Annotated in this window: 46 protein-coding genes and 1 riboswitch (1 of these 47 running past the window's edge); of the genes, 38 read left to right on the top strand and 8 right to left on the bottom strand. The window is 42.6% G+C overall.

Going from position 1 to position 51,894, the window contains the following annotated elements; all coding sequences use genetic code 11:
• The 6 genes from M8E35_RS12910 to M8E35_RS12935 form a co-directional block, all read left to right on the top strand.
• A protein-coding gene (locus tag M8E35_RS12910) for an ABC transporter ATP-binding protein (protein ID WP_252469537.1) crosses the window boundary here: on the top strand, positions 1–142 show its final stretch. Its footprint begins 878 nt before the window's first position; the window shows 142 of its 1,020 coding nt (coding positions 879–1,020); the start codon falls outside the window, past its left edge; it ends in the stop codon at positions 140–142.
• Positions 135–1,100 carry an ABC transporter ATP-binding protein gene (locus tag M8E35_RS12915; protein WP_252469538.1) on the top strand — a complete coding sequence of 322 codons (966 nt, stop codon included), beginning with the start codon at positions 135–137 and terminating at the stop codon, positions 1,098–1,100. The genes M8E35_RS12910 and M8E35_RS12915 overlap by 8 nt, the downstream gene beginning before the upstream one ends.
• A gap of 100 nt (positions 1,101–1,200) precedes the next feature.
• Positions 1,201–2,808, top strand: coding sequence for an ABC transporter substrate-binding protein (locus M8E35_RS12920; protein ID WP_252469539.1), 1,608 nt, complete (start codon positions 1,201–1,203; stop codon positions 2,806–2,808).
• Between the two features lie 70 nt (positions 2,809–2,878).
• Positions 2,879–3,904 carry an ABC transporter permease gene (locus M8E35_RS12925; RefSeq protein ID WP_252469541.1) on the top strand — a complete coding sequence of 342 codons (1,026 nt, stop codon included), beginning with the start codon at positions 2,879–2,881 and terminating at the stop codon, positions 3,902–3,904.
• 1 nt (position 3,905) lies between these two features.
• Positions 3,906–4,742: an ABC transporter permease gene (locus M8E35_RS12930; protein ID WP_252469542.1), complete on the top strand. Its 837-nt coding sequence runs from the start codon at positions 3,906–3,908 to the stop codon at positions 4,740–4,742.
• Positions 4,743–4,940: 198 nt separating this feature from the next.
• Positions 4,941–5,024, top strand: a riboswitch (cyclic di-GMP riboswitch).
• Between the two features lie 62 nt (positions 5,025–5,086).
• Positions 5,087–6,166, top strand: a complete 1,080-nt coding sequence (locus M8E35_RS12935) for an HD-GYP domain-containing protein (RefSeq protein ID WP_252469544.1) — start codon at positions 5,087–5,089, stop codon at positions 6,164–6,166.
• Positions 6,167–6,311: 145 nt separating this feature from the next.
• Here the strand turns inward: M8E35_RS12935 and M8E35_RS12940 are convergent, their stop codons facing one another.
• Positions 6,312–7,451: an acyl-CoA dehydrogenase family protein gene (locus M8E35_RS12940; protein ID WP_252469545.1), complete on the bottom strand. Its 1,140-nt coding sequence runs from the start codon at positions 7,449–7,451 to the stop codon at positions 6,312–6,314.
• A 416-nt stretch (positions 7,452–7,867) separates the two neighbouring features.
• Between M8E35_RS12940 and M8E35_RS12945 the strand changes: the two genes are divergently transcribed.
• The 6 genes from M8E35_RS12945 to M8E35_RS12970 all read left to right on the top strand — a co-directional run bounded on the left by M8E35_RS12945 (position 7,868) and on the right by M8E35_RS12970 (position 13,798).
• Positions 7,868–9,019, top strand: a complete 1,152-nt coding sequence (locus M8E35_RS12945; RefSeq protein ID WP_252469546.1) for a thiolase family protein — start codon at positions 7,868–7,870, stop codon at positions 9,017–9,019.
• 36 nt (positions 9,020–9,055) lie between these two features.
• A complete protein-coding gene (locus M8E35_RS12950; RefSeq protein ID WP_252469547.1) occupies positions 9,056–9,823 on the top strand; it encodes a 3-hydroxyacyl-CoA dehydrogenase in 768 nt (255 codons plus the stop codon).
• 136 nt (positions 9,824–9,959) lie between these two features.
• Positions 9,960–10,238: a CoA transferase gene (locus tag M8E35_RS12955; RefSeq protein WP_252469548.1), complete on the top strand. Its 279-nt coding sequence runs from the start codon at positions 9,960–9,962 to the stop codon at positions 10,236–10,238.
• Complete coding sequence (locus M8E35_RS12960) at positions 10,177–10,611, top strand: CoA transferase (protein WP_252469549.1); 435 nt, start codon at positions 10,177–10,179, stop codon at positions 10,609–10,611. The genes M8E35_RS12955 and M8E35_RS12960 overlap by 62 nt, the downstream gene beginning before the upstream one ends.
• Before the next feature lie 317 nt (positions 10,612–10,928).
• Positions 10,929–13,007, top strand: coding sequence for a sigma-54-dependent Fis family transcriptional regulator (locus M8E35_RS12965; protein ID WP_252469550.1), 2,079 nt, complete (start codon positions 10,929–10,931; stop codon positions 13,005–13,007).
• Between the two features lie 164 nt (positions 13,008–13,171).
• Positions 13,172–13,798 (top strand): DUF2680 domain-containing protein, encoded by a 627-nt coding sequence (locus M8E35_RS12970; RefSeq protein WP_252469551.1) that lies wholly within the window; start codon positions 13,172–13,174, stop codon positions 13,796–13,798.
• A gap of 381 nt (positions 13,799–14,179) precedes the next feature.
• Here the strand turns inward: M8E35_RS12970 and M8E35_RS12975 are convergent, their stop codons facing one another.
• From M8E35_RS12975 to M8E35_RS12985, 3 genes are all read right to left on the bottom strand, one after another.
• Positions 14,180–14,491 (bottom strand): zinc-ribbon domain containing protein, encoded by a 312-nt coding sequence (locus tag M8E35_RS12975; protein WP_073031223.1) that lies wholly within the window; start codon positions 14,489–14,491, stop codon positions 14,180–14,182.
• 186 nt (positions 14,492–14,677) lie between these two features.
• Positions 14,678–16,291: an ABC-F family ATP-binding cassette domain-containing protein gene (locus M8E35_RS12980; protein ID WP_252469552.1), complete on the bottom strand. Its 1,614-nt coding sequence runs from the start codon at positions 16,289–16,291 to the stop codon at positions 14,678–14,680.
• 235 nt (positions 16,292–16,526) lie between these two features.
• Positions 16,527–16,883, bottom strand: a complete 357-nt coding sequence (locus M8E35_RS12985) for a carboxymuconolactone decarboxylase family protein (RefSeq protein ID WP_229249369.1) — start codon at positions 16,881–16,883, stop codon at positions 16,527–16,529.
• Between the two features lie 179 nt (positions 16,884–17,062).
• Between M8E35_RS12985 and M8E35_RS12990 the strand changes: the two genes are divergently transcribed.
• The 3 genes from M8E35_RS12990 to M8E35_RS13000 all read left to right on the top strand — a co-directional run bounded on the left by M8E35_RS12990 (position 17,063) and on the right by M8E35_RS13000 (position 18,409).
• Positions 17,063–17,293 carry a DUF2164 domain-containing protein gene (locus tag M8E35_RS12990; protein WP_309446471.1) on the top strand — a complete coding sequence of 77 codons (231 nt, stop codon included), beginning with the start codon at positions 17,063–17,065 and terminating at the stop codon, positions 17,291–17,293.
• Between the two features lie 69 nt (positions 17,294–17,362).
• Positions 17,363–17,860, top strand: a complete 498-nt coding sequence (locus tag M8E35_RS12995; RefSeq protein ID WP_252469554.1) for a GNAT family N-acetyltransferase — start codon at positions 17,363–17,365, stop codon at positions 17,858–17,860.
• Between the two features lie 45 nt (positions 17,861–17,905).
• Positions 17,906–18,409, top strand: a complete 504-nt coding sequence (locus M8E35_RS13000; RefSeq protein WP_252469556.1) for a DNA-deoxyinosine glycosylase — start codon at positions 17,906–17,908, stop codon at positions 18,407–18,409.
• Positions 18,410–18,458: 49 nt separating this feature from the next.
• Here M8E35_RS13000 and M8E35_RS13005 read toward each other — a convergent pair whose 3' ends face one another.
• Positions 18,459–19,811 carry an ATP-binding protein gene (locus M8E35_RS13005; RefSeq protein ID WP_252469558.1) on the bottom strand — a complete coding sequence of 451 codons (1,353 nt, stop codon included), beginning with the start codon at positions 19,809–19,811 and terminating at the stop codon, positions 18,459–18,461.
• A gap of 491 nt (positions 19,812–20,302) precedes the next feature.
• Here M8E35_RS13005 and M8E35_RS13010 point away from each other — a divergent pair, with 491 nt between their 5' ends.
• The 3 genes from M8E35_RS13010 (at position 20,303) to M8E35_RS13020 (ending at position 23,680) form a co-directional block, all read left to right on the top strand.
• Positions 20,303–20,983: an acetate uptake transporter gene (locus M8E35_RS13010; RefSeq protein WP_252469560.1), complete on the top strand. Its 681-nt coding sequence runs from the start codon at positions 20,303–20,305 to the stop codon at positions 20,981–20,983.
• 390 nt (positions 20,984–21,373) lie between these two features.
• On the top strand, positions 21,374–23,167 hold the full coding sequence (locus tag M8E35_RS13015) for a MutS family DNA mismatch repair protein (RefSeq protein ID WP_252469588.1): 1,794 nt from the start codon (positions 21,374–21,376) through the stop codon (positions 23,165–23,167).
• 36 nt (positions 23,168–23,203) lie between these two features.
• The gene (locus M8E35_RS13020) at positions 23,204–23,680 is read left to right on the top strand and encodes a 2-thiouracil desulfurase family protein (protein WP_252469562.1); all 477 of its coding nucleotides are present in this window, start codon (positions 23,204–23,206) and stop codon (positions 23,678–23,680) included.
• Between the two features lie 45 nt (positions 23,681–23,725).
• Here M8E35_RS13020 and M8E35_RS13025 read toward each other — a convergent pair whose 3' ends face one another.
• A complete protein-coding gene (locus tag M8E35_RS13025) occupies positions 23,726–23,959 on the bottom strand; it encodes a DUF2249 domain-containing protein (RefSeq protein ID WP_252469564.1) in 234 nt (77 codons plus the stop codon).
• Positions 23,960–24,468: 509 nt separating this feature from the next.
• Here M8E35_RS13025 and M8E35_RS13030 point away from each other — a divergent pair.
• From M8E35_RS13030 to ligA, 14 genes are all read left to right on the top strand, one after another.
• A complete protein-coding gene (locus tag M8E35_RS13030) occupies positions 24,469–26,487 on the top strand; it encodes a methyl-accepting chemotaxis protein (protein ID WP_252469566.1) in 2,019 nt (672 codons plus the stop codon).
• Between the two features lie 78 nt (positions 26,488–26,565).
• Positions 26,566–27,957, top strand: coding sequence for an asparagine--tRNA ligase (asnS, locus tag M8E35_RS13035; protein WP_252469568.1), 1,392 nt, complete (start codon positions 26,566–26,568; stop codon positions 27,955–27,957).
• A gap of 213 nt (positions 27,958–28,170) precedes the next feature.
• The gene (locus tag M8E35_RS13040; protein ID WP_200797954.1) at positions 28,171–28,911 is read left to right on the top strand and encodes a GntR family transcriptional regulator; all 741 of its coding nucleotides are present in this window, start codon (positions 28,171–28,173) and stop codon (positions 28,909–28,911) included.
• Positions 28,912–28,931: 20 nt separating this feature from the next.
• Positions 28,932–29,573 (top strand): cobalamin B12-binding domain-containing protein, encoded by a 642-nt coding sequence (locus tag M8E35_RS13045; RefSeq protein WP_252469569.1) that lies wholly within the window; start codon positions 28,932–28,934, stop codon positions 29,571–29,573.
• Between the two features lie 265 nt (positions 29,574–29,838).
• Positions 29,839–30,636, top strand: a complete 798-nt coding sequence (locus M8E35_RS13050) for a dihydropteroate synthase (protein ID WP_252469570.1) — start codon at positions 29,839–29,841, stop codon at positions 30,634–30,636.
• A gap of 69 nt (positions 30,637–30,705) precedes the next feature.
• Positions 30,706–31,878 (top strand): uroporphyrinogen decarboxylase family protein, encoded by a 1,173-nt coding sequence (locus tag M8E35_RS13055; protein ID WP_252469571.1) that lies wholly within the window; start codon positions 30,706–30,708, stop codon positions 31,876–31,878.
• Between the two features lie 19 nt (positions 31,879–31,897).
• Positions 31,898–32,068, top strand: a complete 171-nt coding sequence (locus M8E35_RS13060) for a hypothetical protein (protein ID WP_200797950.1) — start codon at positions 31,898–31,900, stop codon at positions 32,066–32,068.
• 95 nt (positions 32,069–32,163) lie between these two features.
• A complete protein-coding gene (locus tag M8E35_RS13065) occupies positions 32,164–32,787 on the top strand; it encodes a cobalamin B12-binding domain-containing protein (RefSeq protein ID WP_252469572.1) in 624 nt (207 codons plus the stop codon).
• A gap of 127 nt (positions 32,788–32,914) precedes the next feature.
• A complete protein-coding gene (locus M8E35_RS13070; RefSeq protein WP_252469573.1) occupies positions 32,915–34,138 on the top strand; it encodes an MFS transporter in 1,224 nt (407 codons plus the stop codon).
• Positions 34,139–34,274: 136 nt separating this feature from the next.
• Complete coding sequence (locus M8E35_RS13075; protein WP_252469574.1) at positions 34,275–35,504, top strand: multidrug effflux MFS transporter; 1,230 nt, start codon at positions 34,275–34,277, stop codon at positions 35,502–35,504.
• 109 nt (positions 35,505–35,613) lie between these two features.
• Positions 35,614–37,455, top strand: a complete 1,842-nt coding sequence (locus M8E35_RS13080; RefSeq protein WP_252469575.1) for an ASKHA domain-containing protein — start codon at positions 35,614–35,616, stop codon at positions 37,453–37,455.
• A gap of 505 nt (positions 37,456–37,960) precedes the next feature.
• A complete protein-coding gene (pcrA, locus tag M8E35_RS13085) occupies positions 37,961–40,228 on the top strand; it encodes a DNA helicase PcrA (RefSeq protein WP_252469576.1) in 2,268 nt (755 codons plus the stop codon).
• Between the two features lie 60 nt (positions 40,229–40,288).
• Complete coding sequence (locus tag M8E35_RS13090) at positions 40,289–41,221, top strand: putative manganese-dependent inorganic diphosphatase (protein WP_252469577.1); 933 nt, start codon at positions 40,289–40,291, stop codon at positions 41,219–41,221.
• A 315-nt stretch (positions 41,222–41,536) separates the two neighbouring features.
• Complete coding sequence (gene ligA / locus M8E35_RS13095; protein WP_252469578.1) at positions 41,537–43,519, top strand: NAD-dependent DNA ligase LigA; 1,983 nt, start codon at positions 41,537–41,539, stop codon at positions 43,517–43,519.
• 42 nt (positions 43,520–43,561) lie between these two features.
• Here ligA and M8E35_RS13100 read toward each other — a convergent pair whose 3' ends face one another.
• Entirely contained in the window at positions 43,562–43,759 is a 198-nt protein-coding gene (locus tag M8E35_RS13100) for a hypothetical protein (RefSeq protein ID WP_252469579.1), read from the bottom strand.
• A 183-nt stretch (positions 43,760–43,942) separates the two neighbouring features.
• Here M8E35_RS13100 and gatC point away from each other — a divergent pair, with 183 nt between their 5' ends.
• Genes gatC through gatB form a run of 3 tightly spaced genes read left to right on the top strand, consistent with a single transcriptional unit; the run spans position 43,943 to position 47,185 of the window.
• Complete coding sequence (gatC, locus tag M8E35_RS13105; RefSeq protein WP_252469580.1) at positions 43,943–44,233, top strand: Asp-tRNA(Asn)/Glu-tRNA(Gln) amidotransferase subunit GatC; 291 nt, start codon at positions 43,943–43,945, stop codon at positions 44,231–44,233.
• A 26-nt stretch (positions 44,234–44,259) separates the two neighbouring features.
• Complete coding sequence (gene gatA, locus M8E35_RS13110; RefSeq protein WP_252469581.1) at positions 44,260–45,750, top strand: Asp-tRNA(Asn)/Glu-tRNA(Gln) amidotransferase subunit GatA; 1,491 nt, start codon at positions 44,260–44,262, stop codon at positions 45,748–45,750.
• Entirely contained in the window at positions 45,737–47,185 is a 1,449-nt protein-coding gene (gene gatB / locus M8E35_RS13115; protein ID WP_302049786.1) for an Asp-tRNA(Asn)/Glu-tRNA(Gln) amidotransferase subunit GatB, read from the top strand. The genes gatA and gatB overlap by 14 nt, the downstream gene beginning before the upstream one ends.
• A 91-nt stretch (positions 47,186–47,276) precedes the next feature.
• Here gatB and M8E35_RS13120 read toward each other — a convergent pair whose 3' ends face one another.
• Positions 47,277–47,831: a flavin reductase family protein gene (locus M8E35_RS13120; RefSeq protein WP_252469582.1), complete on the bottom strand. Its 555-nt coding sequence runs from the start codon at positions 47,829–47,831 to the stop codon at positions 47,277–47,279.
• Positions 47,832–48,230: 399 nt separating this feature from the next.
• On the opposite strand from M8E35_RS13120, the gene nifV reads away from it, so the two are divergent.
• The 3 genes from nifV to M8E35_RS13135 form a co-directional block, all read left to right on the top strand.
• Positions 48,231–49,361 (top strand): homocitrate synthase, encoded by a 1,131-nt coding sequence (gene nifV / locus M8E35_RS13125; protein WP_252469583.1) that lies wholly within the window; start codon positions 48,231–48,233, stop codon positions 49,359–49,361.
• Positions 49,362–49,807: 446 nt separating this feature from the next.
• On the top strand, positions 49,808–51,205 hold the full coding sequence (locus M8E35_RS13130; RefSeq protein ID WP_252469584.1) for a sigma-54 interaction domain-containing protein: 1,398 nt from the start codon (positions 49,808–49,810) through the stop codon (positions 51,203–51,205).
• A 267-nt stretch (positions 51,206–51,472) separates the two neighbouring features.
• On the top strand, positions 51,473–51,894 hold a 422-nt coding region (locus M8E35_RS13135; RefSeq protein WP_252469585.1), incomplete at its 3' end, for a thiolase family protein.

Consider the following 51,894-nt stretch of genomic DNA (forward strand, 5'->3'; position numbering starts at 1 on the left):
CCAACCTCGGTGTAAATACTCAAACGCTATTTGTTCCGAGCAGACTCCAGATTTGATCCATGTCTCAGAAGAACGTGCTGTCAGATGCTGGCGCCATGCGGAAAATATAGGCATAGGCAATAGGAGTGTGTTACATGGATGACAGTGTGCTTGTTCAGGTACAAAACCTTAAAATGTATTTTCAGACGGAAGGGAGCTTCTCGTTTTCGAAAAAGTACATTAAAGCTGTGGATGATGTCTCCTTTAATCTTTTTAAAGGAGAAACCTTTGGTTTGGTAGGTGAGTCAGGGTGTGGCAAAAGCACACTGGGGCGCACTGTTCTCGGACTCTATAAGCCCAATGCCGGGAAGGTGATTTTTGAGGGGGAGAATATATTTTCCCTCAAAAATAAGAGAATGAAGGAAATGCGCAAAAAAATGCAGCTTATTTTTCAGGATCCCAGCGCCTCTTTAAACCCTCGAAAGACGATTGCGGATATTCTAAATGAACCTTTTCACATCCACCAAGTTGGAACGAAGACCGAGCGTAAAGCGAAAATTAAGGATTTAATGGATCGGGTGGGCCTTTCTGAGTACCATTTGAGTCGTTATCCCCATGAAATGTCGGGAGGGCAAAAGCAACGGGTTGGTATAGCCCGTGCCCTGGCCTTGAATCCTAAGCTGATCATCTGCGATGAGCCAGTTTCTGCTTTAGATGTTTCGATTCAGGCGCAGGTCATTAATTTATTGGAAGACCTGCAAAAAGAGTATGATTTGACCTACTTATTTATCTCCCATAACTTAAGCGTGGTACATCATATCTGTAACCGTGTCGGTGTAATGTACCTGGGAAAACTTGTGGAAACCGGCAATCATGAGGATATCTATCGCAATACTCTTCATCCTTATGCCAAGGCCTTGATTTCAGCTATTCCTCATACTGATCCGGATAACCCAAAAGACCGGATCCTGCTTAAGGGGGATGTGCCGAGTCCTGCTAATCCTCCGTCCGGGTGCCGCTTTCATACTAGGTGCCCTGAGAGGACAGACCTATGCAGTCAAGCGGAGCCTCAACTAAAGGAGGTGTTTCCGGGGCATTTTGCAGCTTGTCATCTGTGTTAAACAGCTGTGGAGAAGGAGGGATCTTTGAAACTAATACTTAGAGTTATGATGCTTGGGCTGAGAGTAAAACCAAAATATATTTTGAAGGGAGAAAGAAATTGTGAGAAAGAACTATGGAATTCTGCTGGCATTACTGACAGTTGTGTTGCTCTTCGCGGCAGGGTGTGGCGGCAGTAAGGATGCCGGTACTAAGCCGGAAGCCGCGGACGGTACAAAACAGTTGATTATGGCGCTTGATCCGGATTATGAGACATTTGACCCGGGTCTTGCTTATGAGGTTTATGCTTTGCTGGTCTTGCATCCGGTTTATGATACCTTGATGCAGTTCGAAGATAATCTGGATGCGCCAATCTACGGTATAGCCGAGAGTCATGAGCTCAGTAAGGATGGACTTAGTTATACCTTTAAGCTTCGCAAGGGAATAAAATTTGCTGGTGGTAATGCGCTTACCTCGCAGGATGTTAAATGGAGTGCCGAGCGGTCCATGAACTTAAAAGGGAATGGAGCTTTTTTGGCAGATGGTATCAAATCAATTGAAACACCTGACTCGGATACCGTTGTTTTTAACCTGAAAGGGCAAGATGCTTCTTTCTTGACCAAGCTTACCTATAATGCCTTTGGTGTTATTGACAGTAAAGTGGCAATGGAGAATGAGGCAACCAATGCCGTTGATGCAAATACTGCGGATAAGGCCAAATTGTGGTTTGATACACACTCTGCAGGATCCGGTCCTTACGTGATTGAATCATATACCCCTAAAGTGGAAGTAGTTTTAGCCCGCAATAAAAATTATTGGGGTAAAGCTCCCTACTACGACAAAGTGGTTTTAAAAGCAATCTCTGATCCTGGAACCCAATTAATGATGCTCGAAAAAGGGGATATTGACATAGCGTTCAACTTAGGACCTGAACATGTTAAACAAATCCAAGATAAGCCGGGCATTGAAATCAAGAAGGCCCAATCAATGACGCTGACATTTTTGTTGATGAACCGTGACCCTAAAATTGGCGGACCTATTGCTAATCCGGATGTTCAGAAAGCGATTCGTTTAGTATTAGACTATCAAGGGATGCAGACAATTGCTGGGGAAGGGTCCATCACACCTGTTGCACCTTTTCAAGTGGGATTCTTAGGGACTTTGCCTCCACGTGATCCCAAAACTGCCCAAAATATCGAAAAGGCTAAAGAGTTAATGAAAAAAGCCGGTTATGAGAAAGGTTTTAAGACCACCCTTGAAGTAGCCACCTTGGCTGTTGAAGGTATGGATTTGCCCACACTTGCCCAAAAGATTCAAAACGATCTGCTCCAAATCGGCATTGAAACTGAGATTAAAACTTCGGATATCATGGTTGCTCTGGATCCTTATCGAAAAGGCACTCAAGCTCTGTCCCTTTGGTATTGGGGTCCAGACTATCCCGATCCGAATACCCAATTAGCATTTTTGCCTGGCAATCCTGTGGGTCTTCGTGCCAATTGGACGGCTGATATGAATCCTGAATTAGCAGAGTTAGGTAAAAAAGCTGCTGTTGAAGTTGACAAAGCTACCCGGGTCAAAAACCTCGAAGAAATTCAAAAGATGATGGATGAAGACAGTGCGTTTGATGTCTTATTACAGCATGCTCGTCATTACGCTACACGTGATAACATTCAAGGCACAGACTATATCGATCTTTATAAAATCGATCTCAAAGATGTTTCTGCAAAATAGTAAGCAAAATGGGCAGATGCATCTGCATCTGCCCACCATTGAAGGCTCTGTAATGGCCTAAAGGAGGTGGATGACGTTGGGACTTCTAAAATATACAGCCAGAAGATTGGTATTCTTAGCGTTCCTTGTTATTGGAGTTTCGTTAGTTGTCTTTGTTATTTCCCACTCTGTGCCCAGTGACCCTGTTTTGGCCAATCTAAGCCAGAGGAATATCGATAACCAGGAGATGGTAGATTCTTTTAAAGCTAAGTGGGGCTTGGATAAACCTATGTACACGCAATACTTTATTTATGTCGGTAATTTAGTGAAAGGAGATATGGGCACATCTATCAGAACCCAGCGACCTGTGATGGATGACCTAAAAAAATATTTTCCAGCGACGATAGAGTTAGCAATCTTTTCGATAATAATTGCGGTTTTTTTTGGAATGCTCTTCGGTATAATTTCTGCCATCAAACGTAACAGCGCCATTGATCAGATAATAAGGGGAATCTCTGTTGTGGGGGTATCTGTGCCTAGTTTCTGGTTGGGACTGATGTTTTTGTTGCTTTTCTATGTAAATTTGGGGATAGCGCCTGGACCAGGGAGAATAAGCCCTTATTTAGCACCACCGGTAGCTGTAACCAATTTATACGTTATTGATGCACTATTAGCAGGTGATTGGAGCCTTGCAGTGGATGCACTGCAACATTTGCTTTTACCGGGTCTAGTGTTAGGTTCTTTTACCATGGGTTTGATTACCCGTACTACTCGTTCAAGTTTATTAGAAGTAATGTCGTTGGATTTCATCCGTACTGCAAGGGCGAAAGGTCTGACCGAAAAAATGATTATTATGCGTCATGCCTTGGGAAATGCCTTGATACCCGTCGTGACTGTTATTGGCATAGGATTTGGTAATCTTTTGGGTGGAATGGTTTTAGTCGAAACAATATTTGCTTGGCCTGGGATCGGGCAATATGCCTATAAGGCAGCCGGAAATTTAGATTTTCCTGCTATCATCGGGGTTTCCATCTTGATTTCCATTAACTATGTTGTTATTAATCTAATAGTAGACCTTCTATATGGAATTCTTGACCCCAGAGTGAGGTATAATTAATATGCTGCTGCGAATCATGAAAAACAACTTGTTATTCTCGATAGGAATAATTGTTTGTGCCCTGTGGATTCTAATTGCTATAGTTACAGTACTTGTTCCTTCAATTACCCCTTATAGTTATTTAGCACAAGACTTAGCAAACCGCTTTCAAGCGCCGAGCAGTGCACATTGGTTTGGTACTGACAGCATTGGGCGAGATGTTTTCAGCAGGGTGCTTGTAGGCAGCCGGATCTCGCTTATCGCCGGACTAATTACCATTGCTTTAGCGTCTTTAATGGGAATGATTTATGGCGGTATTGCTGGCTATATTGGTGGTCTAACCGATGAAATCATGATGCGAATCTCAGAAATGGTAATGGCTTTCCCTGGGATTATCTTAGCTATGACCATTGCCGCGGCCTTAGGCCCAAGTCTTCACAATACCTTACTGGCTATGGTAATTATTTGGTGGCCCAACTATGCTCGAGTTATGCGCAGTATGGTAATTGCCAACAAAGAGAATGAATATGTGGAAGCAGCCAAATCGCTGGGTGCCTCCCATTTTAGAATATTCTTCAATGAAATTATGCCTAATAGCCTTGGGCCAGTGTTGGTCTTGGCTACTCTGGATTTTGGCAATGCGATTCTTCTTTTCTCAGGCTTGAGCTTTTTGGGTCTAGGCTCTCCTCCGCCGACACCGGAATGGGGAGCAATGGTGGCAGATGGTGTTTTGAATTTTAACTATTGGTGGATTGGTACCTTTCCTGGTTTGGCTATTCTCACCATGTCAGTAGGCACTAACTTTATTGGTGACAGTTTGAGGGACTTTCTTGATCCTAGGCTGAGAAAGGAGATCTAAATCTCTCCCCTCTAATTGGCATAAAAGTATAACATTAACGATTAAACTTGTCAATGTTACACTTTTTTTTCATAAATAGAAATAGCACTTAAAAGGGGAAATTTGAGAGAAATTTCTAGAATCGTATATTATTTGGGCATAGTGTATGATATATTAGGTACAATGGCCTGTTGGGCATAATAATTTAAAATAGTAATTCTGCGATAATGGCAAACTCAGTAAGAACTGAGGACGCAAAGCTGCGGGTCTTACATGTTATGTGAAGATAGCCGGGTTGTCGAATAGATAGGATGTTTTCGCTGAATAATTATTCGGCGTCTTTTGTTTTAGGAGGGAATTTTAGTTTGATAATTCATTTAGAACCCTTATCAACTGTCGTATTTAAAATTGGCGAATTCTCGACACTTGACTTGTTTGATAAACAGGGAATCCTTTTGTTGTCCAAAGGTAAGCCGATCACACCAAACATTCAAGAGCTTCTTCAAGGACGTCAGATTTATACCTTAAAATATGAGTTAGATAAATCCCAAGCCCCTAAAACGCACAAATTCTCCGAATCAGAATACCAAGATATTGTAGGCTATGTCCGAGAAGTTTTTGAGGATACGTGTTTTATTAGCATCGAGCGTTTAGAAAAGACTTTTTCTGTGGTGGATAAGATTATCCACGAGCTAGAAGGAACTTACCAAGTTTATCTGGATTTAAACAAATTTCGAAAATTTGACAACTATACTTACATTCACTCAGTCAACGTTGCTATTTTAGCTACATTGATTGGTTTACAAATTGGGTTTTCCGGACAGACACTAAGAGACTTAACAATAGGGGCTTTGTTGCATGATATTGGCAAACGTGCTATACCCAGTAACATCCTTAATAAGCCTTCAAACTTAACGGACGACGAATTGGAAATCATAAAAAAGCATCCGGTGCTCGGTGAGGAAATGCTTAAAAATACTAATATATCCGGTAAGGTGCTCGCAATTATCCGCCATCATCATGAGCGCTGGAACGGCAAAGGCTATCCGGATGCTCTTCGACAAAGCTCAATTGAGTTAAATGCTCAAATAGTTGCTATTTCAGATGTCTTTGATGCTCTTGTGAGTGATCGGCCTTATCGAAGAGGTTTACCGCCATATCACGCTCTAGAATTAGTTATTGCTGGATCAAGTGAAGAATTCAATGAGGGAATTGTTCAAAATTTCCTTCAATGTTTAGTACTCTATCCGCAAGGGTCAATCGTTACTTTAAATACAGGGGAAGTTGGTAAAGTAATTGGAGTTCAGAAGGATTACCCGAGCCGACCATTAATCAGAATTTTATTCGACAAATATGGGAATTATCTACAGGATGATCAGATATGTGATTTATCCCTTGATTTGACGAAGTTTGTCAAGTCCATTGATTTTAGGTCTGTACCATAGAATGTCAGGAGTATAAGGCGTTGCCTGGTTTTTATAGGGATTATTATGCAAAATTATAAGTGAGGCTAATGTGTAAATTTCACAATAGCCTCACTTGTAATTTTTTTGGACTTCTCTAACTGTTGCTACTAGATGGTTTAGCTTACTAAAATAGACGCTTAGCGATGGTTATCTTCTCAATTTCTTTAGCCCCTTCATAAATCTCCAAAATCTTGGCATCGCGATAAAAGCGTTGGATGTCATACTCATCGATATAGCCATATCCGCCGTGCATTTGCAAAGCTTTGTCGGTCACCCAGACCGCTGTTTCTCCGGCGTAAAATTTTGCCATGGCATTAAGAGAGGGATCTAACTGGCCGTTGTCGGCCTTCCAAGCTGCCTTGTAGATTATGTTGCGAGCTAATTCTATACGGGTCGCCATCTCGGCCAATTGGAACTGAATGGCTTGGTTGGCGGCTAAGGGAACGCCAAAGGTTTTGCGTTCTTGAACGTATTTGAGAGCCAAATCTAATGCTCCTTGGGCTAGACCAAGTCCTTGTGAGGCTACCATAATCCGAGTTTGATCAAAGAAATGCATGAGTTGGTAGAAGCCATTGCCTTCTTTGCCAACAAGATTTTTTTGAGGCACTCTTACATCTTCGAAGGTGATTTCTGCCGTATCCGAGGCCCGAATACCCATCTTGCCGTGGATCTTCATCCTGGTGATTCCGGGACTGTTTGCATCAACGATGATTAAGCTGTGCCGTTGTGTTTTTTTAGGGGACTCCGGGTTGGTGACGCATAGTGCGACCATATAGTCACAGATTGTGCCGTTCGTGATAAATGTCTTACTTCCATTGATAACATAGTCTGAACCATCTTTGGTAGCTCGAGTCGTTGTTCCGGCTACATCGCTTCCAGCGTTTGGCTCAGTATAAGCCCCGGCAAAGATTGCTTTACCTGCAGGCAGTAAGGGAAGATAGGTTTTCTTTTGTTCTTCACTGCCATAGTTAATGATATTTTCAGCACCAAAGGTTGCAGCGACGGCAGCTAAGCCGAGACCCAAGTCTATTCGGGACAGTTGCTCGGTAATTAAGGCAGTTTCCATCCAACCAGCGCCAGGGCCTCCGTATTCCTCAGGAATGGCTATTCCAACCAGTCCTGCTTCGCAGGCCTTTTGCCAGATTTCACGCGGGTATCTTTCCTGCCGATCACATTCTTGGGCGAAAGGGGGGAATTCTTTGAGTGCAAATTTGTAGGCTAGGCTCTGAAAGGCTTTTTGTTCTTCTGATAACTCGAAATCCAAAACAGTTCCTCCTTCTTTTTAAAAAACGGGTTATTATTAAATTCCGCTCTTGTATCGTTCTAGTTTGGGGATAGGTTGCCGGGTTTAACAATTATATTTGCAATTTCAATGCCAGTCCGAAGAAGCGTTTTTTCAAGGTCCTTAGGTATAAAAGCAGAGTATGTGTGTGCATTGTGTTGTCAACTGTCCGTCATCAAGGACAATAATGACTAAGAAGGGGAGGGGAGTTTTTCGGTTTCTTTGTAGGAGACGCAGCGGGGAAGCGGCCTAAACCAAGTGGCATAGGATTTGCATTCTAAAGTAAAAAGCAGATATGTATCAATTATTATCCGAATATTATGAATAATATAGGGGAGATTCTCTGCGCCTAAGGGCAGTGATCAAAAACATTAAGACGAGAAAGAGTGGTTAAAACAATGAGAGAAGCTGTGATAGTACAAGCGGTAAGAACTCCGGTTGGAAAGAAAAACGGATCACTGAGCGGTCTTCGTTCTGAGGATTTAGCGGGACTAGTTTTGAGAGAATTGGTCAAACGGGCGGGCGTTGACCCAGCCGTGATCGAGGATGTTCTGATGGGTTGCGTTTCCCAAGTGGGAGAGCAGGCGTTCTGTATCGGAAGGCAGGCAGCCTTGATTGCGGATTATCCGCAGCATGTCCCTGGGTTGACGATTGATCGTCAGTGCGGATCCAGCCAGCAGGCCGTCCATTTTGCTGCTCAGGCAATTTTAGCGGGGGACATGGATGTCATCGTGGCGGCGGGCATAGAAAACATGTCCCGGATTCCAATGGGTTCAACTTTTAAGGGGACTGAGCTTTCGAAGGAACTGACCTCCCGTTATGAGATCATTAATCAGGGACTCTCGGCTGAGCGAATCGCCAAAAAATGGAGCCTCAGCCGTCAACAGATGGATGAATTCTCCCTGGAAAGCCATAAGAAGGCACATAGGGCCCAGGAGGAAGGACGTTTCGAACGGGAGATTATGCCTGTCAGCGTGGTCCTTCCGGAAGGCAGCCAGGTAATTATGAAAATAGACGAGGGTCCCAGACGAGACACAAGTTTAGAGAAACTCTCAGGTTTAAAAACTCCCTTTATGGAGAATGGCCAAGTTACTGCTGGTAATTCAAGCCAGATTTCGGATGGAGCAGCTGCAATGCTCATCATGTCTCGGGAGAAAGCAGAAGAGCTGGGGCTTAAGCCCCGCTTCCGTATTGTGGCTAGGACTGTTATAGGTTCAGATCCAACTCTAATGCTTACGGGTCCCATTCCTGCTACAGCTAAGGTGTTAGGTAAAGCAGGTCTGAGCCTCGCGGATATTGATATCTTTGAGGTGAATGAAGCATTTGCTGCAGTAACGTTAGCTTGGCTGATAGAGACGGGTGCCGATCCCAAAAAGCTTAATCCTAACGGCGGAGCTATTGCCCTTGGTCATCCTCTTGGAGCCAGTGGGGCTCGCTTGATGACCACCATGATGTATGAATTAGAACGAACTGGCGGTCGTTATGGATTGCAAACTATGTGCGAGGGACATGGCATGGCTAATGCGACAATTATTGAGCGATTAGATTGAGAGAACAATAAGATATTGAGGAAGGAGAAATTTAAAATGGATTTAAAAAAAGTGGTTGCGTTTGTTACGGGAGGGGCCTCAGGTTTGGGTGAAGCGACTGTACGGCGGATAATTAATGATGGAGGTAAGGCAATGATTCTCGATCTGGCCGTGGAACGAGGAGAGAAGTTGGCGGCTGAATTGGGTGGCAGTGCCCTGTTTCACGAGACCAACGTTTGCAGCGCGGAGAGCGTACAAGCGGCTCTGGAACATGCAGTAAAGAAATTTGGATTGGTGAATACAGTTGTAAATTGCGCTGGGATTGGGGTAGCGGAAAAGATCCTTGGTAAGAAAGGGACTCATTCCCTAGAGAATTTTTCTAAAGTCATTCAAGTGAATCTTATCGGCACTTTTAACGTCATACGCCTAGCTGCGGCACATATGGCGGGCAATGAGCCCAATGTAGGGGATGAACGGGGCGTGATTATTAGCACTGCTTCAGTGGCCGCCTATGAAGGACAAATTGGGCAGGCAGCCTACAGCGCTTCTAAAGCAGGGATTGTAGGAATGACTCTGCCTGTTGCTCGAGAAATGGCGACTCATGGTATTCGCGTGATGACGATTGCCCCGGGTCTCTTTGAAACGCCGATGTTTGATTCTTTGCCAGAGGAGGCTCGCAAGTCACTGGGCGCTATGACTCCGTTTCCCTCTCGACTGGGATATCCGGAGGAGTTTGCCCTTTTAGTGAAGAGTATCGTGGAGAATCCAATGCTCAATGGTACTGCGATTCGCTTGGACGGAGCAATCCGAATGCAACCAAGGTAAACGGCGGTTGTCTTCAGGAAGCTGTAAGAAAGGAAGACGAAGATGGATTTCTATTCAGAAGACCACAAAATGTTTCGTCGAGCCTTCATAAAGTTTGTGGAGAATGAGCTCTCTCCTCATAGGCGGCGGGGCATTAATGGCAGTGACTGGAATTCTGAGTGCCTATATTGCCCGTCAGCAAACGGGTAAAGGAGAATATATAGACGTTTCTATGCTCGATGGAGCAGTTTCCTGGATGGCAATGCTCTATGCCCAGCAAGCACAAGAAGATTCCGCTGTGAAGCGTGGGAAAGGGATGTTAAACGGCGGGGAAGTTTGCTACGGGGTCTATGAGACCTCGAGATGCTCGTTTTATGAGCCTTGGGGCCTTAGAACCAAAATTTTGGCAAGCTTTTTGTCGGGCTGTAGGGCGTGATGATCTAGCAGACAAGCAGTTTGCTCACGACCAGAACGTTTTTAATGAGATAGAGAAGATCTTTAAAACAAAGACCCAGGTGGAATGGACGGAATTATTTAAAGATCAAGATGTCTGCTGTGAGCCAATCTTAGAACTTTCGGAAGCGCGAAAGCATCCCCAGGTTCGGGCTCGGCACCTGTTTACTTCTCTTAGGCATCCGGATGGCAAGGTTGTGGAGGTTGTGGGCAATCCCCTCAAATTCTCGGAAGCAGAGGAACTTCCGAATGGAATTCCTCCAGGCTTGGGAGAACAGACGAGGGAGGTTTTACAGGAGGCTGGGTTCGCTGATGAGGAGATTAAGGTGTATGAACAGGCTGGGCCAGGGGAGTAAGGCCTTAGACAATGCAACTCGGATATATTTATCTAAATGAGAGTGAATAGAATTTCGCTATAACTTTAAAGCTGAACAAACTTGTTTTCTAGTTTGTTCAGCCCTCTTTTTATATTGCCATCTATGGGAGTGCTCTAATCTTGGACGTCCTGTTCGAGTCACGGCCAGCGCTCCTTTCCCTCCATTGAAGAATGAATGTTCTGAAAAAGAGGAATAGCAGTTGTTTAGGGAGAATAATTATGCTAGGTCCTCGTATTTTTGCGGCAGGGACCATGAAAATAATTGCATTATTTTGTTCGATGGCGAGGTGAGCTTTAATGCTGATGAGCGATATGATGACCCGAGACGTACCTCTTCTTCATACTAAGGATACTCTTAAGCAGGGGGTAGAGCTTTTACGTTGTACCAAGCTGGATGCTTTACCGGTAGTAGATGAAGAGGGTTCTCTGATTGGGATCTTTACGAAAGCCAATGTATTGGATGCCTTTTTGGCTGGGGCAGATTCTTCGGAAATAATTGGGCAACACTTCAATCCTCAAGTAGTGACTGTTCAAGTCGACGCTCCTTACCGTGAGGTAGAGCAGCGGGCAAAGCAGAGTTCAGTGGGTACGGGTGTAGTAGTAGATAAAAATGGGAAAGCGCTTGGGATCTTTACCAAGGTGGACATGATTTTGGCTCTTTTTCGAGAAGCAGAACAACTGGCTACTAAACTCAGTACGGTATATCAGGCCATGCCGAACGGAATTATCGTCGTGGATCAAGATAACCGCATTCAACAGATAAATCCTGCAGGCGAGAAAATCCTTGGATTAGAACAGGAAGTACTAAAAGGACGCCTGTTTGATGATGTTATTTCTGGCTTAAATCTGAATGTGGTGCTAAAACAATCGAAACAACTGGCAGGGGTTCAGACTCAAATGAATAATGTGACCGTTCTCTGCAACATCAGCCCTGTGGGTGAGTTGGCAGGAACAGTGATCGTTTTCCAAGCTTTGACAGATTTTGACCAAGTCGCTTTAGAGCTCGATGCAACGAAGCGTTTGTACGAGACTTTGCTCACTGTAACCAATATTGGCTACGAAGCAATTTTCGTTGTTGATGACCAAGGGAAAATCACCCTGGTCAATGAGGCAGCCTGTAAATTTTTTAATAAGAGAGAAGAAGAACTATTGCAACAACCAATAGATCAAGTTATTGAGAATACTCGCCTTTTGCGCACCTTAAAAACAGGCATGGCGGAAACCAATGAAGTCCAAGTTATATACGGTCGGCCGTACATAGTTTCACGCCTGCCTATTGTGCGCCAAGGTAAAATAATTGGAGCCGTGGGTAAAATTATCTTTCAGAAACTGGAGGAAGTTAAGGACCTTGCCCAAAAACTGGCGCAAATGGACCTTGAGTTAAACTTCTATAAGGAACAGGTCGGCTCGACTAGACTGCCCGTGACATTCAATCAGATTGTTACGGTCAGCCAGGACATGCGCCGTTTGAAGCAGGAGGCTGAAATTGCCGCTCGGGGGAATTCTACAATTATGCTGACAGGGGAAAGCGGTACTGGCAAAGAGCTCTTTGCTGAGGCTATTCACCAGGCAAGTCCATACCGAAACGGTCCCTATGTAAAGGTTAATTGCGCTGCAGTTCCAGAGAATCTATTGGAGTCCGAATTCTTTGGGTATGCGAGCGGAGCGTTCACTGGAGCACAAAAGGGAGGCAAAGCGGGTAAGTTCGCGGTTGCCAACGGAGGGACGCTTTTCCTGGATGAAATCGGTGACATGTCTCTGAATTTGCAGAGTAAGCTCCTAAGAGTTCTGGAGGATAGATGCTTTGAACCAGTAGGGAGTAATGAGCCGGTTAAAGTTGATGTAAGGATTATTGCGGCTACTAACAAGGATCTTATTCAGAAAGTTGCCAGCGGTGAATTTCGCAGTGATCTATATTATCGTCTTAATGTTATCTCATTTCGCCTCCTCCCTATCCGTGATCGTGCAGAAGACATTATTCCTCTTGTACATGTCTTCTTGGAACGGCTTAATCAAGATTTTGGCAAAAAAATTTCTGGAGTCACCTCAGGGGTGCACAAAATTTTGATCAATCACCGTTGGCCTGGCAATGTGCGAGAATTAAAAAATGTGATAGAGCGGGCGGTGAACTTTGCTTCTGGAGAATTGTTGGAAGCAGCAGATTTGCCCTTCTACCTTAGGGAGGAAAAACAAGAATTTTTAACTTTGGCGAAGGAGTGGAACCTAGAAAATGCCCATGAGCACTTGGATAAAGAAACTCTGGAAAAAGCTCTTCTAAAAATGAATGGCAATAAGTCCGAAGTCGCTCGACTCTTAGGAATTTCTCGTTCTTGGCTTTACGAAAAGATACGGCGATACGATATTAATCCCCGCTGATTTTAAGTATTTTCAAACACATTAGCGCTACATTTTCTTTACTTAAAGCACACAACTTCTTAAAGTCCAATTCACAAATTTACCATATTTCGCGGATATCATAATAGTGTACCGATCAAAAGTACATACTTGGAAATCGGAAACTATTCTGAAGGAGGAATCTTATGAAAAAGAAACTCGTTGTCGGTGTCCTAAGTGCTGCACTATTGATTGGAGGTGCAACGGCAGCCTTTGGTGCCACAGATTCGGCAAAGCTTGATGAAATTAAGAGCTTAACTCAGCAAATGTTTGGTATCCAGAAGCAAATAGTGGACAAAGAAGTGGAAGCTGGGCTTAGAACTGCAGAACAGGCCGACAAGATGAAGCAATTTATTGACGATCGCCAAGAAGCGAACGAGAAGGCCTTAGCTGATGGTAAAGTATTTGGTCCTGGTATGGTTGGTAAAGACATGGGGATGCGAGATAAAGTTAAGAAGTTCAATAATGGTGAACCTCTGACGGAAGAGCAGATCGAAGCATGGAGTACTGCGGCGCAAGAACGCTTAACCGCTCAAGTAGAGGCTATGAAGAGTAATGGTAAATTAACTGAGGAACAGATCAAAACTTGGAGTGATGCTGCTCAAGCTCAGTTAGGTGTTCAAAAAGAGGCGATGAAGAGCGGTACATTTGTGCCTGGTGACATGGGAATGATGAAGGGTATGTTCGGCAAGCATAGCGGTGCTTGGGGAAATAAACTGGCACCAGAAACAACTGAAACACAAGATACCGCACCAACAACGAATATCCAGTAATATATCAGCTTCATGTGGACATTGGCAGCCTGAGGTATCTAAAGACGGGTCTCCATCAGAACATAAGACCAGAGGAGTTTGAAGCTCTGTAAGATAACCTCAGGGATAAAACTAAGTAAATAAAAAAGTTACGAGATACTGGCAGTCCCAACAATAGTTGGAGCCTGCCAGTATTTGGCGTTTCCGAAAAGAATTATAACTATGGAGACTTTCGTCGCCGGAGGCTTTAGTATCTGAAGTATCGATGTTTTGCCTTAGCTAAAAAGGGTCACTTGCCAGCATCTAAATGTCAGGCACAAGCTACAGTTCTTTGTGCACGGAAATAAAAAACCTTCCCAGACAATTAAGTCTGGGAAGGTTTAAGTTGCTATCTAATTCGATTTACCAATTGCTGCGTGTGCGTGGTTGGTAGCACTCACGGCAATATACTGGCTTGTCGCCTGATGGTTGAAAAGGAACAGTAGTTTCTTTTCCACAGGTAGCGCAAATAGCTGGGAACATTTCACGTTGTTGACGACCATAACCGCCACCGCCGCCGCTGTTTCTGTTTTGAGCTTTTTTAGCTGCACGGCACTCTGGGCAACGACCAGGTTCGTTAGTGAATCCTTTTTCTGCATAAAACTCTTGTTCTGATGCAGTAAATTCGAAATCCCGTCCACAGTCTTTGCAATTTAGAATTTTGTCATTAAACATTATAAAAAAACCTCCAATTAAATATTACCCGCGCTACATGGTAAGTTCACCAACTTCTTCCCGGAGACTTAGGTAATAGAGAAGGTTTGCTTAAATCCACTAGTTTTAACGAGCTTATATCAGTATAACAAAATTTGAGCAGATGTCAAATAAAAAATTCCACAATCCCGATATTTATCCAAAAAATCAACTGTACATCGTCTCTAAAAGCCCTTTGACATCTTCATTTTCCAGATATTCATCGAAAGTCATTTGTCGATCGATAAGTCCTTTTGGTGTGATTTCGATAATACGGTTAGCAATCGTTTGAACAAACTGATGATCTTGTGATACGAACAGGATGTTTCCGTCCATATTCGTCAGTGAATTATTAAGAGCAGTGATGGATTCCATATCCAAGTGGTTGGTGGGCTCATCGAAAATAAGAATGTTCGCTCCGCTGAGCATCATTCGAGAGAGCATACATCGTACTTTTTCCCCTCCAGAAAGAACACTGGCCTTCTTTAAGGATTCATCTCCAGAGAAAAGCATTCTACCTAAGAAACCACGGACAAAGGATTCATCAGGATCTTTTGAGAATTGTCTTAGCCAGTCAACCAAAATCAAGTCTGTCTCAAAATAGGAGGAGTTATCAAGAGGAAGATAGGCTTGAGTCGTTGTGATTCCCCAGCTAAACTCACCACTATCCGGGGTAATTTCACCCATTAAAACTTTGAACAAGGTCGTTTTCGCATTGCCATTTGGGCCCACAAAAGCAATTTTATCCCCTTTGTTCACAAGAAACGAGATGTTGTCGAGGATCTTTTCACCTGCAACAGTGACGGTTAAGTCTTTTACAGTCAGGATATTGTTACCTGCTTCTCTGTCTGGAGTGAAAGCAATATAAGGATATTTGCGAGAGGATGGCTTGATATCATCGAGAGTTAATTTGTCAAGTTGCTTTTTACGGGAGGTCGCTTGTTTTGCTTTGGATGCATTAGAGCTAAAGCGCTGAATAAACCTCTGGAGTTCCTCGATTTTATCTTCTTTTTTCTTATTTGACTCTCTCATTAATCTTAAGGCTAATTGACTTGATTCATACCAGAAATCATAGTTTCCAACATACAGTTGGATTTTACCAAAATCAATATCAGCAATGTGGGTACAAACTTTGTTCAAAAAATGTCTGTCATGAGAGACTACAATAACGGTGTTCTCATAATTATAAAGGAAATTTTCAAGCCAGATAATTGACTGGAGGTCAAGGTGGTTGGTAGGCTCATCAAGTAACAGAATATTGGGGTTGCCGAATAGGGCTTGAGCCAGTAAAACACGAACTTTTTCATTTCCGCTGAGTTCTTTCATTTTACTGCTTTGAAGCTCTTTCCCGATCCCTAAACCCATTAATAACTCTGAGGCCTCTGACTCGGCTTGCCAACCATTAAGTTCAGCGAAATCGCCTTCCAAAATAGAAGCTTTAATCCCATCTTCTTCGGTAAAATCAGGTTTGGAATAGAGAGCATCTTTCTCTTCCATTATTTCGTACAATCTAGCATGGCCCATAATAACGGTTTTCAGCACTTCGAATTCCTCGAATTCAAAGTGATCTTGCTTTAAAACCCCAATTCGTTCCCCTGGTGTAAGAATAACTTCACCACTGGTAGAATCTATTTCTCCAGAAAGTATCTTTAAGAAAGTAGATTTTCCTGCGCCATTGGCTCCAATCAAGCCATAACAGTTTCCGGGAAGGAATTTTACATTAACATCTTCGAATAATGCTCGCTTACCAAATCTTAACGTTATTCCACTGGTACTAATCATTATTAATCGTTCCTTTTTATTAAATTTGCCGTTGCTTAAGAATATAGTATATCATTTTATCACAATAAGGTATAGGTTGAAGAATTTTAAAGGTAACGACGGAAAACAAAGGATTAGATAGGACCGGCCAAATAGTAAGCCCTCATACCTAAATGGCAGAGGGCTAAAATTAAAATCTCTCCTTAAAATATTAAAGTCCTATGGAGTTATTATTTGTCAGTGAACAAATATAGAGTTAGTTAAGTGAATTTCCTTCTGCTTCGTTTAATAAGTTCCTCAGAATTAAAACCCCTTGCATGGTTCTTGGAAATCCTGCACTGGGAGCCACTAAAAGGATGGCGTGTTCTATTTCCTCCTTAGTACATCCGCTTTTTATGGCCTTTAAAATGTGGGTTCTTAAAGCCCTTGGGTATTGGCACTCAGTAGACAGTGCTACTTTTATTAGCCAACATGTTTTCTCATCTAAGGGGCCGCCATCCATATGTATCAGATGACCATATTTCTCATAGGCATCGTAAATATCCCCATGGTGTTCGGTAAAGTACTTTAAGTTAAGTTCAGTGCTGTCAAGGTTATCAAAATAATCATCCATTTATGTTAAGCTCCTTTCAGGTATATTTACATTATCATCCAATTGGAGGGTTTTTATTCATTAGTATTATTGAACTAATCAAACAGCGACTTAGAATTAAGATACTTTAATAATTTTTGATATAATAGATTTACTTAACACGATAAATTAACGAAAAGGGGCGATTACGGTTGCAGAAAATGGAGATAGACTTAAAAAAAGAGGTTAGAGAGGTTCTTACTGAGGATCTTAAGAGACACTTCTGGAACGAGAGGGATGAAGAACTTAGTAATTTAGGCGCTGAACTCCTTCTTGATTTCATAATAAATAACATAGGCCCTTATATTTATAACCAGGGGATAGAAGATTCTTATGCTTATATGAGTGAACGAATCGAGGACTTGCTCAGTTTAGAGAAACGTCTAAGGTAATTAACAAACTTAAAGAAGTTCAGTATTTCTACGTTTTTACTGCAAACTGAATAGGAGAGGGATTAATTGATGAACTATGTCATTAGAGAGATGTCTTCTCAAGATTGGGGACAAGTAAGGGACATTTATACTGAAGGAATCGAAACTGGAAACGCTACCTTTGAGACCGAGGCTCCCAGTTGGGAGGCGTGGGATCGTGACCACGTTAAGTCATGTCGGTTGGTAGCAACCGACGGAGATCAAGTTACTGGGTGGGCTGTATTAAGTCCTGTCTCAAGTCGATGTGTTTATACGGGTGTAGGAGAAGTCAGTCTTTATATATCCCTTAATCACAGGGGACAAGGAATCGGGCCTCTGCTTCTGAAAGAAATAATCAGATGCTCAGAACTCGAGGGATTTTGGACTTTACAGTCCGGTATTTTTCCTGAAAATATGGCGAGTTTGGTTATGCATATCAAATGCGGTTTTAGAGAAGTGGGTCTCCGTAAGAAAATGGGAAAGCTGAATGGCGTTTGGCGTGATGTCGTATTGCTTGAGCGAAGGAGTGAGACAGTTGGGATCGATTAAAGTGAGTATGGCAGGTTATGCAGAAGCCATGGGGAGGAACGATAAATGAGTCAAGTAAGTTCATTTAAACCCATCGTGGATGAACGTTCGCGTATATTAATCCTAGGGTCAATGCCTGGGGTAGAATCGTTGAGATTACAAGAGTATTATGCCAATCCAAGGAACCAATTTTGGAAGTTAATCTATGCCCTCTTTGAATTGGAACCCAGCAAGAGCTTTGATGAACGGGTGTCATTTGTCAAGAGTAAGGGGATTGCCTTGTGGGATGTCATCGAAAATTGTTTACGAGAAGGTAGCCTGGATTCAGCTATCAAGGAAGAAAAAGTAAACAATTTCAGGGGTCTGTTTAAGGCCTATCCCAGTATAGAAACAGTTTTATTTAATGGAGGAAAGGCCTATGAGACCTACAAAAAATGGGTCGGATTTGAAGCCCTGACCAATATAACGTTTCTGAAGCTTACATCTTCCAGCCCGGCGAATACTAAAAAATATGAAGAAAAGCTTAGGGAGTGGGGGGGTATCAAGGATTTTTTAAAGAGTGGTAACTGATAATTGATAAAAAGAACGCAAGCAAAAATCCTGCTTGCGTTCTTTTTGACTAGTCATTTTGATCTTTAAGTGAATCATGTCCTTCGATCCAATCTACAAACTGCCGGGCAGTCCTGGCAGAACGTCCGTTATACCATAGTGCCCATTGCAAGGCCTCTCGTTGCAATCGTTCCTTGTTAATTTTTAAATTTCTGCTGGAAGCAATTCCTTCAACAATTTTAAGATAACGGTTTTGATCGGGTGAAGAGAATACAACATTTATGCCAAAGCGATCTGCGAGGGAAAGCTTCTCCTGCATACTATCCCCTGCATGAACTTCTTCGTTATGGTTGCCTGAGTGCAAGCCAGCCCTTTCACTAAAGTACTCCTTTACCAGATGTCTGCGATTGGAAGTGGCATAGATCAAGATGTTAGATGTTTTACTTTCAAGACCACCCTCCAGTACTGCCTTGAGAGACGTGTAGTTTTCTTCATTATCCCCAAAAACTAGATCATCAACGAAAATAATGAACTTTTGAGCTCTGTTCTTCAGATGTCTAATAATCAATGGGAAATCAGCCAGATAGGCTTTGGGAACCTCAACCATGCGCAAGCCCTGGGTATGATAATGGTTGAGTATCGCCTTGACAGTCGATGATTTCCCAGTACCCCTATCACCGTATAATAGTACATTGTTGGACGGAAAACCTTTCAGAAACTGTAATGTATTCTCGATTACTCTTGACCGTTCGTTCTGGTATTCTACCAGTTCATTTAATGTGATGGGATCAGGACTGTCTATCCCCTTAAGATAACCTTGCCCATCGGATTTTTCCCATACAAAGGCGATATAACGAGCAAATAGACCACAACCATAGTTTTTATAGAAATGGTTAAGCTCATCCAGACACTCATCCCAATGATTGGAGCGGCTAAACAGTTCTTTTATTTGTTGTATATGAGCAGGACTTTTAGAAGGCTGGCACTCTGATACCCAATCGGGAAGTCCCTCGATGAAGGTTTTATAGCTGTCATTAGCAAATATCTCAGTTATTTCTGCCTTAAGCATCCCTGGCGTAAGCTTTGAAACTTGCTGAAGCCCTTTTAAATCATTGGCAACTGCCTTTTCCAGAGAATTGTTATACTCACTGGTTTGTACAGCTTGCAGCTTAAAAGTAAATGGATTTTCATCGAAAACTATTTTGTCAATTATGTATTCTTGTAAAGATACCGTACCGCTTTTGGCCAATTCAAAATAAAAATTGTTATATAAATTCACAACGTCTCTAAATTCATTAGTTGCTTGGTTTAAGCAACTAATTAGTGACTTCAGCCTGCTTAAAACTTCATCATCCAGCAAGCCTCTATAAATAGAAAGAGAATCCAATGCCAGTAAAGAAGTCCCTAATTTATATTGCTCCATTCAATAATTCCCCCATCTGATTTTTCTTCTTTATAGAATTTGAAATTCTTAGTGTAAACTAAAATCTACATGTAGCAGTTTGTAAACAAACTTACTCCGCAAGTAGATCCTTATGACTAATTGAGGTAAAGGGGGTCAAAAGATGTAAACTGACGGATACATGTATAATAAAGATTTCTAATGATAAGTTAAAGGTAAAAAGGCCAGAAGTTTGAGGGTGCGAGGAATTCCTAAGAATTTAGGCATAACTTTGGTCGATGGCATATAAATTGCAAGATAATTCAGTAGATTCGGAATCACCTGATTTAGAGCCGTTCAAGGTGGACGTAGTGAATCTTAAAGCTAAATCCTTTTTGGTGAGCACGATAGAAAGGAGGATAAAACTAAATAATATCGTCTGGATTTATACATTTATACCTAAAACTAATGAATTCCTTAACTATATTACTACAAAATGTGACATATAACTAATTAAATAAGGGGGCAGTTCAATGAGCACACAAGAAATTAAAATTAGTTATACTGGCGCAGATCCGACAGCGTTTGGCGTTTTAGGCCTTTCAATGGTCTGCTTCGTAGCTTCATCTGCTAAACTAGGCTTTACTAATGGCAGTTCCACAGGGTTACTGGTAGTTTGGGCTGCTTTATTAGGTGGTATTGTGCAAATTATTGCGGCAAATATTGATTTTAAAAAGGGCAATATTTTCGGGGGCACAGTACTGGGGGCATATGGTTTCTTTTGGGTTGGGATGGCGTTTTCTTGGGCAACAATTAACGGAATGTTTGGAGCTGGCATGAAAGCAGCGGTTGATCCTAAAATGTTGGGAGTAGTTTTTGTCGGCTACCTGATCTTCTCACTTTTTATAACGGTAGCTTCTTTCGAAGTAAACGTCCCTTTTATATTGATGATGATTCTAATTGATGTCTTATTCTTTACTCTCGCTGCAGTGTCCTTTAACATGGGCCCTGTTGCTTTATTCGCAAAAGTAGCCGGTTGGAGTGAATTTGTTATTTCGCTTATTGGCTTTTATACTTCAGGAGCGATTTTTTTCAAGTTCTTCTATGGACGTGAGGTATTGCCGCTTGGGAAGCCATTTAATCTAATTAAAAAGGGAGCTTTAGTTCCAGTTCCTGCTGCAGCTATTACCAAAGGACAGAAGCGCAGTACCTGAGTAATAGCAGAACAGTTTCCAGTGGCAAACAAGAAGTATGTGCTTGTTGCTAAAATCTGAGGGCCTGTAACATCCTTTCTGAAGGTTTGTTACAGGCCCGTTTGATTAAGAATTTTTTAATCATTAAGGCGCAAATACCGCTTTCCAGGTACTTATCTTCTTTTAATGAAGAACTATGCTCCTGTAATCTCGATTTTTCGCCACATACTCATGCTAAAATAAATTAATGATCAAATTGAGGAGATCAATTGGGAGGAGGTGTTTAATTTACAAAATATAGCAATGGCGAAATTATTAGTGTATAATATTTAAGATAATCGATTAAAGTCTGTGTTGGAAACTAAAATGGACAAGTTAATTTAGGAGGAAAAATTGTTGAATGAACCCAAAATGCTGTATCAAAAACGGTCCAATTATTATGCTTCTCGAAAGGAAAATCTAAGTCGTAGAATTAACCAATTAAGCAATGTTAGGCTCATCACATTCCTTGCTGGTTGTGGACTGGCAAGCTTTTTTTATATGACTCACAATACTTCGTGGAGTCTTGGGACAGCGATTTTAACAGCAGTCTCTTTTGTTACCCTGGTTATTTGGCATCAGAACTTAAAAGCAAGAAAAAACTATATTCAGATACTGTACGAAAATTATGATCATTCATTGAAGCGTTTAACAGGAGAATGGAAGTCCTTCCTTGACAAGGGGGAAGATTTTAAAGACCCATCTCATCCATTTTCAGAGGATCTTGACCTCTTTGGAACCAATTCTCTTTATCAATGGATCAATACTGCAAAGACCTTTCGGGGGAGGGAAAAGCTGAAAGAGTGCTTATCCGTGGCTCCGCTAGAAGTCGAGACGATTCTTGAAAGGCAGGAGGCGATTAAGGAGCTTTCAGAAAATCTTAATTGGCGACAGAGGTTTTTAGCCGAGGCCAGGATGGCCAAGAATCAGATGAATTCTCCCAAGGCTATCATTGAATGGGCCCAAAATGTCGACTCTTCGTATCTTAGAATGGGAGTCTTGATTTCAGCCCGTGCATTACCGATTATGACAATCAGCTTTTTACTGCTATATTTTATAACTTCAAAAGTATCATTTTGGTATCCACTTACCGGTATTATTATTCAGTCGATTATCCTTTTTGTCGGAAAGCAGAGAGGTAAGGCCTTGAATGCGGTTTATTCTTATAAAGAAAATATTAGAGTTTATGAAAGGATGTTGGAGCGGTTTGAAAAACGATCTTTTAGATCTGACTGCCTGCAGGCTTTAAAGAAGGACTTATATGATCGTGACAACAAGCCGGCCTTTGAACAGATAAGAAAACTATCGGGTTTGGCTGACTTGATAGCTAACAGGAATAATGCAGTTTTTTTAATCATTAATATACTTACACTTTGGGATATCCAATGTATGATTGCTTTAGAATCCTGGAAAGAGAAATCCGGGCGATCTCTTGGACGTTGGGTAGAGACAATTGCTGAGTTGGAGGCATTAGCAAGTCTGGCCATTATAAGTTTTGACCACCCTGAATGGGGATTTCCGAAGATTGCATCCGAGGATTTGGGCATTACCGCAGTAAGAATAGGGCACCCGCTTTTAAGTGGTTCGATCTGTAATGACATATCTATTCAAAAACGTTCTGGAATTTTATTAATAACGGGTTCCAACATGTCTGGAAAAAGCACTTTACTTCGCACTGTAGGAATCAATCTCGTCTTGGCTTATGCTGGAGCGCCTGTATGTGCTCAGTCCTTTAGCTGTTCTGTGTTACAACTTTATACCTGTATGCGGGTGAGTGATAACTTAGGAGAAAATATTTCTTCCTTCTACGCGGAATTGTTAAGAATCAAACAGATCGTCAGTGCATCGAAGACATATTCGAACATCTTTTTTCTCTTAGATGAGATATTTAAAGGAACGAACTCGCAAGATCGACATGCTGGTGCTAAGGTTTTGATTCAGCAACTGAGTAAGGCGGGAGCAATGGGCATGGTTTCAACTCATGACTTAGAACTGGGAGACATGGAAAGAGAAAGTGATCGAAGAATTCGCAACTATCATTTTCGTGAGTATTATAAAAATGATGAGATTCATTTTGACTATAAACTTCGCCCAGGGATTTCAACCACTCGCAACGCCATGTATCTAATTAAAATGGCGGGTATTGATGTGGATGGATTAGCTTAGGTTGTCAAGGTATCTCGAAATGAGAGGGAGAGTACAGTGATTCTAGTAAGTGCTTGTTTGCTGGGGCTGAATACAAAGTATAATGGTGAGTCTAATGCTCATTCATTAATCCTGAGATATTGCTCTTTGGGAAGATTTATTCCGGTTTGCCCTGAACAACTGGGGGGATTGCCAACTCCACGGGAACCGGTGGAGATCGTTAATGGGAGTGGTCAGGAAGTCCTTAGCGGGCGGAGTCTTGCACAGGGAGAGCATGGGGAAGCAGTAACTGGTCAGTTCATAAAAGGGGCAAATGAAGTTCTGAAAATCTCAGAGCTGCTAGATGTTACAGCGGCGATACTTAAGGAACGAAGCCCTTCTTGTGGAGTGAATTATATCTATGATGGAAGCTTTACACATAAAATAATTCCAGGGCAGGGAGTGACTGCGGCGCTGTTGAGAGAACATAAAATCCCAATTTATTCGGAGGAAGATTTGACTGACGAACTCCTAAAGGAGCTCTTGAGCGATTAATACGGTCATAGATTTGTTAGGTTTTGTTTTGGGAAGGAATGATTGTTACTGCTTGGTAATGGCGACACGCCAGACGTCCGGTCCCTCTTCCAGGTAGTCCCAGGTAAAGAGTCCGGCATATTCGGAAGAAAACAAATAATAGAGCGGTTTTGGGTCATGATCGTTAATGAGTTCCATTTTTTCACCCTGTTTTAGATTGTTCCATGTGCTGAAAATATTTGCTTGCTTATCTTTTGGAGCGAATTTCCTAACATCAATTTGGGATGTAAAGTTTGTCATTTTGATTTCCCCCTTGTCCGACTTTTTTTCCAATCTCTTAGCTAGTTTGTCACAGTTTTCTAGTTATTATTTCATAAAGAATATAAAAGCAACAGAGACTTTCTGATAATTGGGAAGTACTCTGTTGCTTCCCTTTTTAAGGAAGTTCTTTTACAGGAATAACAACAAATGATTGATTAAAAAGTCGTATACATGACATTAAATATGTCACTCAAATTTCATTCGTTTTGCTTGAAGTAGTATATTATAGAGATAATAGAAAATTTTAACGTTTAATTTAAAAGCAATAAATGTTTTTAAAGAGAGGTGCTTTATTGGTTTTAAACGTTTTGAAAATGAATGAAATGCAGGCCTCGAAGAGATATGTTTCTCTTCGAGGTTAATTTTGTACAATCTTGAACAGCTGTATAGCTTTAATCCAGCATTTTAATTAGCTGGTTTTTTATTGTAACAAAATTAAAGAAAAAAGTAATAATTTGTAAGAAATTAGGAGTTAGGGGAGATTTTTAATGTCTAAGGGGACCAAACGTTCCATGTCAATTAAAACCCGAATTACTCTCATCGCGGGTATCGTGATTGTTGTCGTGGTGGCGGCCTTATCCGGTGCAAGTTTGTGGAATGCTGAGAAACTGCTCAAAACAAGTGAACTCCAAACGCAAAAACTCGTAGAACAAGGAATCCAGGATGAATTCGTTAATCGTATGGATCGGGCAAAGTCCTCTGTGCTCTCGATGACTATGAATCCTGATGTGGCGAAGGCTTTAGCAGAGCAAGACCGAGCTACCGTTGCACGTCTTGTTCAGCCCGTTTTTGACGAGATTAAGAAAGAAGGCTTTAGCCAACTCCAATTTCATCTCGCACCTGCCACTTCATTTTACAGAGCTCATTCGCCGAAAAAATTTGGAGATGACCTGACAAAGATTCGGCCTACAGTAGTGGCGGCTAATACAGAACATAAGATTGTGGAAGGACTGGAAGAAGGGGTCGAAGGATATGGATTCCGAGTTGTTGTTCCGGTCAAGTATCAAGATCAGTGGGTTGGTACAGTAGAATACGGAATGGACTTCGGTGAAGACTTTTTACTAGCGTTACAGAAGAAGAACCCAGGAGATTATTTTATTTATCTTCTTGATCCGTCTGCTTCCATGGTCAAAAATGTGAAAGAGAATGGCGGGTTGCTAGCGGGTACTGGTCAAGATGACTTTACAATGTCGGAAAGTACTGTGAAGACACTAGCTGATGGACAAGCTCAATTTACTGTGAGTGGAGATGGTCGGTTTAATGTCTCACTCATTCCCTTCAAAGACTACCGTGGTGACGTGAAAGGATATATTAAGACCGCAGTTTCGCGGGATGGGGTGGTACAAGAATTAAATGCCCTAAATCGTTGGGTCTTGCTGGTTGGATTAGCGGTGCTTGTATTAGGAGTAGTGGCAGGATATTTTGTCTCTTTAACTCTTACCCGGCCGATAATTCGGTTAACGGAAGATGCAGAGGCCCTTGCGACCGGTAATTTAAAAATTAACATTAAAACAAATTGGTATGGAGAGTTGGAAACCTTAGCCCTGGCTATGAAAAAGATGCTGGAGAATACCAAGGAAATATGTTCTTCAATTAACCAAGTGGTGGAACGGGTGGAGAGTTCGACAAAGGAAATTTCATTAGCCGTCGATCAAACTTCCCATGGAACAAACCAAGTGGCCGAGAGTGTAAGCCAGGTTGCCAGTGGTGCTCAAACTATTACTCATCGTACGAGTGAGATGAGTGCACAAAGCGAAGGCATCAATCAAAGCATTCAAACTTTGGCACAACATATGGAGCGTATCGCTGGAAGCACTTCTGACGTAAGTGGACGGACAGTCAGTGGAGAATCAATAATGAAAAATCTAGCGGAGAAGATGCGAACCTTTACAGAAAAAGTGGAAGAAATTCAGACCGGAAGTCAACTTCTTAAGGAACAAACCGGACAAATTCGAGGGATTACTCAGATCATTACTGGGATTTCTGATCAGACGAATCTCCTTGCCCTTAATGCTGCCATTGAGGCGGCTCGTGCAGGGGAAGCCGGACGAGGATTTGCTGTCGTGGCCGAAGAAGTTCGCAAGTTAGCTGAAGGATCAAGGGAAAGTGCTTCGCAGATTGCGGGGCTGATTGATCAAGTGACTTTAAATGTAGAAAACTCAGCCCAAGCTTCGGAAGAAGCGGTCCATTTGATCAAAGAACAATCAGACATCGGAAACCTGGCATTGGAACAATTTTCTGAAATATCCCAAGGGACGCAAGCTGTAGCTCATATGTTAGGGGTCATGGAGGAAGAGGTTCAGCAAGTTGTCCAGATGGGGCAGGCAATAACACGGTCAGTCTCTGATATTTTGGGTATGTGCCAAGAAGATGCGGCCGCTGCAGAGGAAATTGCCGCTTCAACGGAAGAAATGAGTGCAACGATCTGTACGATTGGTGACAGTATTAGTGAGCTAATGGGGTTGATGGGGGAAATGAAGACCCAAAGTAAGCGTTTTGTAATTTGAAGTTAAGAATTTATTCAGGTATAATTATAAATTAGGAAATTCTTACATTCTTAACAGGATGGATTCAGGAGGGAATCTATGCAATCGACACTGGTTAAGGAAATTTACAGAGAGACGAATCGATTTCTCAATCAAAAAGTAGAACTGTCTGGATGGGTTCGCACAGTTCGTACTTCCAAGGCGTTTGGTTTTATAGAGATAAATGATGGGAGTTTTTTCGAAAATATTCAAGTAGTTTTTGAAGAAAGTCTTACCAACTTCGCGGAGATTGGCAAGCTCACCATTAGCTCTGCAATTCGTATTCAAGGAGAACTTGTCCCTTCACCGGGAGCCAAACAACCGTTTGAATTAAAGGCGGAGAACATTGAGGTACTTTCGCTGGCTTCTGCTGATTATCCCCTGCAAAAAAAGCGGCATACCTTTGAGTATTTACGAACGATTGCGCATTTGCGCCCCAGAACTAATACTTTTGCGGCTGTCTTTCGTGTACGGTCATTGATTGCCTATGCGGTTCACAAGTTCTTCCAAGAAAAGGGGTATGTCTATGTTCATACTCCGATCATCACAGGAAGTGATGCTGAAGGCGCTGGAGAGATGTTTAAGGTAACTGCCCTGGATTTGGCTAATCCTCCCAAGGATGCCGAGGGAAACGTTGATTTTTCCAAAGACTTCTTTGGACGGGTTACGAGCCTGACTGTGAGTGGCCAGCTTAATGTAGAGACCTATTGCATGGCATTCCGAAACGTTTATACCTTTGGCCCCACCTTTCGAGCAGAAAATTCAAATACGGCGAGACATGCTGCGGAGTTTTGGATGATCGAACCAGAGATCGCCTTTGCAGACTTGGCAGATAACATGAATTTAGCTGAAGAAATGATGAAGTTTTTGATCCAATATGCCTTGGACAATGCTCCAGAGGAAATGGCTTTCTTTAATAACTTTGTTGATAAGACCTTGTTTGACCGTTTAGAAAATATCCTGAACTCGGAATTTGCTCATGTTACCTATACTGAAGCCGTGGAACTGCTGGAAAAGGAAAATGCCAAGTTCGAGTATCCTGTTCGATGGGGGATGGACCTTCAGACTGAGCATGAGCGTTATCTCACAGAAAAGATCTTCCAAAAACCTGTCTTTGTGTCGGATTATCCTAAGGGAATTAAAGCGTTCTATATGCGTTTGAATGACGATAATAAGACGGTAGCAGCTATGGATCTGCTCGTTCCCGGAGTCGGTGAAATCATTGGGGGAAGCCAACGGGAGGAACGAATCGAGGTTTTAGAAGGTCGTATGCAAGAAGCCGGTTTAAAGGCAGAGGATTATTGGTGGTACCTTGATCTTAGACGGTACGGCGGAGTAAAACATGCCGGGTATGGTCTGGGATTTGAACGGGTTATTATGTATTTGACGGGAATATCCAATATCCGAGACGTAATCTCTTTTCCAAGGACAGCCAATTCCAGCGAGTTTTAATCTAAGCTTTAATTACTGACCTGACTTAAGAGCGAATTTATGTCTTGGCAGGTGAATTTTCTTGACAGATGTACCAGTTCGGTACTTCTGTTTTTTTTATTCAATGACTCCTTCGTGTTGACACCCAAATAAGGGCATGCTAGAATTAGCAAAAGTTTGAAATGTATAGACAATTATAGTTAGGAATAGGTGTTTTTGGTGATTCAAACAGATATGATTGATAAGAGCTCCGTGATTCCGATATATTACCAGCTATTTAAACTGCTCGAAGAGCAAATACGCAGGGGTGATCTCAAACCGGGTGAGGCGATACCAACCGAGCATGAAATTTCGTCACACTTTGAAATTAGCCGAATGACGGTTCGGAGGGCTATTGCAGAGTTGGTGTCGGCAGGTATGGTTTATGCACAGCAAGGCAGAGGCACCTTCGTAGCTACGCCTAAATTAGATAATATCGTCTTTGAGCTCAATGATTTTAATCAGGAGATTAAACAGAGAGGGTTAAACTATAAAACCACTCTCTTAGAGGCTAAAATTATTCGGGCAGATAAGGAACTTCGGGATAAGTTCGAACTAGGAGAGGATTACAAGCGATTCTTATATTTCCGAACAGTACTTTCAGCTGAAGATGAACGACTTTCTTATGAAGTGAAATACACAATATACAGTAAGAGTAAACCAATCCTGGAAACGGAACTCAAAGATCCGAGTTTGCCGGGCCTGATTGCCACGCATACAGAATATGTACCAATGAGCGCAAAAAAAGTCCTTCAAGTTGCGGCATGTACTGAAGAAGAAGCGTCAATTCTCGGGATAGCATCCAATTCCCCGGTATTTCTGATTGAGCAGACAGTCTATGATCAGGATCTTAAGCCTGTGGGATGGAGTAAAGCTGTTTACCGGGGAGACCGATATAAACTGACTAGCTATGATGGATGGTATAAAAAAGATTAAGCTAATTGGAGGTTCTTAATTTGAAAGACGAACTACAAATAGCTATGGCGGACCTTGATGAAGAGAGGACCCTAATGCTGGTTGAGGAGAGGGTCAAAGCAGGGTATTCTTCTGTGGAAATTATTGAGAGTTGTCGTCGGGGAGTCGAGGTAGTCGGGGAAAAATATAGCGATAGTCATTATTATCTTTCGGATTTAATTATGTCAGAAGAAATACTTAAAGGGGTTATGCGGATCTTAGAGCCCTATATCCCTACAAATGGCTCTGTAAAGGGCCTGTCGATCGTAATGGGAACTATTGAAGGGGACATTCATGATCTGGGTAAAAATATTATTATCTACCTGTTGCGGTCATCAGGGTATCAAGTGCATGACTTAGGAGTGGATGTAACACCTGAGAGATTCATACAAGCAGTCAATGAAACGAAAGCATCAATTTTGGGGATAAGTGTTTTGCTTTCTTTTTGTATTGGTTCTATTAAGAAGGTCGTTGATCTATTAGAGGATGCCGGTTTGAGAGATAAGGTAAAAGTGGTGGTAGGTGGGTATCCGGTTAATCAAGAGGTGAAAGAATTTACAGGTGCAGATTTTTATGCAAATGACGTCACTGAAGCAATGAGAATTTATCGAGAAATCTTAGAGATAAAAGAGGATTCAGTTTAAATGCATCTAAGACTGATCCAAATATTTGAAAAAATCCATATTGACTGCACAGAGGAGTCGTGGTAATATTTAGACAATTAATTGTCTATACATTTACACAACTCTTTTATTTTTTTAGTGCAAAATTTGTATATACATCTGTACGAATTGAAAACTTTTAAGACATACTTATTTATAATCTGATTACTAAGTTAAAGGAGTTGATAGCTTTAACATTATAAGATTATTAAGACCATAAGAAATTAGGCTCGGGGAGGGTTCTAAGATGTTGATTATTGGTGAAAAGTTAAATAGCTCGATCTCTAGTGTTCGACAGCTAATAAATGATAAAGATTGTGCTGCTATTCAGGACCTGGCCCTAAGACAAGCGGCTGCAGGAGCTGATTACTTAGATTTAAATACTGCACAAGGGGATGAAGCAGTCAATATGGAGTGGCTTGTGCGAACGGTTCAAGAAGTGACAGATACTCCTCTATGTATTGACAGCACTTCTGCTGCAGTAATTAAAAAAGGCTTGGAAACCGTTAAAGGAGACAAGAGCAAGGTTTTAGTCAACTCTATTTCAATGGAAAAAAATCGCCTTGATGAAGTACTGCCTTTAGTCCTCGAATATAAGTGTCCTGTCGTCGGTTTAACCTTAGATGATAACGGGATACCGAAAACTGCTGAAGAGAGAATGATACTTTCAGAACGTCTGGTTGAAATATTAGCTAAGAATAATTACTATCTAGAAAATCTTTACATCGATCCACTCGTACTTCCACAGGCAGTAAGCCACAATAATGCAATGATGTTTTTCCAGTGCCTTACAGATATTAAGCGGTTATTAAGGGTTAAGACGGTTTCTGGGTTAAGTAACATCTCTTTCAATACGCCGAAAAGGAAGGTGGTCAATCGACATTTCTTAACCCTTTGCATGGCTTTTGACATGGATGCGGCCATCCTCGATCCTTTGGACAAGAAAATTATGACCTCAGTCATTACTAACGATTTCCTTTTAGGTAAGGATCGTTTTGGTAAGAAATTCTTAAAAGCCTTTCGTGCTGAATTGTTAGAAGACTAAGGAAGGTTCTATTGGCTATAGTCGGTTAGGTTAAAATTGAATTTGAGAACGCAGGAAGGGGAAATCAGTATGAACGAAAAGGAAATGCTATATCAAAAGAGATTAGAGCGCTACATGACGGCCATGGATTGTGGAAAACCAGATATGGTTCCCGTAGCTTTTGGGGTTGGAGAATGGATTACTAAGTACACAGGGACCACACTCCAAGAGATTTATTATGATCTCGATAAGAGTAATAACGTTGTGAGTGAGATGTTGCCGGGCTTGGATTTCGATATTTTCAAGGGTGGTCCAGCATTATGGTGGCCTCCGATGTTTGATGCAATGGGTTCTAAGTTATATAAATTTCCAGGCATGGGGGTGGACGAAAACTCAACCTTCCAATTCAATGAGCAAGAGTACATGAAAGCAGACGATTACGACGAGTTTATTGCCAGTCCTACGGAATGGCTTGTAAATCACTATTTGCCGAATATTAGCACGGAATTAGAGAATCCTGGTTCCTATAGATCCACTGTGGCCTTAATCAAAGGGGCAGCCGCTTTTGCCATGCAAGGAGGAATTATGGCTGCTGCCTGGGGTAAATGGACCATGGAAAACGGAATTGTCGGACAAGGAACCGGGTTTACCAAAGCGCCTTTTGACACTTTGGGTGATGCCTTACGAGGAATGAAAGGGGTTCTTTTAGACCTTCGTCGCCGGCCGGAGAAAGTTTTAGCTGCCTGCGATGCAATCACTCCCCATAATGTTAATTGCGGTCTGGCAGGAGCTGGAGCAGACACTCGTTTCCCTTGTTTCGTGCCGCTTCATCGCGGAGCCTATCCGTTCCTCAATCCTAAACAATGGGATACCTTCTACTGGCCATCCTTAAAGGCTACAATCGAGGGAATGTGGGCTAAGGGGAAGAGAATGTTGTTCTACGCTGAAGGGGACTGGACTCCCTATCTTGAGAAGATTGCGGAATTGCCGGATAAAAGTATTATTTTTCAGATTGACACTACGGATGCAAAAAAAGCTAAGAAAATCTTGGGTGGGAGATTCTGCCTGCAAGGCGGAGTGCCTACGACTCTGTTAACCTATGGTACTCCGGAAAAAGTAAAAGAACATATTAAGAGAACCTTCGATGAATTAGCCTGTGATGGAGGATTTATCTTAGATACAGGTGGAGTCGTCATGGGGGATGCTAAGAAAGAAAATGCGATTGCTATGATCGAAGCAGCTAGAAAATACGGTATTTATTAATAGGATAGGAGGGGTATCAATGTCTGAAAAAGAAAAAGCATTAAATCCTGATCCTGGAGTGTGTGTTCCATGGGAAGTTAAAAAGGCGGAGATTGGTGAGTTCCCTGGCAATGAGGCAATTACAAAAAAAGAATGGGAAAAGCTCGATGACTTTGCCTATAATTTTATTTGGTTTTGGGCACAACGCTAAGACGGAATATATGAAAACTTCGAAATCAGAGATATAAAGTCAAATCGCTAAGAGATTTTAATGTCAGAAATATCGATCAAAAGGAGTGGGGATATATGCTAACAGATGCTTTATCGATTGCGATTGCTGAATTAGAAGAGGAGCAGGTAGCAGGGTTGGTTAAGGAACGTTTAGATAGTGGAGTTTCGCCTTTGGAAATTGTTAATTCGCTCCAGCAAGGTATGGCTGAGGCTGGCAGTCGGTTTGAAACTGGTGAGTATTTCTTAGGTGAACTGATTATGTGCGGTGAAATTATGCAGGATTCTATGGTTATTTTGGAGCCGCTCCTAATTGGAAGCAATGCAGAGTATAAAGGGAGTATTGTCATGGGGACGGTCAAAGGAGATATCCATGATTTAGGCAAGAACATTGTCGTGATGCTCCTCAAAGGGTCTGGATATAATGTTATAGACTTGGGAGTGGATGTCTCGAAGGAAAAGTTTATTGAGGCTATTAAGGAGTCAAATGCCCCGCTAGTTGGGATGAGTGTTCTATTAACGGGCTGTCAGGAATCCATGAAAGAAACGATTGAGGCCATTCGTGCTGCAGGATTAAACACCAAGGTTCTGATTGGTGGTAACTATATTGATGATATTGTTAAAGACTATGTAGGTGCAGATTACAGTGCTCAAGCAGCTACGGATGGAATTAAAGTTGCTGATGAAATCTTTAGTGTATAAATCTGTTGTTGCGCAAGCGGCAAAAGGGAGAGCAACAGAGATCTAATCAATGGTGAATAGAGGCCTTTTAGGCCTCTACTCATCTTTTAGCAATAATATTTGCAGTAAAGGATAAAGGAGGATTCTCATGAATGATAGTCTAAAACCATCCCCTTCACCTTATCGTTGGGTTATTTTAATCGTAATGTGGTTTGCCATGTTTATTGGGAGTCTTACTCAATTTCAAGTTGCTGCTCTGGCTTTTTGGATTATCCCCGAATTGCAGTTGACGTCATCACAGTTTGCGTTGATTATGTCTGCCCCCATGTTGCCTGCCGTGCTCCTCAGCCTTGCGGCTGGTTCGCTTGCAGACCGGTTTGGAGTAAAAAAAGTGGTCACAGTGGGATTTGCTTTTTCTGTCGCAGGAGTATATTTTCGTTATCTCGCCACAGACTTTACGACATTGTTTAGTTTGATGGTTTTCTCAGGACTCAGTTCAGCCCTACTTAATGCTAATGCAGCTAAGTTGTTAGGTTCGTGGTTTCCGATGAAAAAAATGGGAACAGCAATGGGCCTTTACTTTTCTTCATACTCCGCAGGCATAACGGTTGCCTTAGCAACGTCTGCAATGTTCCCATCTACTAAAAGTGCCTACGTAACAGCAGGGGTGTTGATGCTTTTTGTCTGGATTGCTTGGATGGTATTGATTAAAGTTAAGCCTGTCGGTGCACCAGAAATGCCTGTTATGCCTGTGATCAAGTATATAGGGGTTGTTATAAAGAGCAGAAATGTTTGGCTCGTCGGCTTTGGTTTGATGTTTTTCATGGGCGCCAATATGGCTTTTAACGGATTTTTCCCTAATGCTTTAAACGCTGTACGCGGCGTAGACCCAGTAACAGCTGGATTGTTGGCTTCTATTGTGACTCTTGGGACTATGTTGGGCTCAATTGCAGGCCCAGCTATGTCTGACCATGTCGGTATGATTAAGCCGTTTTTGGCCCCTGTAAGTATTTTGGGAGCATTCGCAATGTATGCTGCCTGGATTGTACCGATTGGGGCGGCAATGTGGGTAACTCTCTTTGTTCTGGGGATCTTAATGGGAATCAGTATGCCGCTCCTTATGACGTTTCCTATGCTGCTTTCCGAAATAGGGCCTGTTTATGCGGGGACTGCTGGCGGAATGATTGCTACACTTCAGCTTCTCGGTGCTTTCGTGATCCCAGCCTTTGTTATCACTCCATTAGCAGGCACAAACTTTAGTATGCTTTTCGGTTTAAGCAGTTTATGTTTTGCCTTGTTAGGAGTGGTGTCCCTTTTTCTTCCTGAACTTGGCACTAAATTACGTGTTAAGATTAAAAATGTCTCTGCATGATTCGTTTCATTTTCCATATATCCCTAAATTAGGAGGTACCCGATTTGGGTGCCTCCTAGTCTAGCTTTCATTTGAGTGCCTCAAGGTGTAAACTAAAATATATTAAAAATGTCACTAGAATGGAGTCAAGAGAACAATGAAGACTAACATCGTTGAAGTTAATCAGAAAAGCCAGAAATACTTAGGAGAAAAAGGCCTGATTATCTTAATCGCCTTCTTAAGTGCATTTATTCCTTTGTCAACCGATCTCTACCTTCCAGCCTTGCCAAGAATGGCCGAAAATTTTAATGCCGCTCCAAGTTTAATTAATCTTACCCTAATATTGTTCTTTATCTTTTATGCTGCAGGCTCCCTTTTTTGGGGACCTCTCAGCGATAAATACGGACGTAAACGTATCTTGTTAATTGGGCTAGCTATTTACACGTTATCTAGTGCTTTGTGCGCTATTTCCGGAAACGTGTATCAACTAATTTGGTTTCGAATTATACAGGCAATTGCCAGTGGAGCGGCAACAGCAGTTGCACAAGCAATGGTAAAGGATTGCTACTCCGGACGAAAACGTGTATCTGTTTTGGCTATAGTTACGTCAATGACCATGGTTGCCCCAATTGTAGCCCCGGTAGTTGGGGCATTGATCTTAAGGTTTACTTCATGGCGCGGGGTATTTATGGTCTTGGCAGTTATGGGCCTTTTAGTTACGCTTGCAGTGATTGCTCTGGAAGAAACCATTGACCAGCGGTCTAATGGAAGTATCCTGCAATCCTTAGGGAGTTTAGGAGTTGTCGCTAAAAACCCAGGATTTATGTCCCTTTTACTTACGTTTTCCCTGATGGCAATTCCTATGATGTCGTTCATTTCATCTTCATCCTATATTTATGTAAACCAATTTGGCTTAAGTGAACAGGTTTACAGTTATTTTTTTGCAGCTAATGCTTTTTTCATGGTGATTGGTCCCTTGCTTTATATGAAGATATCCAGGCTAGTTAAGCCTGTTTGGCTGATCACGGCAAGCTTTGTTATTGCTTGCATAAGCGGTGCATTTATAAGCACGATTGGGATTCATGGCCCCTGGTTATTTACCTTGGCATTAATTCCTGCAACCCTGGCGGGGAGCATCACCCGCCCTCCAAGTGCTAATCTAATGATGGAGCAGCAAAGGGGGGATACTGGAGCAGTTGTATCTCTTATGACTTTTGCCTTTACAGTATTTGGAAGCATTGGTATGATCATTATTTCATTGGATTGGGAAAATAGAGTTCTAGTAATGGGGCTTATGTATATAGTTTTTGCCGTCGCAAGTCTGACGGTCTGGAATCGGATTTCTAAAAAGTCGTTTGTTCAGCATGTTTTAAATAAAGCAGGTTAAGTTTAAACTCAAAAACCAAAGCCTTATGGGTAATATATCGGCTGAATTTTAAAATGATAATGGAACGGTTACTGTAACAGTGCTTTGATTTAACGAAGGAGTGCTAGAGATGATTAATATCACTTTTTTACCCTCGAGAAAAGTTGTTCAGACTCCAGTCGGATCTACTATTCTGCAGGCCGCAAGCGTCGCTGGAGTGCAAGTGGAAAGCACTTGCGGCGGTAAAGGGATTTGTGGTAAATGCAAAGTTCAAATTCTGTCAAAGAACTCTTCTCTAACAGCTCAAGTTTCGTTGATTGAAAAAAAGTTTCTAAGTGCTTCCAAATTATCAGCTGGAGAAGTTTTAGCCTGTCAACGGGTCTTAACTGAGGATATGGTTGTTAAAGTTCAAGAACAAAAGGAGGTCCATAAGCGGAAGACAGATCTTGTTGGGTTAGGGCACGCTGCTATAGCACCAAGTGTAGGAAAGTATCCAATAAAATTGACTAAGCCAAGTGCGGAGGATCAGACTCCAGACTGGGATCGGCTCTTGGCCTCTTTGCCGGTTTCAGGGGTTGACTTCAACCTTTCATTGGCGGCTTCTTTACCAAGGGTATTTCGAGAGGGAGATTTCTTGGTGACGGCAGTGCTAGATGGAGATAAACTTTTAGGAGTGGAACCAGGCGATACGTCTGGGCGTTGTTTTGGAGCGGCGATTGATATCGGGACAACAACGATTGTCGTTTATCTAATGGATCTGAACAGTGGTACAGTTATAAACAGCGGCGCTGTGACAAATCCCCAACAGGCCTTCGGTGCTGATGTCATTTCTCGGATTACTCACGCAGCGAAGGGTCCAGACCAATTGAGAGAGTTACAAGAAAAGGTGATCGAGGGACTCAATACAATTATTGCGCGATTATGCCAAGAAAGCGGAATAAGCAGGGTGGAAATTTACCAGGTTGTAGCTGTGGGCAACACAACATTGGCCCACCTGTTTCTCGGAATTGATCCAACCTATTTGGCCCCAGCGCCGTTTATACCTGTCTTTAGTAGATCAGTTGAAGTACAAGCGAAGGAGTTGGGACTAAAAATTTTAGATACTGGGACCGTTATATTGCTTCCTAATGTGGCTGGTTATGTTGGATCAGATACGGTAGGAGTTATGTTAGCGGCGGAGGCAGATCGTTTACCCGGGGTCAGCCTAATCGTAGATATAGGCACGAACGGAGAAATTGTTCTGTGTGGGAAGGATAGAATCTTAACCTGCTCAACTGCTGCGGGACCTGCTTTCGAAGGGGCGGAGATTAAATATGGTATGCGTGCGGCAGAGGGTGCTATCGAAGGTGTGCGAATTACTGAGGATGTTGAATTAGATGTCATCGCTGGGGGTAAGCCAAGAGGAATATGTGGCTCCGGCCTGATTGATGCTATCGCCGAAATGCATAAAGTCGGGGTTATTACCCCTACAGGTCGATATGCCAGTGGACCTGTACTTGAAAAGCTTCCCTCCTCGGTGCGCGACCGGTTGCGCAAAACCGCACGGGCAAGCGAGTTTGTGCTGGTATGGGGGGATGATTCTGCCACAGGAGAGGATATCATACTTTCCCAAAAGGATATCCGAGAAATGCAGCTTGCAAAAGGAGCCATTATGGCTGGGATTATGATTCTATGCCGGGAAATGGGAATTGCTCCACAGGAAATCGACAGAGTCCTGCTTGCCGGAGCGTTTGGCAATTATATTAGGAAGGAAAGTGCTGTAAGAATTGGATTGTTGCCGTCCTTGCCATTGGAACAGATTGTGACGATTGGGAATGCTGCTGGTGATGGGGCAAAAATGGCCTTGATATCGACGGAAGAGAGAACTCGAGCGGATTTGCTTTCTAGGCGGGCTGAGCATGTGGAACTTTCTAATAAGAAGGAATTTCAGCAAGAATTACTGAAAGGACTGGATTTTAAGGCAATGGTTTAAGCTAATTATAGCCGGATCTATTTATGGCCGTTTGCAATCCCTTTGCAAACGGGCAATTCTGTAGCTCAGATGTCTCAGGAAGAATCCGGGCTCGCCCTATTCTTAAGTAAGCTCTTGTTAAGTGAGGGAAATAATAATAAGGTTAATAGAGACAAGTCTCCATTAACCTTATTTATGTTGCTATATTTTATTTTCGAGAGAGGCTAGTGTCATTTGCCCTTCCACTCCACCATCCTTCGGCATTTTATTTGTTTTTACACCCGTTTTCTTGCATATTTTTCCTTAAAAATGAAAATCCAGAAGTTCCTATACTCTGTAGAGGAGGTAATATTTTAAAATTATGGTCAAATGGCTTATAATATAAGTTCCCCTATCGCGTCCATTACCTTTTGGTATAGCAAATAATTATTGTGATATCTTAAAGAAGACATGACTGATAGCAAATCAAGCTACAGCAGGACGTACAGTATGTTATAATAAGCACAAGAAGTGAGGTGAAGTGGTCTTGTACCGGTTAGACGATTTAAATCCTATGCAGCGGGAAGCTGCAGAGCATAAAGAAGGGCCGCTTCTAATTTTGGCGGGAGCAGGGTCGGGGAAGACTCGAGTGCTAACCTACAGAATTGCCCATTTGATTGCTCAGGGAGTAGAACCCAGCAAAATATTAGCAATTACGTTTACCAATAAAGCGGCGAAAGAGATGCGGGAACGAGTGACCACTTTGCTGGGCAGTGAGGGATATGGACTTTGGGTTACGACATTTCACTCAGCATGTGTCCGCATTTTGAGACGTGAAATTGATAATCTGCCAGGATATACTAAAAACTTTGTTATTTACGATACGGGAGATCAACAGTCAGTTATCAAAGCCTGTTTAAAAGAACAAAATTATGACGAAAAGAAATTCCCAGTGCGCAGTGTTGCGGCGGTTATTAGTGATGCCAAGAACAAACTGCAAGATCCTGAAGAGTTTTCCTATAAGGCTGCCAGTTATTTTGAACAAAAAGTTGTAGATATTTACCGTTCTTATCAGAAACGACTGAAGAGTAATAATGCTCTTGATTTTGATGATATTATCATGCTCACGGTTCAGCTCTTTCAGCAAAGAGACCATGTCTATCGGTACTATCAGGATAAATTCCGCTATATTATGGTGGATGAGTACCAAGATACGAACCATGCTCAGTATATGCTGATTAAACTTTTGGCGAGTAAATATCGCAATCTCTGTGTGGTGGGAGATGATGATCAATCCGTCTATGGATGGCGCGGGGCGGATATCCAAAATATCCTTGATTTTGAGAGGGATTATCCGGAAGCTAAAGTCATTAAACTGGAACAAAATTATCGTTCGACTCAGAAGATTCTTAATGCCGCTAATGCAGTGGTTAGTAATAATGAATCACGTAAAGAAAAGTCACTCTGGACTGAAAATTCGGAGGGACAGTCTGTGGTGTGTTATGTTGGGGCTGATGAGCGAGATGAGGCCAGCTATGTTGTTAATCGTATCCAACGGTTACATGAGCTGGAAGGGCGCCCCTTTAATGATTTCGCTATTCTTTACCGGACGAATGCCCAATCCCGTGCTCTGGAGGAGCGTCTGATGAAGGAGTCTACGCCCTATCGTGTTTTCTCAGGGCTGAAATTCTATCAGCGTATGGAGATCAAGGACATCTTAGCTTATTTACGAGTCCTCTATAATCCTGCTGATCAAGTGAGCTTTGCTCGTGTGCTTAATGTGCCTAAACGAAGCCTGGGAGACACCACTCTGCAAAAAATTTTAGAATATGCTAATGAACAAGGAATGCCTGTGCTGGACGCAATTTTGGAGGCTGAGTATATTCCGGAATTGACAACACGTGCTAAGAAACCGTTAATCGCCTTTGCCCACCTGATGCAGGGTTTGATAAGTTTTGCCCGAGAGTCAAGTGTCTCTGATTTGGTGGAAGAGATTCTGAACAAGACAGGGTACAAAGCGATCCTAGAGGCGGAAGATACACCAGAAGCGGAGACGCGTTTGCAAAACCTGATGGAATTTCTCTCCGTAACGGCTGAGTATGATGCGAAAGCAACTTTGGCTGCTCAAAATGCCTTAAATGATGGGGCTGAAGAAGAGGTTGTCCCGGGCTTGAGCGGATTCTTAGAACAGGTTTCTTTAGTTGCTGATATTGATGAATTAGACCAAGCTGAGGAAGCTGTAGCTTTGATGACCATGCATAGTGCGAAGGGGCTGGAATACCCGGTTGTTTTTGTGGTTGGTATGGAAGATGGCATTTTTCCCAGTAGCCGTTCACTCGTGGAACCGGCTGTTTTAGAAGAAGAACGTCGACTTTGCTATGTCGCCATCACCCGAGCGAGGGAAAAACTATACCTGTGTAATACAGAGATGCGGATGCTCTATGGCAAGACGCAATACAATCAGCCCTCTCGCTTTTTGATGGAGATTCCGTCCGAATTAATGACGGATATTGACCCGCTTGATCCGCCAAAACGTCGTCCTGTTGCTCCGTCTAAACCGGCAGGGAGACGGAATGCCGTGTCAGATCGAACCATTCCTTTAGGTTCGGGGTCGTGGGAAAAGGATTTTGGAAGCAAGGTGGTTATTAAAGGGGGTGAGGCGCATCATATAGGAGAAAAAGTGGAACACGCGACGTTTGGTCGAGGGATTATTGTCTCCATAAAGGGAGAGGGAAATCAGGCAGAACTGACGATTGTTTTTGACAGTGGAATCAAGAAATTAATGGCTGAGTATGCCAAGTTAACGAAACTGTGACATTTTTTATCCCATGGTGCATTTCAAAAATTGAGGAAGAGAAAGGTTTAGGTGTTAAATATGTCTGATGTAATTTATATTGTTGGTCATAAAAGTCCAGATACAGATTCTGTTTGCTCAGCGATCGCTTTGGCTAAGTTGAAAGAACTCACGGGGACAGCCAATGTTGTTCCTTGTTCAGCTGGAAAACTCAATAAAGAGACTGAGTATGTACTTGATTTTTATGGAGTAGCTATTCCTCAGGTCTTAGAGTCCGTAGAAGCAGGTCAAAAGTTGGTTCTTGTTGACCACAATGAGTGGGGCCAAGCGGTTGCTGGTGGAGACCAAGCTAAACTTATCGAAGTTATCGATCATCACAAAATCGGTGGCCTTCAAACAGCTGATCCTATCCATATCCGCATCGAGCCTGTCGGTTCCACATGTACAATTGTAGCTAAGGCTTATAAGGAAGCTGGCTTAGTTCCTGAAAAAGCAATTGCTGGAATTTTACTCGCAGCTATTCTTTCTGATACAGTAATCTTTAAATCCCCAACTTGCACTGAGGAAGATAAGGCAATCGCTGCTGAACTCGCTGCGATCGCAGGAGTTGATCCAAAAACTTTTGGTATTGACATGTTCAAAGCGTCTTCCAACATTGCAGAGCGCACCCCGCAAAGTATGATTGAGGAAGACCTCAAAGCCTTCACCATGGGAGCTCATAAAATTGGTGTTGGACAAGTCAGCCTCATGGGAATGGAAGGATTCGAAGACGTTCGGGCAAACTTAACCGCCGCTATTGAAGCTCATCGTGTAGCTCAGGAAATGAAATATCTTTGCTTAATGATTACAGATATTTTAACTGATCACACAGAGCTGATCGTTAAAGGGGACAACCCTGAAGAAGTAGCTAAAGCCTTCGGCAAAGAGATTGTCAATGGAAGCGTTGCGTTGCCAGGCGTTCTTTCCCGTAAGAAGCAAGTTGTTCCACAAATGACAACATATTTCCAAGGCTAATTATTATTACCTAATAACCTCGCCGAATAAGAGAATTGAAGGGGATGTAACTGAACTGTTTTGAGGTTTGTTACACCCCTTTTTGTTTAGGAATTTTCCATATATATAGAGGATTATTCTCCACTTGGTTGGTGAATAATCCTCTATTTGTGGGTTGGCGAAACCACCAAGTAAGTTTTGGGTCGTTTTTTAAGGTGGATAATGATTTAGTGAGCGATATCATGGAAAGAATAGTATGAATTAGTTATTTACTTTTAAAGGCTCGTCATATGAATTATAATTAAGTCACATTTACGTTGGAAGCGAGGAATTTTGGTGCAGGATGAATTCGAGCGCATAGCGATGCTTCGTAAAAAACTAGAAGAGGCCAATAAGCAGTATTATGAATTAGACCAGCCCCGCATCACGGATGCAGAATACGATGCTCTCATGCGTGAGCTTCTGGACTTGGAAGCCAAGCATCCAGACAGGGTTACTCCGGATTCTCCGACTCAACGCGTTGGGGGAGCGGTAGCCAAAGAGTACACGAAAGTGCGGCATTTGGAACCCCTCCTTAGTTTGGACAATGCATTTGACCCGGGAGATTTGCGTGAGTTTGACCGAAGAGTAAGCCAAGTGTCTGCCTCAGTGGAGTATGTGGTAGAACTCAAAATCGATGGCTTAACAGTTGCCCTGACCTATGAGGATGGGCTTATGGTACGTGGAGCCACTCGGGGAGACGGCTCTGTAGGAGAAGATATTACCGCTAATGTCAAAACCATGGGATCGATTCCTCTGCGTTTGAACAAGACGGTTCCGAGGTTAAGTGTTAGGGGAGAAGGGTATATGCCCAAAGCCTCTTTTGCTCGTTTGAATCAAGATCGTGAAGAAGAAGGGCAATCCACCTTTGCCAATCCTCGCAATGCCGCAGCAGGGTCATTACGTCAGCTGAATTCTCGAATCACTGCTGAGCGCAAACTCGACTACTTTGCCTATCAAGTCTTATCAGCGAAGGAATTAGGATTACATAACCAAATAGACGTGCTTACCTATTTAAAAGAACAGGGTTTTGTCGTAAACCCTGAATACAAAGTCTTTAGCAATATTGAAGAGGTCATTACTTATTGTGAGCTAATGGCAGCAGAGCGTCATCGTTTCCCCTATGATATTGACGGTTTAGTAATTAAAGTGAATGAATTTGACCTTCAACAGGAACTTGGCTTTACCGCGAAAAGCCCCCGTTGGGCGATTTCTTATAAATTTCCAGCGGAGCAAGTTGAAACGGTCATTGAAGATATCATCATCCGAGTAGGGCGGACGGGAGTTTTGACGCCTACAGCGGCCCTTAAAGCTGTTTCTGTAGCAGGGTCCACTGTTAGCCGCGCTACACTCCATAATCTAGATAACATTCGAGAAAAGGATATCCGTATCGGAGATCATGTGCTCTTACATAAAGCTGGGGATGTGATCCCAGAAGTTGTCCGAGCCTTACCCGAAAAACGTACCGGCGAGGAAAAGCTTTTCAAAATGCCGGATCTCTGTCCGGAGTGCCAGAGTCCTGTTTTGCGGGAGGAAGGGGAAGCGGCCTACCGCTGTCAAAGTATCATTTGCCCGGCTCAACAACGTGAGGGGATAATTCATTTTGTCTCTCGAGATGCTATGTCAATTGATGGGTTAGGACCCGCGGTTGTTCAACAGCTTCTAGAGGCCGGGTTGATCAAGGATGCCGCCGATCTGTATTCATTAACGTTCGATAATTTGACTCCAGTGGAACGGATGGGCAAAAAATCAGCGGAGAATTTAATGAAGGCAATTGAAGACAGCAAAGAGCGAGGCTTGGCTCCCTTGATTTTCGCCATGGGAATCCGCCATACGGGAGTAAAAGCAGGTAAGATCTTGGCACAGACCTTTGGCTCTATGGAAAAACTGCAGGAAGCAACTCTTGAGGACCTCCAAGCGATCCCAGATATCGGTCCCGCGATGGCTGAAAGTTTGCTCCAGTTTTTCAAGTTGGAGAGTACGGCGCAATTTTTAACTAAATTGAGTGAAGCCGGTGTAAATATGACCGCAGGAACTTCGACTAAATCGCAGATATTCGCGGGTAAAAGCATCGTGGTGACTGGTTCGCTGGAACGTTGGGAACGGCGAGAGATTGAGACACTCATCGAGGAGTATGGTGGAAAAGCAGCAAGCAGTGTCAGTAAGAAGACTGCTTTTGTCATTGCTGGAGAGAAGGCTGGCTCTAAGCTTGTGAAGGCTCAAGGGTTGGGAGTGCCGATTTTGACCGAAGAGGAATTTGAAGAGATGATTAAGCATTAATTAGTGAAAGACAGTCTCACTTCATCAGAGTGAGACCGTCTTTCACGTTTTGTTTTCAGTTTGCTGAGTTTGTAACTTGATTAGCTGATCTAACTTCTGTACCAGCTCTTTATCCGTTGCTTCTTTTCGTTTAAAAAACCGTATTGCACTTACTATTAAGTATATGAAGAGTAAGGGAAGTAAAAGGGAAAAAATTGTAGCTAAAATCGTGAAATCAAATTGTATTGGGTTGCCCTCCATAAATAATCACCTCCATGTGAAAAGTATATCATCTTTATCCCTAAAGGAACATAATTCCAGATTAAGAACTTAACGCCGATAAGGTTCCTGCCGCGGAAAGTAAGCCGTTTTTATTGCTCCCTTCCTCTATATTTGTTATGATAAAGGATAAAGCAACAAAATATCCAAGGGAAGGTGAATAAGTTGTCAATTTCACGTGAAGACGTTGAATACGTGGCGGCATTGGCGCGCCTAGAGTTAACTGAACAAGAAACTCAAGAGTATACCGAGCAACTTAACTCCATTTTAGGCTATGCGGCAATGTTGGAGAGATTAGACACGACCGATGTGGTACCTACGGCTCATGCTGTTCCTTTGCACAATGTACTGCGCGAGGACCAAGTGGGATCATCTATTAATCATGAAAAAGCCCTCAGGAATGCCCCCGATGGGGAAGAGGGGTTCTTTAGAGTACCGAAAATTAGTTTGACTTAGTTTGATTGGAAAGGAGACTGCGGAAGTTGGAATCAGTGAGTATAGGGAAGTCAGTCAGTGAACTGCATGAACTGCTCGTTCATAAAGACATAAGCTCCACAGAATTGACTAAAGCATACATAGACCGGATCCAGGCAGTGGATCCAGATTTGCAAGCGTATTTAACAGTCTTAGAAGATGAAGCTATGGCCCAAGCGGCTGAGGTTGACCAAAAGATCGCCCAGGGAGAAACCCTAAAACCTTTAGAGGGTATTCCGATGGCCCTCAAAGACAATATGTGCACAGAAGGAATTCGGACAAGCTGTGCTTCAAAAATGCTTGAAAATTTTATTCCTCCTTATAATGCGACCGTCACAAATCGGTTGCGGGCTGCGGGAACCATACTTCTCGGTAAGCTGAATATGGACGAGTTTGCCATGGGTTCTTCGACGGAGAATTCTTATTTCACCAAGACTCGCAATCCTTGGAATTTAGAGTGTGTCCCAGGGGGATCTTCAGGAGGGTCTGCTGTTGCTGTAGCAGGGGATGAAGCAACTTTTACCTTGGGCTCAGACACGGGGGGATCTATCCGCCAGCCGGCCGCGTTCTGCGGAGTGGTGGGAATGAAGCCAACCTACGGAGCGGTCTCACGGTTGGGTTTAATCGCCTTTGCATCCTCACTCGATCAGATTGGTCCTTTCACTAAAACCGTACGAGACAATGCCTTGGTGATGAATGCGATTGCCGGCTATGATGCACTGGATTCTACTTCAGTTCCCTATGAAACGCCCGATTATACGAAGTTTCTGGTTAACGATATTAAAGGTCTGAGGATCGGGATTCCCCGTGAGTACTTTGGGGAAGGAATTGATCCCGATGTTGCAAAAGGGATTAAAGCTGGGATTCAAACCCTGATTGATCTGGGGGCAGAAGTAGCTGAATGTTCATTACCTCATACGGAATATGCAATTCCGGCGTATTACCTGATTGCTACAGCTGAAGCGAGCTCTAATCTGGCTCGTTATGATGGCGTTCGTTATGGATATCGGGCTGATTCTAACGATGTTTTAGGGATGTTCAAGAAGACTCGGGCTGAAGGATTTGGGCAAGAAGTAAAACGAAGAATCATGCTTGGAACCTATGCCCTGAGTTCAGGATATTATGATGCCTACTATCTTAAAGCGCAAAAGGTCAGAACTCTGATTAAGCAGGATTTTGATAAAGCGTTTGAGAAGTTTGACGTGCTGCTTTCACCGACTGCTCCGACACCAGCATTTAAATTCGGGGAAAAATCTGCGGACCCCTTGGCTATGTACTTATCTGACATTACGACCGTCCCGATTAACCTGGCGGGTATTCCGGCAATTTCTATTCCTGCGGGATTTGTTAATGGCCTGCCGATCGGCATGCAACTAATGGGTAAAGCGTTTGGAGAAGGTGCGTTGTACCGTGTAGCTTATACCTTTGAGCAAAACACGAATTATCACTCGTTAAAACCAAATCTGTCAGGGGAGGTGCTGACTTGTGGTAGTCGCTAACAAATACGAAATGGTCTGTGGGTTGGAAGTTCACGTCGAACTCCAAACGAAGACAAAGATTTTTTGCAGCTGTACAACCGAGTTCGGAGGAGAGCAAAACACGCATGTCTGCCCAGTGTGCCTGGGAATGCCAGGTGCTCTCCCCGTTTTAAATCGCGAAGTGGTTAATTACGCGATCAAAGCTGGATTGGCTTTGAATTGTGAAATCGCGGAGTTTTCTAAGTTCGACCGTAAAAACTACTTTTACCCGGATTTATCTAAAAATTATCAGACATCCCAGTTCGACCTGCCGATTTGTGGCAAGGGCGGTTTAGAGATTGAAGTAGACGGGGAGAAAAAGTGGATTGGAATTACTCGGGCCCACATGGAGGAGGATGCCGGTAAGCTCGTGCATAGCGGGGATACCATCACAACCTCTAATGAGTCTTCGGTAGACTATAACCGAGCTGGTGTACCGCTGTTGGAAATCGTGTCAGAGCCTGATATGCGCTCGATTCCTGAAGTGCTCGCTTACTTAGAAAAATTAGTTCAGATCTTGGAGTATACGGAAGTTTCGGACTGCCGTTTAGAACAAGGCTCAGTACGATTCGATATTAATGTTTCGTTGCGACCGATGGGAGCGACAACCCTAGGAACACGAACGGAAACGAAAAACTTGAACTCCTTTAGCTCAGTGCGACGGTGCATGGAATATGAAATAGCACGTCAGGCCAGAGTATTAGACGCGGGCGAAAAGGTGGTTCAAGAGACACGAACTTGGGATGAAGGGCAAGGGGTTACGTTAACCCTTCGCTCCAAGGAAGAAGCTCATGATTACCGCTATTTCCCTGAACCCGACTTAGCACCGTTAGTTATTGATCGGGAATGGGTGGAAAGAATCCATAAAACTCTTCCCGAGCTTCCGGAGGCACGGCGTGCTCGGTTGCAAGTCTTAGGATTGTCAGCTTATGATGCTGGGGTTATCACGCAATCAAAAGCTTTGTCGGACTTCTTTGATGCGGCTCTCTCGAGTTATGAGGATGCCAAGACCTTGGCAAATTGGGTGATGGGAGATGTTACTCGTTTGCTCAATACAAATCAGTGCAGTGTAGTTGATTCTCCGATTTCAGCAGCCCAATTAGCGGAGCTTCTCGGGCTCATTGATAAAGGAACGATTAGCGGCAAAATTGCCAAGAGTGTTCTGGAAGATATGTACAGTACAGGTAAGGATGCCGGGGTTATCGTCAAAGAAAAGGGACTTGCCCAAATCAGTGATGAAGGTGCACTGCTTGGAATAATCGACGACGTAATTTCAGCTAACCCCCAATCGGCAGAGGATTACAGAGCGGGAAAAGATCGAGCAATCGGGTTCCTCGTGGGTCAGATCATGAAGGCGACCAAGGGACAAGCTAATCCAGGTCTGGTCAATAAATTACTCAAAGAAAAACTATCTTAAACAAGCTTTGACGATAAGGGCTTCTCTTTTACGAGAAGCCTTTATCATAAAGGGATATTGAGCCGCAGTGCAGACGATAGATACTTGTTTCTTATGATTGGACCAGGGTTCGTCCGGCAGTAAATATATTGCCCACCGCTTGATTTAAATCACAATAATAGGAGTCCATCATGATTATTGGATTAATCTTGATAGGATCTGGTTTACCATTTGTCAGGCATTGTTCATTTCCGTAAACTGCCACAATTTCTCCCAGAAACATTTCAAAGTCGAAGATAGGTATGGTCTGTATAACTTTGCACAGATAATTTAAGGAACATTCACTTATCATAGGGGCTTTTCCGATTTCATCATAAAAGGGCGTAAATACATTTGACTTGTCAGTTGTTTTTCCCGATACGATACCGCAGTAATCAGTTTTCTGAACTAATTCTGCAGAGGGGATATTGACACTGAAATATCCATTTTCTTTTACGCCTAAAGTTGTGTGATGGGTACTTTTCAAGGAAATATAAAGTACTGGTTTCATGCTAACCACACCGTATGCGCCAAGGGTGGCATAATTAGGCTTGCCATTAACATCTGCACCTACAAGGACAGTTGGGAAAGGGCCGAAAGGCCTATTTTGGATTTTAATCTTTGCCATAACGATCACTCCTTCTTTTAGATTTAATTGTTTCTAAATACTTTATAGAATATAACAAACATCATCGGAAAAGTATAGACTTATAATTTACTTTGAGATATAATATTGTAAAGCTATGCCCTGGGATGATGGTTTTATTCTAAATCATTCTAGCGAACGATACTAAGCTGATGATCCGAAGAAGGAAAATCAGCTTTTAATTATTCAGGGTATACACTTTAGATTTTCTCCTTTTTTACTACTGAGTTAAGGTTAGTCCACTGAAAATCAATAAAAAGTATACAGTATAAGGAAATTAGACCCCTTCAAACTTTTGGGGTATTATGGTAGTATAATTAAATATGATGTTGATGTTTTTTATGCAGGATTTGTTTTAGTCGATGAAGAGGGGTGAGTTAATTGAGACATTTAACGATTGTTGATACTACTTTGCGTGATGGCGAGCAAACCGCTGGCGTTGTTTTTTCGAATCAAGAAAAATTACGAATTGCTCGGTTACTCGATGAGCTAGGAGTTCATCAGATCGAAGCCGGAGTCGCGGTCATGGGCGGAGATGAAAAGCGAGCTATTAGTGATATTGTAAAATTAGGATTAAATTCAAGCATCATGGGCTGGAATCGTGCAGTTATCTCAGATATTGAGGCCTCATTGGCTTGTGGTGTTGATGCCGTAGCAATTTCTATTTCAACCTCAGATATTCATATTGAACATAAACTCATGACTACTCGTGAGGATGTTTTAGAACGGATGGTTAAGGCAACTGCCTTTGCCAAACGGGAAGGAATGTATATATCCGTTAATGCGGAAGATGCTTCACGGTCAGATATGGATTTTCTTGTACAATTTGCAAAAGAAGCTAAAAAGGCGGGCGCTGATCGCTTACGCTATTGTGATACTGTAGGAATTTTAGATCCGTTCGCAACCTATGATAAAATTAGAATCCTAGTTGAAAAAGCTGGCATTGACGTCGAAATGCATACCCATGATGATTTCGGAATGGCAACAGCTAATGCTCTTGCGGGAGTAAAGGCTGGAGCGTCGCATGTTGGCGTAACGGTAAATGGCTTAGGGGAACGTGCTGGTAATGCTGCTTTAGAAGAAGTCGTTATGGCGTTAAAGCACTTACTGGATACGGATCTGAGCTTTGCGACGGAACGCTTTGTAGAGGTTTCTGAATATGTTGCTCGGGCTTCAGGGCGGATGCTTCCACCATGGAAATCGATCGTTGGGAGTAACATGTTTGCACATGAGTCGGGAATTCATGCAGATGGAGCACTTAAGAATCCTCGAACATATGAGGCGTTCAGCCCTGAGGATGTAGGACTTGAAAGGCAGATTGTGATTGGAAAACACTCGGGAACCGCATCAATCAAGGCCAAATTTTGGAATGAGTATGGCAAAGAGATGACGGATGAAGACGCTAATGAGATGCTCAAACGGGTTAGATCTTTAGCAGTAGATATGAAGCGATCGCTGTTTGACAAAGAACTTGTTTACATTTATAGCGATATGTTGAAGCAACGAAAGTAAATACAAAACTGTGAAAGTAAGACGGCTGTTAGCCGTCTTTTTTTATACTAGTCAGAAAGTATAACTTTCAGTTGCATACTTTCTGGAAGCATAAGTGCAACTAAGGCTTCCGCCGGCGCCTGAAGGCTTGGCGCAAGCCAAGTTTTCTTTAGTTGGTTATCACGATTACTACTACTATTCCCCCTGCTTATGCAGGAGGATTTTTTCGAGTTTCCTGACTTTTACGGCTCAAAGCGGTTGGCAAATACATTTTCGGCAAAAATAACAGAAGTGTGGTTGCCTCCGTCCAGTGTATCTTAGATTTTAGTAAATAGAGGAGTAATTTGTATTAATATAATTAACTGAATATTCTTCTAATTATATTCGTTATAAGATATTATGGTAACAAATGTAATAATAACCGTGCGGGTTTGGATGGGGTGGTATAAATAATCTGGAATACGGAAATGACGTTTCGAGCTATGATAAGTTCAATTAGTGATGGCATCTATATAACGGATTCCCAGGGAGACTGTGTTGCCCATAATGAAGCCTTCTTGCATATTACGGGAATTCCAATAAATATCTTGGGACGGAACGTTAGTACACTTATAGACGATAACTTGATATCAGACTCGGCAACAATTGAGGTCATTAGAAGTGGACAGCGTACGTCTAAAATAATAATATATCCAAGTGGTTGCGAGGCCTTAGTAACTGGTAATCCAGTCTTTGATAATGACGGCAAATTGATAAATGTGGTGTGCGAGGTGCGTGATTTAAGTGAACTAAATACATTGAAAGATGAATTAAAGCGTTCTAAACAGCTTAACAAGCAGTACAGGGAGATTCTTAAAAACTATGGTCCTGCTGTGAGCAATGAGCTGGTAACGGTACGCGATCCTAAAATGCAAAGCATGTTAGATGCATTACCCAGAATCGGTGATTCTGACGCAACGGTGCTGATCAACGGAGAGTCTGGGGTAGGAAAAGGACTGATTGCTTCGTTGATCCATGAGCATAGCAGTCGCAGCACGAAAGGAAAGTTCATAAAGGTGGACTGCAGCGCGATTCCATCTTCATTGATGGAATCAGAATTATTCGGCTATGAGGGGGGAGCGTTCACAGGTGCGAAACGAGAGGGCAAGCCGGGATTGCTGGATCAAGCCAATCACGGCACAGCCTTCATGGATGAGATAGGAGAGTTGCCCCTGTTTCTCCAAGTAAAACTGCTTAGTGTATTACAAGACCATAAAATTCTGCGAGTTGGAGGAACGACGCCTCGGTTGATGGACATTAGGTTTGTATGCGCCACTAATCGAGATCTAGAAAAGATGGTGGATGAGGGGACATTTCGTAAGGACCTCTATTACCGACTAAATGTCATACCCGTTGGAATACCGCCCTTAAGAGAACGAAAAGAGGATATATTTGTATTAACCCTGTCCTTCTTGGACAAATTCTGTAAAAAATATCATCGCAATCTGAGCTTTGTCCCGGAAGCAATGGACTGCTTATATGAATACTCTTGGCCCGGAAATGTGCGTGAGCTGGAAAATGTCGTGGAACGATTGGTTGTACTAAGCCAAACGGGTCTAATTGAGAAAGCGGATTTACCGGAGAAGATTCGACAGGCTAGTGAGGTGGTTGTTTTGACCGTTCCCTCGAGCGAAAACAATCGGAAAGTAATTCCGCTGAAAGCGGCAGTGGCGGCAACCGAACGGCAATGGATTGAGCGAGCTTTCCAGCAAAACAAACAGCTCGGGCCAACCGCACAGGCTCTTGGTATCGACATCTCCACTCTTTTGAGAAAATGCAAAAGATTGGGAATAAGACGAACTGCAACATTAGCAGAAATGCCATGAATAGGCCACTTAGCCTAGGCTGAATTGCGTAGGTGTCCGGCAGCATTGCGACAACATTAAGACGTAGAGAGTTGGCAGAGGAGGCCTTTACTATATTTCTGAATATTCGGTAAATGTGGCACAATTCTTGCTCTAGTATAAGTCTAGAAGCAGGAAGGGGGTGCCACATTTTTAATACGTTAATGATACTTAGACAGAATTGACCAAGCGAATCGGTAAAAAAGGTGTTTCTTGTAATGAATGAATTAAGGTATGAGGAGGAGAATTATGAGACCAGTGTATATGGTATCTGGTGGGATCACAAAATTTGCCAAATCCACCCCTAAAAAGGATTTTCGTTATATGGCTAAAGAGTCTTTTGATCAGGCCATGGCGGATATACCTAATTTGACTTTAGACCAGATTGACGGCTCGGTCATCGCCTATTTTTCTGATCACTTTACCCGTCAGTTAATGGCAGGGATTATGGTACAAGATTATTTAGGACTTACCCCAAAGCCTTCCAAACGGGTCGAGTCTGGAGGCGCAACGGGAGGAATGGGTTTTCAAGCAGCCTGGGAGGCTATTGCCAGTGGACGGATGAATGTTTGTGCGGCCGTAGGGTTCGAAACTATGTCCCATGTAAATACCTGGAAGGGGAATGAGTTTATAGCTCTTGCGTCAGATGTTAACTTTGATTACCCAGTTGG

It is taken from the genome of Desulfosporosinus nitroreducens, assembly GCF_023897015.1.
GTDB classification, from domain to species: domain Bacteria; phylum Bacillota; class Desulfitobacteriia; order Desulfitobacteriales; family Desulfitobacteriaceae; genus Desulfosporosinus; species Desulfosporosinus nitroreducens.

Bases quoted from the DNA above. Each gene is read 5' to 3' on its own strand.
- M8E35_RS13100 (WP_252469579.1), bottom strand. From the start codon at position 43,759: ATGGAGGGCAACCCAATACAATTTGATTTCACGATTTTAGCTACAATT.
- M8E35_RS13120 (WP_252469582.1), bottom strand. From the start codon at position 47,831: ATGGCAAAGATTAAAATCCAAAATAGGCCTTTCGGCCCTTTCCCAACT.
- M8E35_RS12995 (WP_252469554.1), top strand. From the start codon at position 17,363: ATGAACTATGTCATTAGAGAGATGTCTTCTCAAGATTGGGGACAAGTA.
- M8E35_RS12955 (WP_252469548.1), top strand. From the start codon at position 9,960: ATGGCAGTGACTGGAATTCTGAGTGCCTATATTGCCCGTCAGCAAACG.
- M8E35_RS12970 (WP_252469551.1), top strand. From the start codon at position 13,172: ATGAAAAAGAAACTCGTTGTCGGTGTCCTAAGTGCTGCACTATTGATT.
- M8E35_RS12930 (WP_252469542.1), top strand. From the start codon at position 3,906: ATGCTGCTGCGAATCATGAAAAACAACTTGTTATTCTCGATAGGAATA.
- M8E35_RS13015 (WP_252469588.1), top strand. From the start codon at position 21,374: ATGCTGTATCAAAAACGGTCCAATTATTATGCTTCTCGAAAGGAAAAT.
- M8E35_RS13055 (WP_252469571.1), top strand. From the start codon at position 30,706: ATGAACGAAAAGGAAATGCTATATCAAAAGAGATTAGAGCGCTACATG.
- M8E35_RS12925 (WP_252469541.1), top strand. From the start codon at position 2,879: ATGACGTTGGGACTTCTAAAATATACAGCCAGAAGATTGGTATTCTTA.
- M8E35_RS12915 (WP_252469538.1), top strand. From the start codon at position 135: ATGGATGACAGTGTGCTTGTTCAGGTACAAAACCTTAAAATGTATTTT.
- M8E35_RS13005 (WP_252469558.1), bottom strand. From the start codon at position 19,811: ATGGAGCAATATAAATTAGGGACTTCTTTACTGGCATTGGATTCTCTT.
- M8E35_RS12985 (WP_229249369.1), bottom strand. From the start codon at position 16,883: ATGGATGATTATTTTGATAACCTTGACAGCACTGAACTTAACTTAAAG.
- M8E35_RS13130 (WP_252469584.1), top strand. From the start codon at position 49,808: ATGACGTTTCGAGCTATGATAAGTTCAATTAGTGATGGCATCTATATA.
- M8E35_RS13025 (WP_252469564.1), bottom strand. From the start codon at position 23,959: ATGACAAACTTTACATCCCAAATTGATGTTAGGAAATTCGCTCCAAAA.
- M8E35_RS13060 (WP_200797950.1), top strand. From the start codon at position 31,898: ATGTCTGAAAAAGAAAAAGCATTAAATCCTGATCCTGGAGTGTGTGTT.
- M8E35_RS13070 (WP_252469573.1), top strand. From the start codon at position 32,915: ATGAATGATAGTCTAAAACCATCCCCTTCACCTTATCGTTGGGTTATT.
- M8E35_RS12960 (WP_252469549.1), top strand. From the start codon at position 10,177: ATGAGCCTTGGGGCCTTAGAACCAAAATTTTGGCAAGCTTTTTGTCGG.
- M8E35_RS12945 (WP_252469546.1), top strand. From the start codon at position 7,868: ATGAGAGAAGCTGTGATAGTACAAGCGGTAAGAACTCCGGTTGGAAAG.
- M8E35_RS13065 (WP_252469572.1), top strand. From the start codon at position 32,164: ATGCTAACAGATGCTTTATCGATTGCGATTGCTGAATTAGAAGAGGAG.
- M8E35_RS12975 (WP_073031223.1), bottom strand. From the start codon at position 14,491: ATGTTTAATGACAAAATTCTAAATTGCAAAGACTGTGGACGGGATTTC.
- M8E35_RS13000 (WP_252469556.1), top strand. From the start codon at position 17,906: ATGAGTCAAGTAAGTTCATTTAAACCCATCGTGGATGAACGTTCGCGT.
- asnS (WP_252469568.1), top strand. From the start codon at position 26,566: ATGCAATCGACACTGGTTAAGGAAATTTACAGAGAGACGAATCGATTT.
- M8E35_RS13010 (WP_252469560.1), top strand. From the start codon at position 20,303: ATGAGCACACAAGAAATTAAAATTAGTTATACTGGCGCAGATCCGACA.
- M8E35_RS13050 (WP_252469570.1), top strand. From the start codon at position 29,839: ATGTTGATTATTGGTGAAAAGTTAAATAGCTCGATCTCTAGTGTTCGA.
- M8E35_RS13040 (WP_200797954.1), top strand. From the start codon at position 28,171: ATGATTGATAAGAGCTCCGTGATTCCGATATATTACCAGCTATTTAAA.
- M8E35_RS13030 (WP_252469566.1), top strand. From the start codon at position 24,469: ATGTCTAAGGGGACCAAACGTTCCATGTCAATTAAAACCCGAATTACT.
- M8E35_RS12990 (WP_309446471.1), top strand. From the start codon at position 17,063: ATGGAGATAGACTTAAAAAAAGAGGTTAGAGAGGTTCTTACTGAGGAT.
- M8E35_RS12980 (WP_252469552.1), bottom strand. From the start codon at position 16,291: ATGATTAGTACCAGTGGAATAACGTTAAGATTTGGTAAGCGAGCATTA.
- M8E35_RS13075 (WP_252469574.1), top strand. From the start codon at position 34,275: ATGAAGACTAACATCGTTGAAGTTAATCAGAAAAGCCAGAAATACTTA.
- M8E35_RS13090 (WP_252469577.1), top strand. From the start codon at position 40,289: ATGTCTGATGTAATTTATATTGTTGGTCATAAAAGTCCAGATACAGAT.
- M8E35_RS13080 (WP_252469575.1), top strand. From the start codon at position 35,614: ATGATTAATATCACTTTTTTACCCTCGAGAAAAGTTGTTCAGACTCCA.
- M8E35_RS12965 (WP_252469550.1), top strand. From the start codon at position 10,929: ATGCTGATGAGCGATATGATGACCCGAGACGTACCTCTTCTTCATACT.
- M8E35_RS12950 (WP_252469547.1), top strand. From the start codon at position 9,056: ATGGATTTAAAAAAAGTGGTTGCGTTTGTTACGGGAGGGGCCTCAGGT.